Source organism: Salicola sp. AFF1, from assembly GCF_056783195.1.
This window is the reverse complement of the sequence record NZ_JBXAYL010000005.1, coordinates 1-56,181: the sequence shown is the minus strand read 5'-3', so window position 1 is coordinate 56,181 and position 56,181 is coordinate 1. Positions and strand designations below refer to the sequence as shown.

General features: G+C 61.7%; 57 protein-coding genes (1 of these 57 only partly in view). 36 read left to right on the top strand and 21 right to left on the bottom strand.

Features of this window, described 5'->3' with window-relative positions; translation table 11 throughout:
- Positions 1-31, top strand: partial view of an alpha/beta hydrolase gene (locus AC1RQI_RS04725; protein ID WP_481903868.1) — the final stretch only. It extends 665 nt beyond the left edge of the window; 31 of the gene's 696 nt are visible here — the last part of the coding sequence; its start codon lies beyond the left edge, outside the window; the stop codon is at positions 29-31.
- On the opposite strand, the gene AC1RQI_RS04720 is transcribed toward AC1RQI_RS04725, so the two are convergent.
- Positions 28-366, bottom strand: coding sequence for a hypothetical protein (locus tag AC1RQI_RS04720; protein WP_481903867.1), 339 nt, complete (start codon positions 364-366; stop codon positions 28-30). The genes AC1RQI_RS04725 and AC1RQI_RS04720 overlap by 4 nt on opposite strands.
- 152 nt (positions 367-518) lie before the next feature.
- On the opposite strand from AC1RQI_RS04720, the gene nosR reads away from it, so the two are divergent.
- From nosR to AC1RQI_RS04675, 9 genes are all read left to right on the top strand, one after another.
- Positions 519-2,666: a transcriptional regulator NosR gene (gene nosR, locus AC1RQI_RS04715; RefSeq protein ID WP_481903866.1), complete on the top strand. Its 2,148-nt coding sequence runs from the start codon at positions 519-521 to the stop codon at positions 2,664-2,666.
- Between the two features lie 40 nt (positions 2,667-2,706).
- Positions 2,707-4,620 carry a TAT-dependent nitrous-oxide reductase gene (gene nosZ / locus AC1RQI_RS04710; protein WP_481903865.1) on the top strand — a complete coding sequence of 638 codons (1,914 nt, stop codon included), beginning with the start codon at positions 2,707-2,709 and terminating at the stop codon, positions 4,618-4,620.
- A 51-nt stretch (positions 4,621-4,671) separates the two neighbouring features.
- A complete protein-coding gene (locus tag AC1RQI_RS04705; RefSeq protein ID WP_481903864.1) occupies positions 4,672-5,970 on the top strand; it encodes a nitrous oxide reductase family maturation protein NosD in 1,299 nt (432 codons plus the stop codon).
- On the top strand, positions 5,967-6,899 hold the full coding sequence (locus tag AC1RQI_RS04700) for an ABC transporter ATP-binding protein (protein WP_481903863.1): 933 nt from the start codon (positions 5,967-5,969) through the stop codon (positions 6,897-6,899). The genes AC1RQI_RS04705 and AC1RQI_RS04700 overlap by 4 nt, the downstream gene beginning before the upstream one ends.
- The gene (locus AC1RQI_RS04695; protein ID WP_481903862.1) at positions 6,892-7,722 is read left to right on the top strand and encodes an ABC transporter permease; all 831 of its coding nucleotides are present in this window, start codon (positions 6,892-6,894) and stop codon (positions 7,720-7,722) included. Before AC1RQI_RS04700 ends, AC1RQI_RS04695 begins: the two co-directional genes overlap by 8 nt.
- A 15-nt stretch (positions 7,723-7,737) precedes the next feature.
- On the top strand, positions 7,738-8,238 hold the full coding sequence (locus tag AC1RQI_RS04690) for a nitrous oxide reductase accessory protein NosL (RefSeq protein ID WP_481903861.1): 501 nt from the start codon (positions 7,738-7,740) through the stop codon (positions 8,236-8,238).
- Positions 8,239-8,295: 57 nt separating this feature from the next.
- Positions 8,296-8,967 carry a ribose-5-phosphate isomerase RpiA gene (gene rpiA, locus AC1RQI_RS04685; protein WP_481903860.1) on the top strand — a complete coding sequence of 224 codons (672 nt, stop codon included), beginning with the start codon at positions 8,296-8,298 and terminating at the stop codon, positions 8,965-8,967.
- Between the two features lie 141 nt (positions 8,968-9,108).
- The gene (locus AC1RQI_RS04680; protein WP_481903859.1) at positions 9,109-9,555 is read left to right on the top strand and encodes a GtrA family protein; all 447 of its coding nucleotides are present in this window, start codon (positions 9,109-9,111) and stop codon (positions 9,553-9,555) included.
- Positions 9,556-9,562: 7 nt separating this feature from the next.
- Positions 9,563-10,531, top strand: coding sequence for a glycosyltransferase family 2 protein (locus AC1RQI_RS04675; RefSeq protein ID WP_481903858.1), 969 nt, complete (start codon positions 9,563-9,565; stop codon positions 10,529-10,531).
- 99 nt (positions 10,532-10,630) lie between these two features.
- Here the strand turns inward: AC1RQI_RS04675 and AC1RQI_RS04670 are convergent, their stop codons facing one another.
- Positions 10,631-11,779: an acyl-CoA dehydrogenase family protein gene (locus tag AC1RQI_RS04670; protein WP_481903857.1), complete on the bottom strand. Its 1,149-nt coding sequence runs from the start codon at positions 11,777-11,779 to the stop codon at positions 10,631-10,633.
- A gap of 171 nt (positions 11,780-11,950) precedes the next feature.
- On the opposite strand from AC1RQI_RS04670, the gene ppa reads away from it, so the two are divergent.
- On the top strand, positions 11,951-12,475 hold the full coding sequence (gene ppa / locus AC1RQI_RS04665) for an inorganic diphosphatase (protein ID WP_416633320.1): 525 nt from the start codon (positions 11,951-11,953) through the stop codon (positions 12,473-12,475).
- A 30-nt stretch (positions 12,476-12,505) separates the two neighbouring features.
- Here ppa and AC1RQI_RS04660 read toward each other — a convergent pair whose 3' ends face one another.
- The gene (locus AC1RQI_RS04660; RefSeq protein WP_481903856.1) at positions 12,506-14,467 is read right to left on the bottom strand and encodes an EAL domain-containing protein; all 1,962 of its coding nucleotides are present in this window, start codon (positions 14,465-14,467) and stop codon (positions 12,506-12,508) included.
- A gap of 111 nt (positions 14,468-14,578) precedes the next feature.
- On the opposite strand from AC1RQI_RS04660, the gene AC1RQI_RS04655 reads away from it, so the two are divergent.
- The 10 genes from AC1RQI_RS04655 to purD all read left to right on the top strand — a co-directional run bounded on the left by AC1RQI_RS04655 (position 14,579) and on the right by purD (position 25,033).
- Positions 14,579-16,195, top strand: coding sequence for a GGDEF domain-containing response regulator (locus AC1RQI_RS04655; RefSeq protein ID WP_481903855.1), 1,617 nt, complete (start codon positions 14,579-14,581; stop codon positions 16,193-16,195).
- A 118-nt stretch (positions 16,196-16,313) separates the two neighbouring features.
- On the top strand, positions 16,314-16,751 hold the full coding sequence (gene aroQ, locus AC1RQI_RS04650; RefSeq protein ID WP_416633317.1) for a type II 3-dehydroquinate dehydratase: 438 nt from the start codon (positions 16,314-16,316) through the stop codon (positions 16,749-16,751).
- An 11-nt stretch (positions 16,752-16,762) separates the two neighbouring features.
- Complete coding sequence (gene accB, locus AC1RQI_RS04645; RefSeq protein ID WP_416633316.1) at positions 16,763-17,233, top strand: acetyl-CoA carboxylase biotin carboxyl carrier protein; 471 nt, start codon at positions 16,763-16,765, stop codon at positions 17,231-17,233.
- A 17-nt stretch (positions 17,234-17,250) separates the two neighbouring features.
- Entirely contained in the window at positions 17,251-18,594 is a 1,344-nt protein-coding gene (accC, locus tag AC1RQI_RS04640; protein WP_481903854.1) for an acetyl-CoA carboxylase biotin carboxylase subunit, read from the top strand.
- Positions 18,595-18,597: 3 nt separating this feature from the next.
- Entirely contained in the window at positions 18,598-19,494 is an 897-nt protein-coding gene (prmA, locus tag AC1RQI_RS04635; protein ID WP_416633314.1) for a 50S ribosomal protein L11 methyltransferase, read from the top strand.
- 15 nt (positions 19,495-19,509) lie between these two features.
- Positions 19,510-20,694 carry a DUF3426 domain-containing protein gene (locus AC1RQI_RS04630; RefSeq protein WP_481903853.1) on the top strand — a complete coding sequence of 395 codons (1,185 nt, stop codon included), beginning with the start codon at positions 19,510-19,512 and terminating at the stop codon, positions 20,692-20,694.
- A gap of 133 nt (positions 20,695-20,827) precedes the next feature.
- The gene (gene dusB, locus AC1RQI_RS04625) at positions 20,828-21,817 is read left to right on the top strand and encodes a tRNA dihydrouridine synthase DusB (RefSeq protein WP_416635666.1); all 990 of its coding nucleotides are present in this window, start codon (positions 20,828-20,830) and stop codon (positions 21,815-21,817) included.
- Positions 21,814-22,122, top strand: a complete 309-nt coding sequence (fis, locus tag AC1RQI_RS04620) for a DNA-binding transcriptional regulator Fis (protein WP_481903852.1) — start codon at positions 21,814-21,816, stop codon at positions 22,120-22,122. Before dusB ends, fis begins: the two co-directional genes overlap by 4 nt.
- A 15-nt stretch (positions 22,123-22,137) precedes the next feature.
- Positions 22,138-23,724, top strand: a complete 1,587-nt coding sequence (purH, locus tag AC1RQI_RS04615; protein WP_481903851.1) for a bifunctional phosphoribosylaminoimidazolecarboxamide formyltransferase/IMP cyclohydrolase — start codon at positions 22,138-22,140, stop codon at positions 23,722-23,724.
- Positions 23,725-23,749: 25 nt separating this feature from the next.
- On the top strand, positions 23,750-25,033 hold the full coding sequence (gene purD, locus AC1RQI_RS04610; RefSeq protein WP_481903850.1) for a phosphoribosylamine--glycine ligase: 1,284 nt from the start codon (positions 23,750-23,752) through the stop codon (positions 25,031-25,033).
- A 79-nt stretch (positions 25,034-25,112) separates the two neighbouring features.
- On the opposite strand, the gene arsB is transcribed toward purD, so the two are convergent.
- From arsB to AC1RQI_RS04590, 4 genes are all read right to left on the bottom strand, one after another.
- Positions 25,113-26,183, bottom strand: coding sequence for an ACR3 family arsenite efflux transporter (arsB, locus tag AC1RQI_RS04605; protein ID WP_481903849.1), 1,071 nt, complete (start codon positions 26,181-26,183; stop codon positions 25,113-25,115).
- Positions 26,183-26,605, bottom strand: a complete 423-nt coding sequence (locus tag AC1RQI_RS04600) for an arsenate reductase ArsC (RefSeq protein WP_481903848.1) — start codon at positions 26,603-26,605, stop codon at positions 26,183-26,185. Before AC1RQI_RS04600 ends, arsB begins: the two co-directional genes overlap by 1 nt.
- Positions 26,606-26,614: 9 nt before the next feature.
- Positions 26,615-26,953, bottom strand: a complete 339-nt coding sequence (locus AC1RQI_RS04595; protein ID WP_481903847.1) for a metalloregulator ArsR/SmtB family transcription factor — start codon at positions 26,951-26,953, stop codon at positions 26,615-26,617.
- An 82-nt stretch (positions 26,954-27,035) separates the two neighbouring features.
- On the bottom strand, positions 27,036-27,473 hold the full coding sequence (locus AC1RQI_RS04590) for a PGPGW domain-containing protein (RefSeq protein WP_481903846.1): 438 nt from the start codon (positions 27,471-27,473) through the stop codon (positions 27,036-27,038).
- Positions 27,474-27,661: 188 nt separating this feature from the next.
- On the opposite strand from AC1RQI_RS04590, the gene AC1RQI_RS04585 reads away from it, so the two are divergent.
- From AC1RQI_RS04585 to AC1RQI_RS04575, 3 genes are read left to right on the top strand one after another with little or no spacing between them, the layout of a single operon-like run.
- Positions 27,662-28,984 (top strand): class I SAM-dependent methyltransferase, encoded by a 1,323-nt coding sequence (locus tag AC1RQI_RS04585; RefSeq protein WP_481903845.1) that lies wholly within the window; start codon positions 27,662-27,664, stop codon positions 28,982-28,984.
- Entirely contained in the window at positions 28,984-30,117 is a 1,134-nt protein-coding gene (locus AC1RQI_RS04580) for an NAD(P)/FAD-dependent oxidoreductase (RefSeq protein WP_481903844.1), read from the top strand. The genes AC1RQI_RS04585 and AC1RQI_RS04580 overlap by 1 nt, the downstream gene beginning before the upstream one ends.
- The gene (locus AC1RQI_RS04575; RefSeq protein WP_481903843.1) at positions 30,118-31,425 is read left to right on the top strand and encodes a DsbA family protein; all 1,308 of its coding nucleotides are present in this window, start codon (positions 30,118-30,120) and stop codon (positions 31,423-31,425) included.
- Here AC1RQI_RS04575 and AC1RQI_RS04570 read toward each other — a convergent pair.
- From AC1RQI_RS04570 to AC1RQI_RS04560, 3 genes are read right to left on the bottom strand one after another with little or no spacing between them, the layout of a single operon-like run.
- Positions 31,414-32,826, bottom strand: coding sequence for an NAD(P)(+) transhydrogenase (Re/Si-specific) subunit beta (locus tag AC1RQI_RS04570; protein ID WP_481903842.1), 1,413 nt, complete (start codon positions 32,824-32,826; stop codon positions 31,414-31,416). The two genes, AC1RQI_RS04575 and AC1RQI_RS04570, sit on opposite strands and share 12 nt — an antisense overlap.
- A gap of 12 nt (positions 32,827-32,838) precedes the next feature.
- Positions 32,839-33,144, bottom strand: coding sequence for an NAD(P) transhydrogenase subunit alpha part 2 (locus tag AC1RQI_RS04565; RefSeq protein ID WP_416633302.1), 306 nt, complete (start codon positions 33,142-33,144; stop codon positions 32,839-32,841).
- 2 nt (positions 33,145-33,146) lie between these two features.
- Complete coding sequence (locus AC1RQI_RS04560) at positions 33,147-34,271, bottom strand: NAD(P) transhydrogenase subunit alpha (RefSeq protein WP_416633301.1); 1,125 nt, start codon at positions 34,269-34,271, stop codon at positions 33,147-33,149.
- Positions 34,272-34,375: 104 nt separating this feature from the next.
- Here AC1RQI_RS04560 and AC1RQI_RS04555 point away from each other — a divergent pair, with 104 nt between their 5' ends.
- The gene (locus AC1RQI_RS04555; RefSeq protein WP_481903841.1) at positions 34,376-35,119 is read left to right on the top strand and encodes a secretin N-terminal domain-containing protein; all 744 of its coding nucleotides are present in this window, start codon (positions 34,376-34,378) and stop codon (positions 35,117-35,119) included.
- Between the two features lie 8 nt (positions 35,120-35,127).
- On the opposite strand, the gene AC1RQI_RS04550 is transcribed toward AC1RQI_RS04555, so the two are convergent.
- Positions 35,128-35,649, bottom strand: coding sequence for a J domain-containing protein (locus AC1RQI_RS04550; protein WP_481903840.1), 522 nt, complete (start codon positions 35,647-35,649; stop codon positions 35,128-35,130).
- Positions 35,650-35,733: 84 nt separating this feature from the next.
- Between AC1RQI_RS04550 and AC1RQI_RS04545 the strand changes: the two genes are divergently transcribed.
- Entirely contained in the window at positions 35,734-36,549 is an 816-nt protein-coding gene (locus AC1RQI_RS04545; protein ID WP_481903839.1) for an inositol monophosphatase family protein, read from the top strand.
- 15 nt (positions 36,550-36,564) lie between these two features.
- On the opposite strand, the gene AC1RQI_RS04540 is transcribed toward AC1RQI_RS04545, so the two are convergent.
- From AC1RQI_RS04540 to AC1RQI_RS04520, 5 genes are all read right to left on the bottom strand, one after another.
- Positions 36,565-38,181 carry a methyl-accepting chemotaxis protein gene (locus tag AC1RQI_RS04540; RefSeq protein ID WP_481903838.1) on the bottom strand — a complete coding sequence of 539 codons (1,617 nt, stop codon included), beginning with the start codon at positions 38,179-38,181 and terminating at the stop codon, positions 36,565-36,567.
- Between the two features lie 130 nt (positions 38,182-38,311).
- Positions 38,312-39,334: an ABC transporter ATP-binding protein gene (locus AC1RQI_RS04535; RefSeq protein WP_416633296.1), complete on the bottom strand. Its 1,023-nt coding sequence runs from the start codon at positions 39,332-39,334 to the stop codon at positions 38,312-38,314.
- Between the two features lie 2 nt (positions 39,335-39,336).
- Positions 39,337-40,854: an ABC transporter permease gene (locus AC1RQI_RS04530; protein ID WP_481903837.1), complete on the bottom strand. Its 1,518-nt coding sequence runs from the start codon at positions 40,852-40,854 to the stop codon at positions 39,337-39,339.
- The gene (locus tag AC1RQI_RS04525; RefSeq protein ID WP_481903836.1) at positions 40,851-41,885 is read right to left on the bottom strand and encodes an ABC transporter substrate-binding protein; all 1,035 of its coding nucleotides are present in this window, start codon (positions 41,883-41,885) and stop codon (positions 40,851-40,853) included. Before AC1RQI_RS04525 ends, AC1RQI_RS04530 begins: the two co-directional genes overlap by 4 nt.
- Before the next feature lies 1 nt (position 41,886).
- On the bottom strand, positions 41,887-42,690 hold the full coding sequence (locus tag AC1RQI_RS04520) for a hypothetical protein (RefSeq protein WP_481903835.1): 804 nt from the start codon (positions 42,688-42,690) through the stop codon (positions 41,887-41,889).
- Between the two features lie 171 nt (positions 42,691-42,861).
- Between AC1RQI_RS04520 and AC1RQI_RS04515 the strand changes: the two genes are divergently transcribed.
- From AC1RQI_RS04515 to AC1RQI_RS04475, 9 genes are all read left to right on the top strand, one after another.
- Entirely contained in the window at positions 42,862-43,254 is a 393-nt protein-coding gene (locus tag AC1RQI_RS04515; RefSeq protein WP_481903834.1) for a methylglyoxal synthase, read from the top strand.
- A 191-nt stretch (positions 43,255-43,445) separates the two neighbouring features.
- Positions 43,446-44,411, top strand: a complete 966-nt coding sequence (gene hflK / locus AC1RQI_RS04510; protein ID WP_481903833.1) for an FtsH protease activity modulator HflK — start codon at positions 43,446-43,448, stop codon at positions 44,409-44,411.
- Entirely contained in the window at positions 44,408-45,373 is a 966-nt protein-coding gene (gene hflC, locus AC1RQI_RS04505; protein WP_481903832.1) for a protease modulator HflC, read from the top strand. The genes hflK and hflC overlap by 4 nt, the downstream gene beginning before the upstream one ends.
- A gap of 264 nt (positions 45,374-45,637) precedes the next feature.
- Positions 45,638-46,552, top strand: a complete 915-nt coding sequence (locus AC1RQI_RS04500; RefSeq protein ID WP_481903831.1) for a hypothetical protein — start codon at positions 45,638-45,640, stop codon at positions 46,550-46,552.
- Between the two features lie 642 nt (positions 46,553-47,194).
- Positions 47,195-49,243 carry a TonB-dependent receptor plug domain-containing protein gene (locus AC1RQI_RS04495; RefSeq protein WP_481903830.1) on the top strand — a complete coding sequence of 683 codons (2,049 nt, stop codon included), beginning with the start codon at positions 47,195-47,197 and terminating at the stop codon, positions 49,241-49,243.
- A 28-nt stretch (positions 49,244-49,271) separates the two neighbouring features.
- Positions 49,272-50,435, top strand: coding sequence for an HmuY family protein (locus AC1RQI_RS04490; protein ID WP_481903829.1), 1,164 nt, complete (start codon positions 49,272-49,274; stop codon positions 50,433-50,435).
- A complete protein-coding gene (locus AC1RQI_RS04485) occupies positions 50,432-51,289 on the top strand; it encodes a heme/hemin ABC transporter substrate-binding protein (RefSeq protein ID WP_481903828.1) in 858 nt (285 codons plus the stop codon). Before AC1RQI_RS04490 ends, AC1RQI_RS04485 begins: the two co-directional genes overlap by 4 nt.
- The gene (locus tag AC1RQI_RS04480; RefSeq protein WP_481903827.1) at positions 51,279-52,316 is read left to right on the top strand and encodes a FecCD family ABC transporter permease; all 1,038 of its coding nucleotides are present in this window, start codon (positions 51,279-51,281) and stop codon (positions 52,314-52,316) included. The genes AC1RQI_RS04485 and AC1RQI_RS04480 overlap by 11 nt, the downstream gene beginning before the upstream one ends.
- A complete protein-coding gene (locus tag AC1RQI_RS04475) occupies positions 52,316-53,197 on the top strand; it encodes a heme ABC transporter ATP-binding protein (protein WP_481903826.1) in 882 nt (293 codons plus the stop codon). The genes AC1RQI_RS04480 and AC1RQI_RS04475 overlap by 1 nt, the downstream gene beginning before the upstream one ends.
- On the opposite strand, the gene AC1RQI_RS04470 is transcribed toward AC1RQI_RS04475, so the two are convergent.
- From AC1RQI_RS04470 to AC1RQI_RS04450, 5 genes are all read right to left on the bottom strand, one after another.
- Entirely contained in the window at positions 53,154-53,600 is a 447-nt protein-coding gene (locus AC1RQI_RS04470) for a hypothetical protein (RefSeq protein ID WP_481903825.1), read from the bottom strand. The genes AC1RQI_RS04475 and AC1RQI_RS04470 overlap by 44 nt on opposite strands.
- A gap of 220 nt (positions 53,601-53,820) precedes the next feature.
- Positions 53,821-54,300 (bottom strand): hypothetical protein, encoded by a 480-nt coding sequence (locus AC1RQI_RS04465; RefSeq protein ID WP_481903824.1) that lies wholly within the window; start codon positions 54,298-54,300, stop codon positions 53,821-53,823.
- Entirely contained in the window at positions 54,301-54,711 is a 411-nt protein-coding gene (locus AC1RQI_RS04460; protein WP_481903823.1) for a lysozyme family protein, read from the bottom strand.
- A complete protein-coding gene (locus AC1RQI_RS04455; RefSeq protein ID WP_481903822.1) occupies positions 54,698-55,138 on the bottom strand; it encodes a hypothetical protein in 441 nt (146 codons plus the stop codon). The genes AC1RQI_RS04460 and AC1RQI_RS04455 overlap by 14 nt, the downstream gene beginning before the upstream one ends.
- Positions 55,139-55,177: 39 nt before the next feature.
- The gene (locus AC1RQI_RS04450) at positions 55,178-55,657 is read right to left on the bottom strand and encodes a lysozyme family protein (protein WP_481903821.1); all 480 of its coding nucleotides are present in this window, start codon (positions 55,655-55,657) and stop codon (positions 55,178-55,180) included.
- Between the two features lie 123 nt (positions 55,658-55,780).
- Between AC1RQI_RS04450 and AC1RQI_RS04445 the strand changes: the two genes are divergently transcribed.
- The coding region (locus AC1RQI_RS04445; protein WP_481903820.1) for a transposase at positions 55,781-56,181 on the top strand (401 nt) is incomplete at its 3' end.

Here is a 56,181-nt window from a genome sequence, read left to right as displayed (position 1 = left end):
CCAGGGCGTTACCCGCAACCCGGCGGACTAGTAGCCTGGCATCAACCAGTCACTGCTCGGCTTATACCCGGCTTGCACGGCCGCCCTGTAGCCTTGCGTGAAAGAGGCCAGCACCTCACTCAGGGCTTCCTCCACACTGGCATAGCGGGCACTTTCAGGCACCGCTGGCTCGGCCATACCGGGCGCCTGCAGGTAGTAGTCCTGATCGGCCTCCACCCAATCGCCAAGCACTCCCCTGTAAATCCAGACACGGATCGTGGTCAGGATGCCCTCCAGGCGGAAATTGTACTCGGTCACCAGTTGCCTGGCCCCGAGGATCTCGGGCTGATCAAAGACTCTCGCGACAGCTGCGGCATCATCACCCATTGCGCTCACTCCTCAGTTTGTCAACGCGTGCCCACCAGCTATATTAGTTCAAATGAAATGAATCAATTCTTGCCCAAAATCAATGAGCCAGAAATTGTTTGGTGTCATTGTGGTCACAACCATTGCAGGAAAAGCCCCGGAGTGCATGCCGTATGACCACCCAGCGCCTTTTGCAGTCCCTGCTTCTGGGCCTGACTGCGGCCCTGTTCTCTGTATCCGCCACCACGGAAACCACCCAAGAGGACGCTCAAGCGTTCTTCCCGGAGGCAGACCGCGTTGAGCCGCTGAGCGGCGACCAGCCGGCGATGGGCGTCTACCACGACAGTGAACTGGCCGGGCTGGTTTTTGAAACCGTGGACTACGCGCCCATCCCCGCCTACTCCGGCAAACCGGTCAACATGCGCATTGGTCTGAACAGCGATGGCGAGATCGTGGGCGGCGAAATCCTTGAGCATTCCGAACCCATTGTGCTCACCGGGATCCCGGAAAAGAAAATTGATGCATTCGTGGATCAATACGTCGGCAAATCCATCCACGACCGCATGCGCGTAGGGCTGTCCTCACACAAACGCGAGGGCTATGACTACGTGGATGCGGTCTCCGGTGCCACGGTCACGGTCGTGGTCATGGGCGACACCATCATGCGGGCCGCCCGCAAGGCGGCGGTGACCCACGGACTGGTGGAAGAGGATGCTGTGGACCTCCGGGAGCCGGCCACTGTCAAGGCCGAAACGTTCGAACAGGCAGACTGGGACACGCTCCGCGACAAAGGCGCCATCAGCAAGCTGCACCTGACCCGCGGCGAAGTGGACGATGCCTTCAAGGGGACGGAAGCCGAAGGTGTGAAAACCGCCCCGGAAGACGCCCGTGACGAGACGTTCATCAACCTGTACGCCACCTACCTGAACACACCGACCACCGGCCGCAACCTGCTGGGCAAAGAGCATTACCAGCAACTCATGGACCGGCTGGAGGAAGGCGAGCACGCCATCATGCTGATGGCCGATGGCCGCTATTCGTTCAAGGGCACCGGCTTTGTCCGGGGCGGCATCTTTGACCGCATCCAGATCAACCAGCGTGACCGCTCCATCCAGTTCCGCGACAGCGACCTGGTCCGGGCCCCGGATTTTGCCCTGGCGGACCCGCCCACCATCTCGGAAAAGGACATTTTCATTGTCCGCCAGCAGCACAAGTTTGATCCAGCCACCCCCTGGGAGCTTCAGCTCCGGGTCCGGCGTCAGTACGGGGCCCTCGACTCCACGTTTGTCAATTTCACGCTGGAGCACAAGCCGATTAAGGCATGGTTCAACATCCCTGAACGCAGGGCCCTCAATGACGAAAGCGATCAGCCACTCTGGGTCTCGGTCTGGCAGGACCGCCAGATACAGATCGGCGTACTCGGGGCTGGGCTCGGCTTACTCGTCTTCATCCTGCTGTTCCAGGACTGGCTCGCCAAACGTCCCCGTCTGCTGCATCCGCTGCGCATCGGCTTCCTGATCTACACCGTGGTGTTCATCGGCTGGTACGCCCTGGCGCAGCTGTCGGTGGTCAACATCTTCACCTTCACCAATGCCGTATTCACGGACTTCAGCTGGACCACCTTCCTGATGGACCCGATGATGTTCATCATGTGGAGTTTCGTGGCCGCCACGCTGCTGTTCTGGGGTCGTGGTGTGTTCTGTGGCTGGCTCTGCCCCTTCGGCGCCATGCAGGAGCTCATCAACCTGGCGGCCCGCAAGCTCAAGGTGCCGCAGTTCGACGTCCCCTTCGCCGTCCACGAGCGCCTCTGGGCCCTGAAGTACCTGATCCTGCTGGTGCTGTTCGGCATTTCCCTGCAATCACTGGGGGCCGCCGAACACTATTCCGAAGTGGAGCCCTTCAAGACGGCCGTAACGCTGCACTGGCAACGTGAGTGGGGCTTCATCCTCTACGCCGCCCTGCTGCTGGTGATCGGCATCTTCAATCACAAGTTCTACTGCCGTTACATCTGCCCCCTGGGCGCGGGGCTGGCCATCCCGGCCCGGATCCGGCTTTTCGACTGGCTCAAGCGACACAAGGAGTGCGGTTCCCCCTGCCAGATCTGCGCCAATGAATGCGAAATCGGGGCCATCCACCCGGATGGCCGGATCAACCCGAACGAATGCCATCACTGCCTGGACTGCCAGGTCACCTACTGGAACGACCAGAAGTGTCCGCCCATGATCCAGAAGCGCAAGAAGCGCGAGAAGATGGCGCGCACGGATGCCGATGACAGCAAGAACAACCCGAACAAGATACCCGCGGTGGACGTCACCCGCTAGGTATGCCCCAAAACCAGCGACAGACCATGGAGTTACTATCATGACAAGAGGCGATAACGAGCAGAACGACAACGACCGTCACGAAGAGGTCGCCAACCCCGGCCGGCGGTCCTTTCTGGGCGCCACGGCCACGGTCGGCGCCCTGGGCGCAACCGGTGGTACCGGCACGGCGCTGATGATGGGCGGCACGAGCGAGGCCAGGGCCGCGGAAGGGGCCCAGAGCAGCCATGTACCACTGGGCGAACTGGACGACTACTACGGTTTCTGGAGCGGTGGCCACTCCGGCGAGGTCCGGGTATTCGGCGTGCCCTCCATGCGCGAGATCATGCGCATTCCCGTATTCAATCACTGCAGTGCTACTGGCTGGGGCATGACCAACGAATCCAAGCGGATCATGGGCGACAGCCACAAGTACACCAATGGCGACGCCCACCACCCGCACCTCAGCTACACCGACGGCAGCCACGACGGTCGCTATCTCTATATCAACGATAAGGCCAACTCGCGCATCGCACGCATCCGCCTCGATGTGTTCAAGCCCGATGCCATGGTTACCATCCCCAATATCCAGGCGGTGCACGGGCTGCGGTTGCAGAAGGTCCCCAAGACCGGCTATGTCTTCGCCAACGCGGAATTCCCCATCCCCAAGCCCAATGACGGGCGCGAGCTTGATAAGCCCCAACAGTACTGGACGCTTTGGACCGCTGTGGACGGCGAAACCATGGAAGTGGCCTGGCAGGTCATGGTCGACGGCAACCTCGACAACATGGATGCCGACTACACCGGCAAGTACGCCGCAGCCACCTGCTACAACTCGGAAAAAGGGACCACCCTCGCCGACATGCAGCGCGCCGAGCGTGACTGGGTGGTGGTGTTCAACATTGAGCGCATTGAGCAGGCGGTCAAGGAGGGCAACTACACCACCATTGGCGATTCGGATGTGCCCGTGGTGGACGGTCGTAGTGGTTCCGAGGTGACCCGCTACATCCCGATCCCGAAAAACCCCCATGGCTGCAACACCTCGACCGACGGCAAGTACTTCATCTGCGCGGGCAAGCTGTCGCCAACGGTAAGCATGGTTGAAATTGCCAGGCTGGACGACCTGTTCGCGGGCAACCTGTCCAGCGAGCGCGACGTGATTGCGGGTGAACCCGAGCTGGGTCTGGGGCCACTTCACACCACCTACGACGGGCGCGGCAACGCCTACACCACACTGTTCATTGACAGCCAGATTGTTAAGTGGGACATGGAGAAAGCGGTCCGCCACTACAATGGCGAGGATGTGAACTACATCATCCAGAAGCTGGACGTGCACTATCAGCCGGGCCACAACCATGCCACCCTGGCAGAGTCCAAGGATGCGGATGGCAAGTGGCTGTTCTCGCTGAACAAGTTCTCGAAGGACCGGTTCCTGCCCGTAGGACCGCTGCACCCGGAGAACGACCAGATGATCGACATCTCCGGCGAGGAAATGAAGCTGGTGCACGACACGCCAACCTTCGCCGAACCCCATGACGCCGTCATTGTCTCCCGCGACATGATCAGCACCCAGCAGGTCTGGAAGCGCGACGATCCCTTCTTCGCCGAGACCGTGCGCATGGCCGAGGAAGACGGCATCAATATCGAGAGCGACAACAAGGTCATCCGTGACGGCAACAAGGTACGGGTCTACATGACCTCCGTCGCTCCCCGTTACGGAATCACCGAGTTCAGCGTGAAGGCCGGCGATGAAGTGACCGTGGTGATCACCAACCAGGACACGGTGGAAGACGTCAGTCACGGCTTCTGCATGATCGGCCACGGTGTCAGCATGGAGGTCAGTCCCCAGCAGACGTCATCGGTCACCTTTACTGCCGGTTCTCCCGGGGTCTACTGGTACTATTGCAACTGGTTCTGCCACGCCCTGCACATGGAAATGTCGGGCCGCATGCTGGTCGAACCCGCGGACGCCTGATCCGCTGTCACGGACCCGGGCACCCCGTGCCCGGGTCCTGTTTCACCAACGGTGATCATCTTGACCCGAATACAGCCGTTTATCAGCCTATTGCTGGGCGCCGTACTCCTCCCCGCATCCGCGATCGCCGGCATTGAACCCGGCCACCTGAGCGATGCGCTTGAAAACGCCGAAAGCGGTGAAACACTGGAACTCGAGCCGGGCCTGTTCAAGGGCCACTACCGGATCGACACCTCCCTGACGCTCCAGGGAAGCCCCGGCACCCTCATTGATGGCAATGGTAAGGGCACAATACTGACCATCGCGGCACCCGACGTCGCCGTGAAGCAACTTCTCCTGCGCAACAGCGGCAGCAACCTGACGGACCTCGACGCGGCCATCTTCATCGAAGGCAGTGGCCGTAATACCCACATACAGGCCAACCACATCCGGGCCCAGGGCTTTGGCGTCTGGATTGATGAAGCACCCGATGTTCTGATCGAACGCAACCGGATCACCGGCAATACCAGCATCCGCTCCCAGGACCGGGGTAACGGCATCCACCTGCACCATGTCAATGGCGCCATGATTCGCGACAATACCGTCTGCCAGGCGCGGGATGGGATCTACATCAACGTCAGCAACAACAACACGCTCGCCGGCAACCGCCTGTGCAACCAGCGCTATGGCATCCATTACATGTACTCCAACCGTAATACCGTGCGTAACAACCGGAGCTGGGGCAACCGCACCGGCTACGCGCTCATGCAGTCAACCAAGCTGAACGTGATCGGCAACCGGGCGGAGGATGACAAGGGTTATGGTTTCCTGCTCAACTACATCACCGATTCCGTTCTCCGCGACAACACCGCCATCGACATCAAGGCCTCGACAGCCCCTGGCAGCGAACGCAGTATCGAAGGCGGTGAAGGCAAGGCGCTGTTCATCTACAACTCGCAGCAGAACCGGATCCATGGCAATACCTTCGCGCGCACGGCCATCGGGATTCACATGACCGCGGGCTCGGAGAACAACGAAATCCACGGCAACGCGCTGATCAGCAACCGCACCCAGGTGAAGTACGTCGCCACCCGCGCCCAGGAATGGTCCAAGAACGGGCGGGGCAACTACTGGAGCGACTACATGGGGTGGGACATCGACGGTGACGGCATCGGCGATACGCCCCATGAGCCCAATGACGCGGTGGACCGGATCCTGTGGACCTACCCCATGGCACGGGTACTGATGAACAGCCCCGCCGTGGCGCTCATGCGCTGGGTCCAGTCCGCCTTCCCCATACTCAGTCCCCGGGGCGTTAAAGACAGCCACCCGCTGATGCACCGCCCGGACAAGCAGGAACAGCAACCATGACCAACGCGGTGGACCTTGAACAACTGAGTTGCCACTTCAGCGGCGTAAGGGCATTGAGCGACCTCAACCTCACCCTCGGTGAGGGGGAAGTGCTGGGGTTGCTGGGCCACAACGGCGCCGGCAAATCCACGGCCATGAAACTGATTCTGGGCATCCTGACACCTTCCTCGGGGCAGGTCAGAGTCTTCGGACAGGACCCAAGAGGTCCCCAATCAGGCCGTCTCCGGCTGCAGCTGGGATATCTGCCCGAGAACGTCAGTTTCTACGACAACCTCAGCGGCCGTGAGGTCCTGGCCTACTTCGCACGTCTCAAGCGCGTGCCACCCCGGGAAGTCAGTCGGCTTCTGACGCGGGTAGGCCTTGACCATGCAGCCAATCGACGGGTACGCACCTATTCCAAGGGAATGCGCCAGCGCCTCGGCCTCGCCCAGGCACTGCTCGGCGAACCCCGCCTGCTTCTGCTCGACGAACCCACGGTGGGACTGGATCCCATGGCGACACGGGACGTCTACCGCACCATGGACGAACTGCGCGCCAAGGGCACCGGCATCATCATCAGCTCCCACGTGCTGCCCGGCATTGAGCAACACGTGGACCGCGTGGCCATCCTCGGGCGCGGGAGCCTCCTTGCGGAAGGCTCGATTGAGGCCCTGCGCAGCCAGGCCCAGCTGCCCCTGACGATCCATGTGCGCAGACAGGCCTCGGCGCGTTTCCAGAATACTGACCTGCATCCGTCCCTACAGCACGCCAGGCCCGACAGCGACAACAGCCTGGCTCTGACCGTCAGCGCCGAGGACAAGCTCAGGGTGCTCAATGAACTGCTCAACCAGCCCGGCGTTGAGGATGTCACAGTCGAACAGCCGACCCTGGAAAGCCTGTACGCCCATTTCGACACTGAACTCAATGAAGGGGAAACCCGGTATGCATGAATCACTGGTGGTTGCCGGCAAGGAATTCCGGGACGGCCTGCGCAACCGCTGGGTGCTGGCCATCACCCTGGTGTTCGCGATACTCGCCATTGCGCTGGCCTGGTTCGGGGCCGCCGTCTCCGGAGAGGTCGGGTTCACCCGTGTCTCGACCACCATTGCCAGCCTGGCCAGCCTGGCCGTCTTCCTGATTCCCCTGATCGCCCTGATGCTCGCTTACGACAGCATCGTGGGCGAGGATGAGAACGGCACCCTGTTGCTGCTCATGACCTACCCGCTGAGCCGGACCGGACTCCTGGCGGGCAAGTTCCTAGGCCATGCCGCCATCATGGCCCTGTCCACCCTTCTGGGTTTCGGCATTGCCGGGCTGGTGATCGTGGTTTTCGATGCCGAGGCCACACTGGGCGCCCTTGCCGGCCCCTTCACACTCTTCATCGGCAGCGCCATTCTCCTCGGGTGGTGCTTTCTGGCCATATCCTACCTGATCAGCGCCATCGCCCATGAAAAGGCCCGGGCCGCCGGCATGGCCCTGGTCGTATGGTTCCTGTTCGTGCTGGTCTATGACCTGACGCTTCTGGGAATCCTGGTGGGGACCGAGGGGCAGGTGAATGAAAGCCTCTTCCAGACGCTGCTGATGATCAACCCCACGGACATCTTCCGGCTCGTCAACCTGACCGGGTTTGAGCAGGTCGCGGAAGCCAGCGGCATGCTCGCCATTGCCACCCATGAGCAGCATTCGGTAGCCGCCCTGATCGCCCTTCTCGGGCTATGGGTTGTTGCCCCGCTCGCGATTGCCGCCGCCGTGTTCCGGCGCCGCCGCACCTGAAACCAAGGAGCCGCCATGACCACAAGACGCCACGTCATCGCCTGCATCGGGGCACTTCCCATCCTGTCCCTGGTGGGCTGCGGGCAGGGCGAAACCGGCGCAAGCTGCCAACCTGTTGCGTTATCCGACACCCGGGAATGCGCCCTCTGCGGCATGCGCATCAGCAACTTCCCTGGCCCCAAGGGCCAGGCTTGCGTGGACGACGGTCAGACCCTGGGATTCTGCTCCACCAACGACCTGCTCTCCTGGGCCTGGCAGCCGGATTCCAAGCCCCGAATCCAAAGACTCTATGTGCACGACCTGAGCCAGACCCGGTGGCAGTCGCCCTCCAACGACGCCTGGGTTGACGCCAGGGAAGCGGTGTATGTTGCCGGCCATGATCAGGAAGGGGCCATGGGACACTCCCCGGCCCCCTTTTCGGACAGTAAGGATGCCGAACGCTTTGCCGCGGAACACGGCGGGCAGCTCAGGCGATTCAAGGAGCTGGACTGGGACTCACTCAAGGCCCGTTCCTAATCGCCCCCTGACACCGTATACTGGGGGCCAGTACCGAACAACGGAGAGCCACCCCCTATGAGCCAGGACAGCCACAAGCAGGAAGCAGCCCAGGCCGCGTTGAACCATGTTCTGCCGGAACTGACACCGCGCAGCATTCTCGGCATCGGAACCGGCAGTACCGTCAATTGCTTCATTGAAGCCCTGGCCAAGGAAACCGATCAGTTCGACGGGGCCGTTGCAAGCTCCGAGGCCACGGCCGAACGCCTCAGGCAACACGGCATCCCTGTCTATGACCTGAATGCCGTAGCCCCACCGCGCTTCTACATCGATGGCGCGGATGAAGCCAACAAGCGGCTCGAACTCGTCAAGGGCGGCGGCGGTGCACTCACGCGCGAGAAGATCCTGGCCGCGGCTTCGGACACCTTCCTGTGCATCGTGGATGAGACCAAGGAAGTGGACATCCTGGGCGCCTTCCCGCTGCCCGTGGAAGTCATCCCCATGGCCCGCAGCTATGTAGGGCGTGAGCTGGTGAAACTGGGGGGCGACCCGGAATACCGTTCCGGTATTACCACGGACAACGGCAACATCATCCTGGACGTGCACAACCTGGACCTGAGCCGCCCCATCAAGGCGGAAGAAGCCATCAACCAGATTACCGGGGTGGTTACCAACGGACTCTTTGCGCGCCGGCCCGCCGATAAACTCTTTGTCGCCACTGGCTCCGGTCTAAGGGTTGTGGATCGATAACGCTCGAACGAGCGCCCTGATACTCATAACCATACTCTGACGCCTCCCCTGGCACTTGGGGCGCTTACCGTTGGACCAAAGCCCGCCATTGCGTTTAGGCGTAATGGGATGACACGAGCCATGATGCCTGGATTACTGACAATGGGTGACGTTACGCAATCATCGACCGACCAGAGTGCACGGCGAGCCACCATACCGGTTCACCGCCGTGCGTTAATACGCCAGATCGTCGGTTATGGACTGGTCGGGGCCGGTGGTACCGTGGCTCACTACATAGTACTCATGGGCCTGGTTGAATGGGATTTATTAGCGCCAACGCCGGCTTCCTGCACGGGCTTCATTGTTGGCGCGCTGATTAACCATGAACTCAATCGCGGGATTGTCTTTGCAGGCACATCCCATTCAAGACGCACCACGCTGACGCGCTTCATGCTGATAGCCGCACTGGGATTCCTGCTTAACCTTGCGGTGATGGCACTTCTGACCGATGTACTTGATGTCTATTATCTGCTTTCTCAGTTATTGGCAACGCTAACGGTATTTCTGGTCACATTTGCATTCAATAAAATCTGGACGTTCCAAGGGTAGGGACTCTATGCCAACCGTTTCCATCATCGTTCCTGTCTTCAATGAGGAGCAGGTTCTGGATGAGTTTCACCAAAGATTACAGAGCGTACTGTCCAGCATGCACGATGTGAGGGGACAGATCCTTTACGTCAATGACGGAAGCGTGGATGGCTCGCTTGTCGTGTTGAAGCGATTGGCAACCACAGACCCCAATGCTGGGTTTATCAACCTGTCGCGCAATTTTGGCAAAGAAGCAGCCATGTCGGCCGGGCTTGATCTGGTTGATTCAGATGCGACAGTCATCATTGACGCCGACCTCCAGGACCCCCCTGAACTGATCCCTGACATGGTCAAGCTCTGGCGCGAAGGCTATGACACGGTTTATGGCCAGCGTACCGAGCGCCACGGGGAGACCTGGGTCAAGCGGGGGACCGCACGAGCCTTCTATCGCCTGATGCAGGGGGTTGGACGATTCTCCATCCCCGAGGACACGGGTGATTTCCGGTTGCTGAGCAGACGGTCCGTGGAGGCCCTGCGGCAGATCCCGGAGCGCAACCGGTTCATGAAGGGCCTATTCGCGTGGATTGGTTACCCTCAGGTGGCCCTCAGGTATTCGCGAGACCCGCGCTTTGCCGGAGATACCAAGTTCAATTACTGGAAACTCTGGAATTTCGCCATCGACGGAATTACCTCATTCACGACCATGCCGCTAAAGCTTGCCACCTACCTCGGCGCGCTGGTGGCAGCCGCCGCATTCACCTACGGGATCGTAATTGTGGCGAAAACCCTGCTTTACGGTGATCCGGTTCCAGGTTTCCCGACCCTTATTACTGTCATTCTCTTCCTGGGTGGTATCCAGCTCCTGTTTCTTGGCGTTCTGGGCGAATACCTTGGGCGCATGTTTGACGAAACCAAACGCCGACCGCTCTACCTGATTGAGGAACATACCCCGCCGGACCCTGACTCACAGTCAGACAGCGAGTCCCCGTCGGGTTGAGCTCAAGGAGCAAGGTGCTTTTGAACTACTGGAATACTCGTTCGCCGGCGCCAACCTCTGGTTCCGAACCGGCCTCTTCGCTATTGCCTGATTTCAGAATCATAACCCCATCTGCCTGGCAATCAGCTCCTTCATGATTTCCGTGGTACCGCCCCCGATGGCCAGGATGCGGGCATCACGGGCCAGGCGCTCCACCACCGCTTCACGCATGTAGCCCATGCCGCCGTGGAGCTGCACCGCTTCGCGGGTGACGGACTCCGCCACCTGGGCGGTGTAGTTCTTGGCCATGGCCACCTCCTTGACCGGTGCCTTCCCCGCATCCATCAGCCCGGCACAGTGGTAGGTGTACTGCGTGGCCAGTTCCACCTGGGTGGCCATGTCCACCAGCTTATGGCGGGTCACCTGGAAGCCATTGATCGCCCGCCCGAACGCCTCGCGCTCGCTGGTATACGCCATGGCCTCCTCCAGCGCCAGGCGCGCGGTCATGGCCCCCATCAGGCAGAGCATCAACCGTTCCTGGAGGAAGTTGGTCATGATCACCATGAACCCACCATTCTCATGACCGATCAGGTTTTCCTTCGGCACCGTCACATCGTCAAAGAACAGCTCAGCGGTATCACTGGCCCACCAGCCCATTTTCTTCAGGACCCGACCGCGACTGAACCCCGGCCTGTTTCCCTCAACCAGCAGCATGCTGATGCCGTTCTGGCCGGGCTCCCCCGTACGCACCGCCACCGTGTAATAGTCGGCCCGATGGCCACTGGTGATGAAGGTCTTGCTGCCGTTGATCCGGTAATGATCACCCTGTTGCTCCGCCCGGGTCCGGAGATTGGCCACGTCGGAGCCGCCCCCTGGCTCAGTAATCGCGAGAGCGGCAACCGCTTCGCCGCTTAGGACCTCGGGCACCACCTGCTCGCGCATGGCTTGCGGACCCCATTGGACGATGGGCGGCAGAGCAATGTCATGGGAGCCCAACCCCGCCACCAGGCCACCAGAGGTGCTGCGCATCAGTGCCTCGCTCACGGCCACCTTGAGAAAGAGATCGCCCTCGCCGGTGCCACCCAGCGCTTCCGGGTACCCAACGCCCAACAGACCAGCCTCGGCGGCCTTGCGGTACAGCGCACGCGGGAATTCGCCTGCCTCCTCCCATTCATCAATATGCGGCAGCACCTCCCGCTCCACGAAACGCAGCGCGGTCTGGCGGGCCTGCTCGTGGGTCTCATTGAAGCAGTGTGTCGAGGTCTTCATGGATGCCTTCCTTCCGCCATCAGGCCAGTATGAACAGGCCAAGTGTGCCGCAAGCGCCAACGCCCAAGCAAGCGCTTGGTTGCCAATTGGTTTTTATCCCTAGCCATCCACGCGTATAATCACGGCCTGTTTCATGAAGCCTTCATTCATCCACAGAAAAAGGACACCGTCATGAACTTTGACAAGATCCCGCCCGGCAAGAACCCGCCGGAAGACATCTTCATTGCCATTGAGATCCCGGCCAACGCTCAGCCGATCAAGTATGAAATCGACAAGGACATGGACGCTGTCCTGGTGGATCGCTTCATGGCCACCCCCATGTTCTACCCGGCCAATTACGGCTTCATCCCGAACACGCTGGCGGACGACGATGATCCGCTGGATGCCCTGGTGGTAACCCCCTACCCGGTCCAGCCCGGAGCCATTATCCGGTCCCGCCCCGTGGGTGTGCTGAACATGGAAGACGAGGAAGGCGAAGACGCCAAGCTGATCTGCGTCCCTCACGACAAGCTCACCACCGCCTACAAAGACGTGCAGGATGTCGAGGACATCCCGGAACTGCTCAAGGAGCAGATCAAGCACTTCTTCGAGAACTACAAGGACCTCGAAGCCGGCAAGTGGGTCAAGGTGCGCAACTGGGACAACGCCGAAGCCGCCCGCAAGGCGGTGGAGGAAGCCGTCAAGGCTGCTGAATGACTCTTGGACCGGGCGGCAGCAACCGCCCGGTCAGTCCCTGCCACCCGGTTCCTCGGGCCGGGAAAACCAGTACCCCATCACGCCGTCCACCGGCAGCTCACGGATTACGGCCCACTCGGCCTCCATCTCCACACCGCTGACAAATACGCGGATCCCCTGCTCGCGCAACACCGGCACAATGGTCGATAGGAAGAAGCGCGCCTCACGTCGCTGGTCCAGACCCTGAACGTGCTCACGGCTGATGCGAACCGCCTGGATGGCATAGCGCCCCAGATACCCGAAACTCACGCCTCCGGAGCCGAAATGGTCCACCATCACACGAGCCCCGGTACGCGCCGCTGTCTCCGCCAGCAGTGACACGGAAGCGGGCTGAAGGCGCAGGGCCCGTTCCGGCACCACGAGCCAGAGCGAGCGGGCCCGTTCGCCCGCGGCTTCCAGCCGCCAAGCCAGCCATTTCATAAAGGCGTCATCTACGAGTGAGGCCACCCCCACTGATACAGCCAGCTCCCTGGAGGAACCAGCTGTTTCACTATTCAGGGCCCGATCAATGACCAGCCGGTCAAATGCCGGCGTCCATCCCGAACGCTCCAGGTGGGGCAGGAAGCGCGCCGCCGCTTGCCAGCGCCCTGCCAGAAGCATCCGACCCAGGGCCTGGGTAATGAGTACATGCCCCTCCCGGTCATGCAGTGGCTGCCATGCCAGGGCCACATCGGCGCTGGTCAGCGCGCTATCGATAGCCTCAAGCCAGCTGCCGTCACCACCGGTGGGCCCAGCCACTGTATGCTCCCACCAGACCAGGGAATCCCCTTCGGTTGAAGACGCCCCGATCAGCCCCTGGTCAGCACGAGCCAACAGCCCTCCAACACTCAGGCCCGGCTCCACCGGGGCAGCACCCCCCTGGAAGGATCCCGCTTCGGGCGCGCTATGGGCGCTGTAGCACGCCGTCAGCTGCTCCACCAGCGCCTGCAGCCAAGCATCCGCATCCGCCGGTTCCACACCCGCGATGCAGAGCAACAGATCCGCGCCCTGGCCACGGGCGGTCACCACGCCTTCATGGCGGGCTTCAAAATCCAGCAGTAAAGCGCCACTCCCGGCCAGCACCGCATTGCCCTGGGCGCGCCCATGGCGCTCATTGAACGCCTGGAACTCAAGCGGACGGACGATGGCCACCACACCACCTGGCGTGGACTCCCGGGAATGGAACTGCGCCGCCAGCGCCTGATCGAAGGCTTCCCGGGTACGCAGCCCGGTCACCGGGTCCCGGTTGACGCGGTCCTCCAGTTCATTGATCAGGCCAAGCTGGCGTTCAAACGTTTCGCCCAAACGCTGGGCCATGCCATTAAGAGCCCGTGCAACCCGGCCCAGCTCCCGGGCACGGGGCGGCTCGGTCCGTGCACAGAAGTCATTCGCTTCCAGAGCATGGGCCTGCGCCTCCATCCGGCGCAACGGGGCCAGCAAGCGTCCAGCCCCGCGCCAGGCCAACCACAGACTCACCGCCAGCAGGGCACCACTCCAGGCAAGATCCATCAGGAAGCTGCGCCAGAGACGCAGCAGCGCGGGAGCGGGATCACCCTGCACCCGCACGCTGCCTGCCGGCTCCCAACCCGCCATTACAGTGGCCTCACCTTGCGGCGAGGGCAGATCCGCCCACCACCGAAACCAGGCTGGCACCGGCGCCGCGCCCGCCTCCACCTGACGGCGATGACGCACGCTGCCGTCCGCCCTGACCAGCGCCACCTGCTTATAGGCACCGCTGTCGAAAACCGCATCCACAAGGCGCCTGACCTTGCCCTCACGCTCAAGCGCCGAAATCGCCACGCCCAGGGCCCGGGCCGTATCCTGGGTCTGGATACGGAGCTCATCCGCTAGATAGTCCCCAAAACGGTTGGCACTGAACCAGGTGCTGGCCCCCAGAACCAGCACCAGCAGCCCTCCGATGAAGGCCACGAGGAGCACGCGCAGGCTGTACCCGGTCTCGTCCGCTCGACGCATGGCCGCCCCTCCAAACGGGCACAAAACGGCAAGATTGACACAGATGCTGAAGAAGCGACTATAGTGATTGAACAGAATGTGACGAGACACACCAATACGAAGCCCACGGTCATGACAGACAACAACTCCCAGCAGGAGAAGCTGCGCCAGCACTTCGCCCGCCGCGTAACAACCCAGGCACGGGTGGTTCTAGAAACCTGGCAGAAGTTTCTCGAGACGGGTGAGCCACCGCGCGACCTGCGCGAAAGCTTGATGGTCGCCACGGAGAAGCTGATCAAGTACGCCCGGCGCTTCGAGATGACCGATCACGAAGCGGCCGCGGACAGCATCCGGACCGCGCTTGAGATCTGGCCCGAAGGTCACCCCATCAACACCGAAATCCGCGACAGCCTGCAGCAGGGTATGGACCAGCTGTCCCGCTGCACGCTGCGGCGCTCGGACCAGAACGAAGACGAAGGCCCCCGGGCCTACCTGCGCACACCGATCTACCTTGCGGTCAACGACACGGATTACGCCCAGCGCATCATCCGCCAGATGGAATTCTTCGGGTTCAGAGCCGCGGCGTTTACCACGCCTGCGGAGCTGGAAGCGGAATGCGCACGCAACAAGCCCGAAACCATCGTGATCGACGTGGACTTCGGGGGTGAGGACCCGATGGCGGGCATCGCCACCATGGAGCGCATCCAGGAGCGTCACGAGACACCCATCCCGGTGCTGTACACGAGCCGCGAGGATGGATCCATCGAGACCCGGCTGCGGGCAGTCCGATCCGGTGGCGAGGAATTCTTCTACCAGGCCCTAGACCCGGGCCAGCTGATCGAAAAGATCGAGCATTATTCGTTTGCCCATCCGCCCGAACCCTATCGGGTACTGGTGGTGGACGACTCCAAGGCCCAGGCCAAGTACATCGAGAATGTGCTCCAGAAAGCCGGCATGCGCTCGTGCGTGCTAACCGATCCCCTGCAGGTGATCGATGCACTGGAAGAGTTCTCACCCGAGATCATCATTCTGGACATGTACATGCCAGGCTGCACCGGCACCGAGCTGGCCAAGGTCATCCGCCAGCAGGACCATCTGCACAGTGTGCCCATCATCTATCTCTCCGCCGAAGAAGATGTCTCGAAACAGCTGCACGCCATGAGCATGGGCGGGGACGACTTCCTCACCAAACCCATTGATGCCAAGCACCTGATCACCACACTGCATAACCGTGGCCGCAGGGCACGCTCACTGCTCGCGCTGATGATTCGTGACAGCCTCACCGGGCTGTACAACCACACCCATACCCTGAGCCTTCTGGAATCCGAAATCAGCCGCGCGCGCCAGACCAACCAGCCTCTAAGCTTCGTGATGCTGGATCTGGACCACTTCAAGAAGATCAACGACACCTATGGCCACCCTATCGGCGACCGGATCCTCAAGAGTCTTTCACTGTTTCTCAAGCAGCGGCTGCGCAAGACAGATCATATCGGCCGCTACGGTGGTGAGGAATTCGCGATCATCCTGCCGGACACCCGGGAGGAAGACGCACTCGGCGTCATGAACGAAATCCGCGAGAAGTTCAGCCAGCTCCGCCAGCCGGCCGCCGGCATCGACTTCCACGTGACCTTTTCCTGTGGCGTGGCCCAGTGGCGGGGCGAGACACCGCAGGAACTGTGCGAGAACGCCGACACCCTGCTGTATGAGGCGAAGAAGCACGGGCGCAACCAGGCGGTTGCAAGAGATTGATTTTTCGTATCACCGCTATTGATCTACGGCTAACATGCGTTCACACTTTTCTGAACGTGCCCGGATCTTGGCGCAAAAACACAAAAACCAGCGCAAAATAATCCGAAAACAAACAACTATGGCCACCATCCTCGTCCTCCACGGTCCCAACCTGAACCGACTCGGTACCCGCGAACCCGACACTTACGGGGCAGCGACCCTGGCGAGTATCAACCGGGACCTGCACGAACAGGCGAGTGAAGCCGGCCATCATCTGCTCACGCTCCAGAGCAACGCCGAATACGAGCTCATTGAACGGATTCATGACGCAGCCGATGAAGGCATAGACTTCATCCTGCTCAATCCCGCCGCTTTCACGCACACCAGCGTCGCTCTGCGGGACGCCCTGCTCGCCGCCGCGATTCCGTTCATTGAGGTACATCTTTCCAACGTGCATGCGCGCGAGCCTTTCCGTCATCACTCATTTTTCTCGGATATCGCCGAGGGCGTGATCAGCGGACTCGGTGCCCAGGGGTATGAGCTGGCCCTGACGGCCGCATGCCGCAAACTAAGGTGAATGAGACCCTTATGGACATTCGCAAAGTCAAGAAACTGATTGAACTTCTGGAAGAATCCGACGTCGAGGAACTGGAGATCCAGGAAGGCGAGGACTCCGTTCGCATCAGTCGCCGGCGTGGCGACACCGTGACCATGGCCGCCCCCGCTCCGGCCCCGGCGCCACAGCAACCGGCACAGCCTGCCCAGCCGCAGAACACCGGTGCCAGTGAGCAGGCCGAGGAGAAGACCGAACCGGACGAACCCCAGGGCCACCTGGTACGCTCGCCCATGGTAGGCACCTTCTATCGGGCACCATCACCCACTTCTTCACCCTTCGTGGAAGTAGGCCAGAAGGTGCATGCTGGTGACGCCCTCTGTATTGTCGAGGCCATGAAAATGATGAACCAGATCGAGGCCGACATCAGCGGGACCGTCTCCCAGATTCTTGTCGACGACAGTGAGCCCGTGGAATACGACCAGCCCATGTTCGTCATCACCTGACAGCGAAGCACCGCATCATGATCAATAAAGTACTGATTGCGAACCGGGGCGAGATCGCCCTGCGCATATTGCGGGCCTGCAAGGAGCTGGGGATCCGCACCGTTGCCGTGCATTCACGCGTGGACCGCGACCTGATGCACGTGCGCCTGGCCGACGAATCCGTCTGCATCGGGCCCAACAGCGCCAGTGACAGCTACCTCAACATCCCGGCCATCATCAGCGCCGCCGAGGTAACGGATGCCGACGCCATCCATCCAGGTTACGGCTTTCTCGCCGAAAACGCGGATTTTGCCGAGCAGGTGGAAAAAAGCGGCTTCCGATTCATCGGCCCCTCCGCCGAAACCATCCGGCTGATGGGCAACAAGGTATCCGCCATCCGCTCCATGGTGCGGGCAGGCGTTCCCACGGTCCCCGGCTCCAACGGACCGTTGAACGAAGACGAGGAACGCACCCGCGAGATCGCGAAGGAAATCGGCTACCCAGTCCTGATCAAGGCCGCTTCCGGCGGTGGTGGGCGTGGCATGCAGGTGGTCCACACCGAGCACGCACTGCTCAAGGGCGTACACGTTACCCAACGCGAAGCGCGAGGCGCCTTCGGCGACGAGACGGTTTACCTGGAGAAATACCTGGAACGGCCACGGCACGTCGAGGTCCAGGTCCTGGCGGACAAGTACGGCAACGTCATCCACCTGGGCGACCGGGACTGCTCACTGCAACGCCGCCACCAGAAGATCATCGAGGAAGCGCCGGCCCCCTACATTGACCCCGAGGCCCGTGAACGCACGCTCCAGGCCTGCCTCAACGCCTGCCGCGAGATCGGCTATGTGGGCGCCGGTACCTTCGAGTTCCTGTACCAGGACGGGGAATACTTCTTCATCGAGATAAACACCCGTGTCCAGGTGGAACACCCGGTTTCCGAGATGGTCACCGGCGTCGATATCGTGGCTGAACAGATACGGGTGGCGGCTGGCGAGGAACTGCGCTACCGCCAGGAGGACATCGAGATCCGTGGCCACGCCCTTGAGTGCCGCATCAATGCCGAAGACCCCAAGACGTTCGCGCCCTGCCCCGGCCGGGTGGAGCGCTACCACCCACCGGGCGGACTGGGGGTGCGCGTGGACTCCCACCTGTACTCCGGCTACAGCATCCCACCGTATTACGATTCACTGGTGGGCAAGCTGATCACCTTCGGCGAGGACCGTTCAACCTGCCTCACACGCATGCACAATGCGCTGGATGAGCTGGTGGTGATCGGCATCAAAACCAACGGATCACTGCACCAGCGACTGGTTCGTGATGAAGGCTTCCGCAGCGGCGACATCACGATCCATTATCTGGAACAGCTGATTCGGCGGGACTGACTGATGGCCTGGGTTCAACTACACGTCCAATCGGACAGCGAGCATGCCGAGCTCGTGGAACAGATGCTGCTGGAAGCCGGCGCCGAGGCCGTGAGCATGGAAGACAGCGCGGATACGCCGCTCTATGAGCCCGAACGGGGCACCACGCCCCTGTGGGACAGCACCACGGTAACGGGGCTGTTCCAGGGCGACGCGGATCTTGCTGGCATCCAGTCCCAGGTGGCGGAAGCCTACCATGCAGCAACCCAGACCCAACTGGAATCCATGGAAACGGAACTCCTTCAGGATCGGGAATGGGAACGGGCCTGGATGGACGACTTCCAACCCGAACGCTTCGGCAACCGCCTCTGGATATGCCCCAGCTGGCAGGAACCGCCGGATCCGGAGGCGGTGAACATCACCCTGGATCCGGGTCTCGCATTCGGCTCGGGAACCCACCCCACCACCCGCCTCTGCCTGGAATGGCTCGACGCCAATCCGGCCAACGGGCTGGAGGTCGTCGACTATGGCTGCGGCTCCGGCATTCTGGGGCTGGCAGCGCTCAAGCTGGGGGCCCGCCATGTGGTCGGTACCGACAATGACCCTCAGGCACTGGATGCCAGCCGAGACAATGCCCGGCGCAACGGCATACCGGATGACGCCCTGGACCTTTACCTGCCCGAGGACCAACCGGACAGCCGTTGTGATCTCATGCTTGCCAACATACTGGCGCAGCCATTACTGTCTCTGGCACCAACACTGGCCGGTCAGGTCCGGCCAGGTGGACGGATTGTGCTTTCCGGCATCCTGTCCAGCCAGGCCGACGCCATCAGTGACCGCTATGCCCGCTGGTTCCACATGCAGTCACCAACGGAGCAGGAAGGCTGGATCTGTCTGACCGGGACGCGCCACACGGACTGAAGTGGAGCCGCCTGCATGGCCACAGAATCGGAAACACTCACCCGCTGCCCGTACTGCCAGACGCGGTTCCGGGTTACCCAGCGCCAGCTTGAGGCGGCGCGCGGGCGGGTTCGGTGTGGCCATTGCCTGTATGTGTTCAATGCCATCGAAAACGCCGAGCCGGAGAAGGAAACACCCACCGCTGCCCAGGCGCGGGCTTCCGGGTCCACGACTGATGGTGCAAGCCAATCTCAGCCCGCTTCCGCCAGCTCCCAGCCCGCAGTGGACCATGACGAAGAGGACCTCGTCTTCGAGGACGATCCTGAGGAGGACGCTCAGGAAGACCATTACGCAGGCGATGGAACACAGGAAGAAGAGGAATTCAGCGAGGACCTGCTGAACCTGGATGCGGGGGACCGGTCCGGCTTCCATAACGAGCTGGAAGAGTACAGTTCCGGCGAGAAGCTCGATGACGATGAGAGCTGGGCGGAATCCCTGCTCCAGGAGATTGAAGAGGAACCAGAGCCCACGCCCCCTACTCAGACGACCGGCGGCCAGCGGGAGCCGGGACCCAAGCCTGATCTGGAGCTGGAGTCAGAACTGGGGTCAGAGCCGGAGCCAACACCGAAACGGAAGCCGGACACAACGCCGGAAGAGCCGTCTGAATTCGACTTCGAACCAACCTGGCGCTCGCTGAACGCCGACCCCATCGTGGCCGCCAAGCCGGATCGCTGGCGCTGGCTCCGCCGCTCCATGTGGCTCCTCGCCATCACCGGCATGGCTGGCCTTCTCGTGTACCAGGTGGGCTGGTACCGCTTTGAGCGCCTTGCCCTCTATGAGCCAATCCGCCCATGGTACGACCAGGCCTGTGAATGGTTTGGATGCGAACTGCCCCCGTTGGTGGCTACGGACCAGCTGGAACCACGCCAACTCGTTGTACGCAGCCACCCGGATATGGCGGATGCGCTCCTGCTGGAGGTCAGCATTGTCAACGAGGCCGGCTTTGATCAGCCCTGGCCCGCCATTGCCCTGAGTTTTTCCAACCTCAACAACGACGTTGTAGCCCAGCGCGTGTTCCAGCCGGACGACTACCTGGCCAGCAAGGAAGCCAGCGGGGGCCATATCCCCGCCAGCGAAGGCCGGCGCGTGCGCCTGGCGCTTCAGGACCCTGGCAAGGACGCCATCAACTACCGGATCGAGTTCCTCCCAGCCCGTCAATAGCCCTGGACGAAAAATACTCAATTTTTCAGCGGCTTTGCCCCTTTAATGGGAGAGGAGCCCGGAGTATCATTGTCTGCCCTTGAGCTGGTCGATAATTAACCAATCCGCACGGATCCAATCCCGGGAGAACGCAGTGGTCACCATTGGCCCCCATACGCTGCCCAATAACCTGGTTCTGGCCCCTATGGCGGGTGTTACGGACAGACCTTTCCGGCTCCTGTGTCGCAGAATGGGCGCGGGGCTGGCCATCTCCGAGATGGTCACCGCGGACGCCAGCCTTTGGAGCTCCCGCAAATCCCGTCAGCGCATGGATCACGCTGGGGAGCCGGAGCCCATTGCGGTCCAGATTGCCGGGGGCGATGCCCCCATGTTGGCGGAGGCCGCCCGGTTCAATGTCGCCAACGGCGCCCGGATCATCGACATCAACATGGGTTGCCCCGCCAAGAAGGTCTGCAACAAGGCCGCGGGCTCCGCGTTGATGCGCGATGAAGCCCTGGTTCAATCGATCCTGGAAGCGGTCGTGGCGGCGGTCGAGGTACCGGTTACGCTCAAGATGCGCACCGGCTGGGACCGTGACAACAAAAACGCCGAAACCATCGCGCGCATGGCCGAGGACACCGGTATTGCCGCACTGGCGGTACACGGGCGCACCCGGGCCGACGCCTACAAGGGCGAGGCGGAATACGGAACCATCGCCCGGGTTAAGCAGGCCGTGGATATCCCCGTCTTCGCCAACGGGGACGTGGACTCACCCCGCAAGGCGGAACAGGTCCTGCGGGAAACGGACGCCGACGGTCTTTTCATTGGCCGGGCGGCCCAGGGCCGGCCCTGGCTGTTCCGCCAGATTGACCACTACCTGGCCACGGGCGAAGAACTGCCGGACCCCGAGCCAGAGGCAATCCGGAACATCCTGATGGGGCATGTGGAGGCGCTGCACGCCTTCTATGGCGACTACATCGGGCTGCGGGTGGCACGCAAGCATGTGGGCTGGTACCTGCAGGCCCGTGATCCGGACAAGACATTCCGCCGGCACTTCAACACCATTGAAGACGCCGGCGAGCAGCTGCGGCTGCTTGATAACTACTTTCAAAGCATTCAGACAGAAGAGGTACGTGTCGCATGAGCACTGAATTCATGGCCGAGAACAACCGGGCCCGGCAAACGGACGAGCCCCTCACCACGGCAGCGGGCAATGGCCAGACCGTAACGCTGCGTGACAGCGTGGAGCAGGCGCTGGAAAACTACTTTTCCCAGCTCGACGGCGCCCCGGTGAGTGACGTCTACCAGCTGGTGCTGTCCGAAGTAGAGGCCCCGCTGCTGGAAAAGGTCATGGAATACACCGGCGACAACCAGACGCGCGCCTCCGCCATGCTCGGCCTCAACCGGGGTACGCTGCGCAAGAAGCTCAAGCAATACGGCCTTCTGTAAGGAGAGGGAGCCATCATGACGGAACAGCCGAATGCAACGCCCATCCGCCGGGCCCTGATCAGCGTCTCGGACAAAACCGGCATTGTTGAATTCGCCCAGGCACTGCGTGAACGCGGTGTCGAGATCCTGTCCACCGGGGGCACGTTCCGCCTGCTCACCAGCAGCGGCATCGAGGCCACCGAAGTCTCGGACCACACCGGCTTCCCGGAGATCATGGGCGGCCGGGTGAAGACCCTGCACCCGCTGATCCACGGCGGCATCCTGGGGCGGCGCGGCACGGACGACGCGGTCATGGACGAACAGGGGATCGCGCCCATCGACATGGTGGTGGTCAACCTCTACCCCTTTGAACAGACCGTTGCAGACCCGGACTGCGACCTTCCCACGGCCATCGAAAACATCGACATCGGCGGCCCCGGCATGCTGCGCGCCGCGGCCAAGAACCATCAGGACGTGACCGTGGTCGTGAATGCAGACGACTACGACCGCATTGTCGCAGAGATGGATGACAACGGCGGCGGCCTGAAGGCGCATACGCGCTACGACCTGGCCACTCGCGCCTTTGAGCACACCGCCGCCTACGACAGCGCCATCGCCAACCATCTGGGCAGCCGCCTGGAAAGCCAGGCCGAGCCGGCGCCTTTCCCCCGCACCCTCAACCACCAGTTCGAGAAGGTGCAGGACATGCGTTACGGCGAAAACCCGCACCAGAAGGCGGCGTTCTACCGCGAGCGCGGTGCTACCGAGGCCTCCGTATCCACAGCACGCCAGATCCAGGGCAAGGCCCTGTCCTACAACAACGTGGCGGATACCGACGCCGCTCTGGAATGCGTCAAGCCCTTCGCGTATCCGGCGTGCGTGATCGTCAAGCACGCCAACCCCTGCGGCGTGGCCATCGGAGCGGACCTGAAACAGGCCTATGACCTGGCCTTCGCCACTGACCCGACTTCGGCCTTCGGTGGCATCATCGCCTTTAACCGCCCATTGGGTCCGGACGCGGCTGGCGCCATCATCGAGCGCCAGTTTGTGGAAGTGATCATTGCCCCGGAAGTGACCCCGGAAGCAGCCGAGGTCCTCGCCGACAAGAAGAACGTGCGTGTTCTGACCTGCGGCCCCTTCAATGACGAACGCATCGCGGCCTGGGACTACAAGCGGGTCACCGGCGGCCTGCTGGTCCAGGACCGGGACCTTGGCATGGTCGACGAAAACAGCCTGCAGATGGTGACGGCACGCTCCCCTGAGCAGGACGAACTCGAAGACCTGCTCTTCGCCTGGGAAGTAGCCAAGTACGTGAAATCCAATGCCATCGTCTACGCCCGCCACGGGCGCACCATCGGCATTGGCGCCGGCCAGATGAGCCGCGTCTACAGCGCTCGCATCGCCGGCATCAAGGCCGCAGACGAAGGGCTGGAAGTGGCCGGCTCCGTTCTGGCCTCGGATGCCTTCTTCCCGTTCCGGGACGGCATTGACCAGGCCGCCGAAGCGGGCATCAAGGCAGTAATCCAGCCCGGCGGCTCCATGCGCGACCAGGAAGTGATCGACGCCGCGAACGAGCACGGCATCGCCATGGTGTTCACCGGCATGCGCCACTTCCGCCACTGATACAAGCAGCAGCGAGACCTGAACCATGCAGATCCTGATCATCGGCGGCGGCGGCCGCGAACATGCGCTGGCCTGGAAAGCAGCCCAGTCCAGCAAAGTGGAGCGCGTCCATGTTGCCCCTGGCAACGCCGGAACCGCGCTGGAAGCAGGCGTCGAAAACGTCGCCATCGGGGCTGAGGACATTGAGGGGCTGACCCGATTCGCCACCGGCAATGGCATTGATCTTGTGATCGTGGGCCCGGAAGCGCCTCTGGTGGAAGGCGTTTCAGACCGGCTGCGCGAGGCGGGTATCGCTGTATTCGGCCCCAGCGAGGCCGCCGCGCAGCTGGAAGGCTCCAAGAGCTTTGCCAAGGACTTTCTGGCGCGCCACAGCATCCCCACTGCCGAGTACCAGACCTTTGCGGAGGTCGAGCCGGCCCTGGAGTACGTGCGTGAAAAGAGCGCCCCCATCGTGATCAAGGCGGACGGCCTCGCCGCCGGCAAGGGCGTCGTCGTGGCGGAGACACTGGAGGAAGCCGAAAACGCGGTACGCGACATGCTCTCCGGCAACACCTTCGCCGATGCCGGTCACCGGGTCGTGATCGAGGAATGCCTGGTGGGCGAGGAAGCCAGCTTCATCGCCATGGTTGATGGCGCGACCATCCTGCCGCTGGCCAGCAGCCAGGACCACAAGCGCGTGGGCGATGGTGACACCGGCAGCAACACCGGCGGCATGGGCGCCTACTCGCCAGCGCCGGTGGTCACCGATGCCGTTCACGAGCGCATCATGCAGGAAGTGATCGAGCCCACAGTGAACGGCATGGCGGAAGAAGGCCACGCCTACACGGGCTTTCTCTACGCCGGCCTGATGATCACCCCCAATGGCTCGCCCAAGGTGATCGAGTTCAACTGCCGCCTGGGCGACCCCGAGACCCAACCACTGCTGATGCGCCTGCGCTCGGACCTGGTCCCGCTCTGCATGGCCGGCGCTGAGGGCACGCTGGACCAGGTCAGCTGTGACTGGGATGAGCGCACCGCGCTGGGCGTGGTCATGGCCGCCGGCGGCTACCCGGCCAAATACCGCAAGGGCGATGCCATCTCAGGGCTCGATGGCGTGGACACCGACGACCGCAAGGTCTTCCATGCCGGCACCCAGCAGGATGAAAGCGGCCAGGTGGTGACCGCAGGCGGTCGCGTGCTGTGCGTCACCGCCCTTGGCGAGACCGTGGCCGACGCGCAGAACAGCGCCTACGCCGGCGTTGAGCGCATTCACTGGGAAGACGCCCATTACCGCCGTGATATAGGGTTCCGCGCGCTAGAACGCACCTGAGGCATGATCACCGAGAGCGCGCTCGCCTATTCCAGTGGCAACGCGCTCTTGGTGACATCCTCCTTTCCTACCCTACGCCTCAGGCCTGGTTGATGGCCGGGAAACAGTGACGGGTCCGATTCGCGATCTTCACCAGCCCCAGCATCAGCGGCACCTCCACCAGCACACCCACAACCGTTGCCAGCGCCGCGCCGGATTGGAGCCCGAACAGGGCAATGGCGGCCGCTACCGCAAGCTCAAAGAAATTGCTGGCGCCAATCATGGCCCCTGGTGCCGCCACGCTGTGTGGCACCCGCCAGGCCATGGCCCAGCCATAGGCGATGGCAAAGATCAGGAACGTCTGCAAAATCAACGGAACAGCAATCAGCACAATGTGCAGTGGATTCTGCAGGATCACCTCGCCCTGAAAGGCAAACAGCAGCACCAGGGTCAGAATCAGCCCGACCGGCGTAACGGGCCCAAGGCGCTTCATGAACACGTTGTAAAAATACTCGGTGCCGTGGCGGGCAATCACCCAGCGGCGCGTGGCATAGCCCGCCGCCAGCGGAATCACGATATACAGAACCACTGACAGTGCGATCGTTTCCCAGGGCACAATCATATTCGACAACCCCAGGAGGAACATCACAATCGGCGCGAACGCGAACAGCATGATGATGTCATTGAGCGACACCTGCACCAGCGTGTAAGCCGCGTCGCCCCGGGTCAGATAGCTCCAGACAAAGACCATCGCCGTACAGGGGGCGGCTCCAAGCAGGATAGCGCCAGCCAGATACTCGCGCGCCAGGCCCGTCTCGATCAGTGGCTCGAACACCACCATCAGAAAAAACCACGCGATGACGAACATGGTGAATGGTTTGACCAGCCAGTTGATCGTCGTGGTGACGATCAGGCCCCGTGGCTGACGGCGGACACCCGCGATAGCGGCGAAATCGATCTGCACCATCATCGGAAAAATCATGGCCCAGATCAGTACCGCCACCGGTATCGACACCTGGGCGTATTCAAAGCGCGACAGCACATCCGGCACTACCGGCAACCACTGGCCCATGGCAATACCAGCCACAATCGCCAACGCCACCCACACCGAGAGATAACGCTCAAAGAGCCCCATCCCTTCCCGGATATCCGGCTCATCAGTTCTCTGCATCAGGGCTCACCTCCGTCAATCGCCTTCAGGAGCGCCTGTACACGCTGCTCGATGTCATCACGCACCCTTCGGAATTCCGTCATCACCGTCGCCTCATCGCCCTGCGCTCGTGCCGGATCGGACAGTGCCCAATGGTGCTTGTCGGTCCCCGGCGGCAGCATGGGGCAGGATTCATCCGCATCCCCGCAGACGGTCACCACCAGATCCGCCCAAGCCAGATGCGCCTCCGTCAGAGTGATGGATTGCTGGTCCTGAATGCCCACGCCAACCTCATCCATCACCTGCAACGCCCTTGGGTTCTGGCCATGGGCCTCCAACCCCGCCGAATCGACGTTCAACCGCCCGCCCCACCTATGCCGCAGAAAGCCTTCGGCCATCTGGGAACGACAGGCGTTGCCGGTACACACAAAAAGCACGTTCATCGCGCTGCCTCACTCAGCCGCATCAAGAGACGGACGCTGGCCCATGGCCACCAGACGCCTCCGGTGCTCGGACAGGTCCCGGGACACCAGGACCGACCGCAACGTCTCATACGCCCACTCCGGGAGCCCGGACGCAAGGCGATAGTGCACCCACTGCCCCCGGCGTTCATCCTGGACAATGCCCTGATCCCTGAGCTGGGACAGATGCCGTGAAACCCGGGGCTGGGAAAGGTCCAGCGCCGCAACCAGCTCACAGACGCAGAGCCGCCCTTCCTGCTGCAGCAACAGCAGGCTGTTGAGACGCGTTGTATCAGAAAGCGCCCTGAAGAATTGCTCCGGCGTTACCATATATGCATATCCGAATATCTATACGCAAATGCTACTTCAAATACACGTCTTTGAAAAGCGGGATCCCTTTCAACGATCCCCTTCAGTGATCCCCGGGCGGGACGCGCTCCAGCTCCGGAACGCCACGACGCCGCCGCACCCAGTTGATGGCGCGGAATACCGGGGGCCGCGAGACCACCCAACGCTCCAGGCGATATTTGCCGGGGAAGTTCAGCAGCGTCAGCGCGATCACGATGGTCAGAAGGCCCTGACCCGGCAGGACCAGCATGGCAATCCCCGCCAGCAGCAGGACCAGACCCAGAAGATTCTTGAGAACCAGCACGACCAGCCCCATCACCGGAAGACGCTGGCGAATCAAGCGGGGACGGTGCTCATAGCGGACGAAGTAATCGGCGGGGATCCGTGCCACGATCACAGGCACCGCCACCAGAGTCGCCACGAACATGAACAGCGAAACGCCGCCCACGGCCCACAGCACGCCTTCGTGGGCTTGCAGCCATGCCAGGGCCCCGTCGATCACGATGCGTCAGCGCCTCCCGAAATCCCCATAGTCACCACAAGCGTACCGGCTCCCACCCCGATTGCCCACCCACCCTTGCAAACGACGGATTTCACCCGCATTGATAGAGCCAGTTGCTGTTTGAGCTGATGACTTCTTATACTCGTCCTCATATATGGGGAGTCACAACCGGATGCTGGAGCGCACCTATGGAACATAAGACCCCGCAAAGGGATACAGCACGCAGTGATCGCAATGAGCGTTTTTCGCCCTTGGCTTTTACCCAGTCACTGATTGAACCCACCAGTTCCGCAACCGCGCCCGAGCGCTGGATGGCGGACAAGTTCCTGTCCGTGGCTGGCAATCCACCGCTTGTTCTGGATCTCTGGGGCACCGAGGAGGTCAAACCTTCGGGTGAAACACCTCGCTACCGCCTGCGTGTTGCAGACCGGGCTGCTCTCTACGAGTTGATGAGCAACCCGAATCTCGCCTTCGGCGACCTCTACAGCGAGGGGCGCCTGGAAATGGAAGGGCACATGCCCGACCTGCTCACGGACCTGTACTACGCGCTGGACCGCGCCTATGACCAGCTGCCGCTGTTCCTGCGCATGATCTGGCGCAACCAGGCCCCCCGTTCCACCAGCCTCAAGGCCGCCAAGGACAACATCCACCACCACTACGACCTGGGCAACGACTTCTACCAGCTGTGGCTCGATAAGGCCCAGATGCAGTACACCTGCGCCTATTACGAAGAGCCGGACATCACACTGGAACAGGCCCAGCTCGCCAAGCTGGAACTGGTCTGCCGCAAACTCCAGCTCCAGCCAGGCCAGACCGTGATCGAAGCCGGCTGCGGCTGGGGTGGCCTGGCCCGTTACATGGCCAAGCATTACGGCGTTAAGGTCCGGGCCTTCAACATCTCCCAGGCCCAGGTTGAGTTCGCACGTCAGAAGGCCAAAGAGGAAGGTCTGGAAAACCAGGTGGAATACGTTCTGGATGACTACCGCAACATCACCGGCGAGTACGACCGCTTTGTTTCGGTAGGCATGCTGGAGCACGTGGGAACGGACCACTACCCCGATCTGGCCGACGTTATCCGCCGCCACATGAAACACGATGGCCTGGCACTGGTCCACTCCATCGGCCGCAATTACCCGATGCGGACCAACGCCTGGATCGAGAAGCGCATCTTCCCCGGCGCCTATCCGCCCAGTATCACCGAGTTCACCAGCATCGGCGAGGCCGGCCCGTTCTCGGTTCTGGATGTGGAAAACCTGCGCCTGCACTACGCCGAAACCCTGGAAGACTGGCTCGCCCGCTACGAAGCGAATATCGACACCGTGCGCGAAATGTACGGCGAGAACTTCGTTCGCGCCTGGCGGTTGTACCTGGCCGGCTCCATTGCCTCCTTCCGGGCCAGCTCGCTGCAACTGTTCCAGATGGTGCTGGCGCACCCGGAAAACAACAACGTGCCGCGTAACCGCAAACACCTCTACACCAGCTCCAATGTGCCGGCGGAGGGCAGCTACTGATGGTACAGCGCTACGACGCACTGATCGTTGGCGGTGGCCCGGCCGGCTCCACCATGGCGCGGGCACTGACCCAGCGCGGCTACCACACCCTGGTGGTGGACAAACAGACCTTCCCGCGCGACAAGACGTGCGCGGGCTGGGTGACCCCGGCCGTTCTGGAACTGCTGGCCATTGACCCGGCCGACTACCAGCGCAAGAACGTGATGCAGCCCATCCACCGCTTCCGCATCGGCATGATGGGCCAGAAGGCGGTGGTGAACGATCATGGCAGCGCCCCGGTCAGCTACGGCATTCGCCGCTGCGAGTTTGACCACTACCTGCTGGAGCGCAGCGCCAGTGAGCGCGCCGAGGGCGTGAAGTTCCGTTCCCTGGAACGCACCAGCGATGGGGAATGGTGCCTGAACGGCGAGTACCAGGCGCCATTGGTAATCGGTGCCGGCGGCCACTTCTGTCCGGTGGCAGCCACCATCGGCGAGGGCCCGGGCAGCCATGAAACTGCGGTGACCGCCAAGGAAGTGGAATTCGAGATGACCCCGGAGCAGGCACGGCGCTGCCGGGTGCGCGAGGACACTCCGGAACTCTGGTTCTGCCGCGACCTGATGGGCTACGCCTGGGTGTTCCGCAAGGACAACTTCCTTAACATCGGACTGGGCCGGGAAGACCCGAACGACCTCAAGGACCACCTCAATGACTTTGTCGCAAAGATGCAGGCCGAGGAGCGGATTCCAGAGGACCTGCCCGGCAAGTTCAAGGGGCATGCCTACCTGCTCTACGACCACGCCGAGCGCCCGCTGGTGGATGACGGTGTACTGCTGATCGGCGACGCCGCCGGCCTCGCCTATACCCAGAGCGGGGAAGGCATCCGGCCCGCCGTGGAGTCCGCCTTCCTGGCGACGGAGGTTATCCAGAACGCTGCGGATTACAGTGCTGCCAGCCTGCAGCCCTATGCGGACCGGCTGCGGGAACGCTTCGGCACCCGCGAGGTGGAAAGCGAAGGGGGCCTGGACATTCCGGACTGGGCCAAGCTGCGCCTGGCCCCGGCCCTGATGAAGACCCACTGGTTCACCCGCCGGGTCGTCACCGAGCGCTGGTTCCTTCACGAACACGTACCAACTCTGGAGATCGCCTCCTGAATGAAGGCCGCGTTGAAGCCCTATGCGGCCCGCGCGGTCAGCAGCCCGCTCTACCGGAACCTGCGCCGAGGCCTGCGGGCCCGCCGGGCGCGGCGCCAGGGCGTGGAGCGCCAGGTGGATGTGTACCTCAATCCACGGGATCCCCATGGCTATCTCCTGCTGCAGGTCCTGCCGTCAGTAGCGGAACGCTTTGGCCTGACCTACCGCTTGTTCACGGTCGCCACCCTCCAGGAGGACCTGTTCCCGGAGCCCGACCTCTGGCAGTCCTGGGCCGTAGCGGATGCCCGTGAACTTGCCCGCCTCTACCGGCTGGACTTCCCGGAAACCGATCCCGGGCTGACGGAAGAAGCCGTCCATGCGGCGGCGGTGCGCCTGACCCAGGCAGAGCAGAGCCCAACCGCGTTGGACGAGGCCCTGGCGGCGCTGCGTGGGCTCTGGCACGGCGATCCCCCCTTGCCAGCGCCTTCCGAGGCCGAATCCGAAGCGACCCAGACCACCCTCGCCCACAATGAACAGAACCTGCATGACGCCGGCCACTACGGCGGCGCCATGCTCCATTACGAGGGCGAGTGGTTCTGGGGTCTGGACCGGCTGGACCACCTGGAGCGGCGCCTGATCAGCAAGGGGTATGCCCGCCACCCCAATGAGACCGCCCGCTTCGTGCGCACCTGGGCGGACCTCGGCCGTAAGCCAAGACCCGCCGACCCGGTGACGACGCCCCTGGAAGTGTTCTTCTCCATCCGCAGCCCCTATTCCTATCTGGGGCTGGAGCGGGCGAAACAGCTGGCAGACTATTTTGGATGCCCCCTGCACCTCCGCCCCGTCCTGCCCATGGTCATGCGGGGCCAGGCCGTACCAGAAGCCAAGCAATGGTACATTTTCAAGGACACCAAGCGGGAAGCCGACAAGCTGGGCATTCCCTATGGGTTCGTGGCCGACCCGCTGGGGGCGGGCGTTGAACGTTGCTATGCCCTGCTGCCCTACGCCCGCCAACAGGGGCTGGGCTTCACCTGGCTCCAGACCTTCGCCCAGGCCGTGAACGCCCAAGGCATCCGTTCCGAGACCGACCGGGGCCTCAAGCGCATTGTTGAGGCCGCCGGGATGGACTGGCACCGTGCCCGGCATTGGCTCACCCACCAGGACTGGCAGGACGAGGTGGAAGCCAACCGCCAGGCGCTCTACGAGATCGGTCACTGGGGAGTGCCCACCTTCCGTTTTGGCGACGTCACCGCCTGGGGCCAGGACCGGCTCTGGCGCATCCAGGAGGCCATGCGCCGCCCCATGGATCCGGTCCCGTCACCCCAGTGACTTCACCGCCTCAATCATCGACACCATCACCTTCTGGGCATCGCCATAGACCAGGTGGGTGTTGTCCGCGAAGAACAGCTCGTTCTCCACGCCACTGTAGCCCTTGCCCTGGCCACGCTTAACCACGAAGGCCTGTTGGGCACAGTCCACGTTCAGAATCGGCATGCCGTAGATGGGGCTGGATTCATTGGTGCGCGCTGCCGGGTTCACCACATCGTTGGCGCCGATGACCAGGGCCGCGTCCGCCAGCGCAAATTCCTCATTGATGTCTTCCAGGTCGTAGATGATGTCGTAGGGAATACCCGCCTCCGCCAGCAGCACGTTCATGTGCCCCGGCATGCGCCCAGCAACGGGATGGATGGCAAAACTCACCGCCACCCCCTGCTTCTGGAGCAGTTTCACAAACTCATAGAGCTTATGCTGCCCCTGTGCCACCGCCAGCCCATAGCCAGGCACAATGATCACCCTGGAGCCGTAATACATGGAAATGGCGGCATCCGACGCATCAACCGACTTCATGGTGCCCTCGATACCCGCGGAGCCATCGTCCTCCTCACCAAAGTTGGAAAAGATGACGTTGCGTACCGAGCGGTTCATGGCCTTCGCCATCAGGAAGGTCAGCAGTGTACCGGCCGAGCCCACCACGGTGCCGGCGATGATCATGGCCGGGTTCTGGAGCACGAATCCCTCAAACGCCACGGCCAGGCCGGTGAAGGCGTTGTAGAGCGAGATCACCACCGGCATATCCGCGCCACCGATGGGCGTGGTCAGCAACACCCCCAGCACCAGGGCCGCGATGAAGAACAGCGTCACCGCAACGGAAGGCACACCCCCGGCACCCACGATCAGTATATAGAGCGCCAGGATCCCCGCCACCGCCAGAACCCCGGCATTAACGCGCTGCTGCAGTGCAAAACGCAGGGTACGGTTCAGGCGGCCATCCAGCTTGGCCCAGGCAATGACCGACCCTGAAAGCGCCACCGCTCCGATCAGTCCGCCCACCAGGGCCAGGACCGTGACTACGAAACCGTGGACCTGGGCGTTGCCGGAATACAGCTCCACGGCCGCTATGGCTGCTGCCGCGCCACCGCCCATGCCGTTGTAAAGAGCCACCATCTGCGGCATGCCGGTCATCGCAACCCGCTTGCCGCTGCGCCAGGCCCAGCCCACGCCAATGGCAAGGGCCACCAGTGCCAGCAGGACGTTGGCCCCCAGGTGCTCTTCAGCCGCCGGACGCACGTCAAAGGCGTACAGAAACGCCGCTGCCACCGCGATCACCATGCCCCAGCCCGCCACGCGGATGCCGGAAGGCGCAGTCACCGGGCTGGCCATGCGCTTGAGCCCGTAGATGAACAGCAGGGTGGCGGCAAAGAAGGCCGCTGCGATCAGGAAATTCACCATGATAATGCTCCCTTACTCCTGCCGGTCACTGGACTTGAACATATCAAGCATCCTGTCGGTCACGACGTAACCGCCAGCCGCGTTACCCGCGCCAAGCACAACGCCCACAAAACCAATGATCTGCTCCAGTGGCGTAGCGGCATTGAGAAGGGCCCAGATCGCCCCTACCACCACGATCCCGTGCACGAAGTTGGAGCCGGACATCAGCGGCGTATGCAGAATGGCCGGTACCCGTCCGATGATCTCGTAGCCGGTAAAGGCCGCAAGCATAAAGATGTAGAGCGCAACAAAACCGGTAATGGCCGTGGTGGGGTCCATGGTCATTCCTCCCTGACGGCTTCAGCCGCCGCTTCGTTCCAGATTTCACCCGCGTGTGTGAGGCACGTCCGGGCAATGACCTCGTCCTCCCAGTTGAGATGGACCTGGCCGTCGGCCACGATCAGTCCCAGGAAGTTGAGCAGGTTCTTGGCGTACAGTTCGGAGGCGTGCTCGGCCAGCAGGCTGGGTACGTTCAGTGGCGCCACAATGGTCACGCCACCGTCCTCCACGGTCTCACCCGGCCGCGTCAGGGGCGTGTTACCGCCGCCATCCGCCGCAAGGTCCACGATCACGGCGCCAGGCTTCATGCCCCGGATCTGGTCCTCGCTGAGCACCTTGGGGCTTTCACGCCCGGGGATATTGGCGGTCGTGATCACCGCATCCGCGTTCTGGACATGCCGTGTGACCACCGCCTCCGCCTGGGCCTTCTCCTCATCCGTCAGCTCCCGGGCATAACCCCCCTCGCCAGTGGCGGAAATGCCCGTCTCCACGAAGGTCGCGCCCAGTGACGCCACCTGTTCCGCCGCCTCCTGGCGCACGTCATAGCCTTCCACCACGGCCCCGAGGCGACGGGCGGTGGCAATGGCCTGGAGCCCCGCCACGCCCGCGCCGATCACCAGTACCTTGGCCGGACGGATGGAACCCACCGCCGTGGTCATCATGGGCAGGATGCGGTGCAGATTGGTGGCCGCCAGCAGACCGCCGTAATAACCAGCCAGGGCCGCCTGGGTGGAGAGAGCATCCATGGCCTGGGCCCGTGTGATCCGGGGCACCCAGTCCATGGCAAAGCAGGTGATCTCCCTTTCCACCAGGGCTTCCACCACCTTGGGCTCACGATGGGCATAAACAAGGGACAACAGGATGCTGCCCTGGGGCATCTTGCGGATGTCGGTGGGACTCGGAGGCTGGACACTGAGCACAACATCGGCCTTGCCCATCTCCAGCCTGCCCACGTGAACGCCCGCATTCTCATAGGCCTCATCGGGAATCCGGGCCGCTTTGCCCGCCCCTTTCTGGACCCGGATCTCAGCCCCCAGTTTCTCCAGCTTACCGGCCACCGCGGGCACCACGGCCACCCGCTGTTCATTGGCCCGAGTCTCCCGGGGCACAGTGATGGTCACCGTCATGACGGCCACTCCCTTGTTGACAGGATGAACTGCTGAGCGTGGAACGCTCGCGCACCCTTTAACGGTACGATACCCTGAGCATAGTTGGAAATCCGGGGTTTATCATGAAATCAGCCATACGCCATCCCATTGCCCTTTGCCTCGCGCTGCTGCTGGCCGCCCCGTCCGCGTTCAGCGCCCCGGAAAGCGAGGTGTTCAAGCTCGACAACCGGAAGGCGCACACGGTGGTGCCGCAGCTTCGCAACCTGTACGGGGAGGCGATCCAGCTCTCCCCGGATGGCCAGAACCTGATGGTACGAGCCGAGGCCGAGCAGCTCGCCGAGATCGAAAGCCTGCTCAAGCGCATCGACAAGCCGGTCCGCCAGGTCCGGCTCTCCCTTCGCCACCGCACAATGGCAACAAGTGACAGCAACAAGGGCACGCAAAGCCGGTCCTACAGCACCCAGAAGGATTCAGTGCGCTCACTGGTGGTGCAGGACAGGCAACTGGCCCGCATTTCATCCGGCAGGATCGCCCGGCTGCCCGTCGCGGCCCGGGGCGGAAAGGACCCCATGGTTGTACTTGAAGAAGTGGATATGACCAGCGGTTTCCTGGTGCGCCCCACCGTTCTGAGCAAGGAACAGGTGGAACTGCACATTACCGCCCTGCGGAACGAACCGGTTCAGAGCCGGCCGGGCTACCAGACCGCGGGGGTGGTCACCATTCGCCGCGTCACGCCGGGCGAATGGGTTGAACTGGGCGAGGAACGCCGCAGCAGCCGTTCCCAGGCCAACAGCCGGGTCTATGCCACCCAGTCTGAAAACGGCCGGTACTGGGAGGTGAAAGTGGAGGTATTGCCAACCGAATGAAGGGGCCACTAGCGTTCTTTCCGGCCCCCGAGCAGTACCGTCTTGGCCTCATTCACCCGGGCCGCGAGCGCATCGCTGCCGCCCCGGTCCGGGTGTACCTTCTGGATCAGCCGCTTGTGGGCCTTCACAATCTCATCGCGGTCCGCATCCAGCGCCACATTGAGCACGGCACGGGCCTCCTCCGGATCCATGCGACCGGCGTTTCCAGCCGAACCCTGTGATTCCTGGTCCCGCTCCTGATCTGCGCCGCCCCCACCCCCGGCATTACGGATGCGGCGCCACAACCACCAGAGCTGGAGAGCGCGCCAACCGCGGTGCGCGAAGGGCACGAGCGCGGCCACAAGCCCTCCAATCACATGCACACGGCCCGTGACCACCAGCAGCGTACATAATGCCCCAACGCCCACGGCCACCCCCCAGAACAGGCCCTTGCGCTTTTCAGCCGGGTCCAGGCGGGCCCACTGGCGCAGCAGCAGGAACAGCAGGACGGTAACAGCAAGGCCAAGGATCAGGTGCATTCTGGGGTCCATTCTTTGTGGGTCTCCCGGGGCCAGCGTACACTACGCACAGCGCCAAACCGTTCCAACCCATCCTACCAGAGGGGCCGCGCCTCCATGCACAACGAGCTGACCGCCATCACGGAATTCGCTGAGGAAACCGCCCAGCAAGCGGGCGAGCTGATTATCCAGCAACGCCGCCAGGGCGGGCTGGAGCACGACTACAAGAACGCCACCGAGCTGGTGACCCAGGCGGACATTCAGGCGGACACCTTCATTACGCAGCACATCCAGGCCAGCTTCCCGGAACACCGGATCCTGTCCGAGGAGGCCATGCCGGACCTCACCCAGGCCGAGAACCTGGATACCCCGCTCTGGATTGTCGATCCCATCGACGGCACCGTGAACTACGCCTACGGCCATGACCAGGTGGCGGTCTCCATCGCCTATGCGGAACAGGGCCGGGTCCGGACCGGCGTGGTTCACTGCCCCTTCCAGCGGGAAACCTTTATGGCCACCCACGGCCAGGGGGCATGGCTCAATCGCATGCCGATCGAGGTGTCTGGCGCCACCAACCTGCGCCAGAGCCTGATTGCCACCGGCTTTCCCTATGGCAAGGAGCAGATCCCCACGCTGATCCGGCGCCTGGAGCGGGTACTGACCCAGTGCCGCGATATCCGCCGTATCGGCTCCGCCGCGGCAGACATCTGCTGGGTGGCCTGCGGGCGCCTGGACGGCTACTACGAAAGCGTCAGCCCCTGGGACTTTGCCGCCGCCCGGCTGATTGCACTGGAAGCAGGTGCCACTTGCGGCCATTTCTCACAAGTGCCGGACGGCTACCCCGAAGACCTCTGGGGCCGGGACCTGATCATCACGAGCCCGGGGATTCACGCCGCGCTCAAGGAGCTGCTTCCCGAGCCTGCTGGGAGCTGAGCTCCCAGCCGAGCGTTACCGGATCCGGTTGGCCAGGTTGGTGGCGCTGGCGGCCATCGACTCCAGCTCCGGGATCGTCTTGAGGTTGGCATCAGACGCCTCATTCATGGCCTCGGCCAGCTCCGTCACTTCCGTGATGTTGCGGTTGATCTCCTCGCTGGTGCTGGTCTGTTCTTCCGCCGCCGTGGCCACCTGGGTCGTCTCATCACGTACCTCGTTCATACGGGCATTGATGTCTGAGATAATCCGCTGAACCTCCGTGACCTGCTGCACGCACTCCTCGGTCACGGTCTCGCTGGCCTTCATGTATTCCGTGGCCTCGTCGGATCCGGAGGCAATGCTGTTGACGATCTCATCGATCTCGCCGGTCGCCTCCTGGGTCTTGCCGGCCAGGTTGCGGACCTCATCCGCTACCACGGAGAACCCGCGTCCGGCATCCCCGGCCCGGGCCGCTTCAATGGCCGCATTCAGCGCCAACAGATTGGTCTGATCCGCAATTTCGCGGATCACTTTCATCACATTGCTCACCTTCTTATTGTTCTCCGCCAGTGCCACAACCGTCTCCGAGGTTGACCGCACCTGCTCCGAGAGCCGGTTCATGCTTTCAACAGACGTCGCAATATTGCGGTTGGCATGATCCGTCTCCGAGGTGGTCTCATCCACCCGCGTGGACACGTTGGCGGCATGCTGGGCCACCTCGCTCGCGGTCGAGGCCATCTCGTTCATGGCCGTAGCCATCTGGTCAATCCGCTGCCGGGCCTGCTCGGAGCGTTCCGCCACATCCCTCGCCCCGGAGCCGATTGTCTCCTTGATCGTGGTCAGATCCGCCGCGTTTGTGCGGGTAACCTGCTGGATCTCGTTCAGGAAGTCGTGCAGTTTTCGCGCCGCCTCTGCAAGCCGGCCCAGTTCGTCCTGGCGCTCCAGCGAAGCCCTCTCCCCGAGTTCGCCCTCGCCCAGTTTCTCCAGCTGCCCGGCGATCAGGCGTGTGGGCTGAATCACCTGCCGGTTGATCATAAAGGCCGTAATAAAGGTCCCGAGCAACACGGCAATCAAGAGCCCCGAGCCAGCCCACAAGGTTGTGGAGCGGGCACTGGTCGCCAGATCGGTCGCTTCCCCGGAAGCAACCTCACGGATCCGCTCCGTGGCCTCGTTGATCAACCGGGCGGGCTCACGGTCAATGCCCTGAACGGCCGCATCGCCCTCGGTATGGTCAAACCCTGAGTCCACAAAAGACTGGTAGCCCTCACGGTAGGCGTCACCCATCCGCCGGTGCGCCTTCTGGAACCGCTGCAGCAGATCCCTGGCCTTGGCATCCGACACCAGGGGCAACAACTCATCCAGACTTTCCTGGATGCTGGCCTCCCGCTCCTTGAAGTCAGACCAGTATTTCTCACGCTGACTCTGGTCGTGTCCTCGCAGCAGTACGTTCTTCCACTCCTGAACCTGGGTCTTGAAATCAGCAAGCACACTCTGGGCTTCCGTAGCCGCCCTCATATCCTGGGAGGTAAGGCGTGAAAACGACTCGGTCACGCTGAGGGAGTAGCTGAGGTACGCACCGGCAACAACAGCAACGGCGACATTGGCCACCAAAATGGCCACCAGCACCTGGCGGGCAATACTGCTTCGGATCATAGCACTCCGGACCTTTCAGGATGATTGTTTTTGCTACTTTTAAGGGTAGCGGCTGTATCAATCAATCCTGAAATGTCCGAATATGAATTTTTTATGACAGCGGGTCTGGTCAGGGCAGCCTGGGTCCCATTCAGGCGGGCGCTGTTTCAGCGGCAAATGCGGCCAGGGGGTGTTCGGAACTGATGCGAAGGTCCACGGGAGCCCCCACGGCCAGGTCCAGCTCATGGTTGGTGCGCACTCTCAGGGGCTCGCCTTCGCACACGCGGATGGCATAAAGCCGTGACTCCCCTTCATAACGGCGCCACTCCACAACGCCGTTGCCCTCCTGGGATGGAACCACCGTAAGGTCATCCGGACGCACCAGGAGATCAACGGGCTCTCCACTTGACCCCGGCGTTCGCGCCGGCGCGTTGCCCAGAGGCGTCATCACGAGATCGCCTTCCCGGCGCCCCCGCACAAAGGCCGCCTCTCCCAGGAAACGCGCCGCGAACCGGCTGGTGGGTTGGCTAAAGCACCGTTCCGGTGTGTCCAGCTGTTCCAGTCGGCCATTGTTGAGAACGCCCAGACGATCCCCCACGGAAAGGGCTTCTTCCTGGTCATGCGTTACCCAGATCGCCGGCACCCCGGCTTCCTTGAGGGCCGTCCGGATCTCCCAGCGCAGGGTATCCTTGAGCGCGGCATCCAGATTGGACAGGGGCTCATCCAGAAGCATCAGCTGGGGCTCGTGGGCCAGTGCCCGGGCAAGGGCCACGCGCTGCTTCTGGCCACCGGACAACCGTTCCGGCATGGCATCCGCCAGCGTCGTCAGCCCCAGCCTGTCCAGCCATTCATGGGCCGCCGTGCGATCATTCAGGCGGAACGCCACGTTGTCGATGACGCTCAGATGCGGAAACAGGGCAAAATCCTGAAAGACCATGCCAACCCGGCGTTTTTCCGGGGGCAGATCCCGCTTGGGGGTGATCCGCTTATCGCCCAGGACAATCTCGCCCGCATTGGGGCGTACCAGCCCGGCCAGGGCACGCAGGACCGTCGTCTTGCCACAACCTGTGGGGCCCACGAGCATGAGGATCTCATCCGCCCCCAGCTGGAACGCCAGGTCATCCAGAACCCGGGTCTGGCCATAGGCAACACTCAGGTCGCGTACTTCAAGCATCGTTACCCCTTGTTTTCTGTCAGGCCGGTTTTCAGCCCCCGTTCCCCACTGACCATCAGAACCAGTGCTACCCCGGAAATCACCACCAGGAGCAGCCCGGGCACGCCAGCGCGCCCGAAATAGCCCGCCTCATAGACCCGCCACAGTTCCGTAGCCAGAGTGTCAAAGCCGGTGGGGCGCAGCATGAGCGTTGCCGGCAGCTCGCGCATGGCCTCGAGAAAGACCAGGGCGCCCCCGGCCACCACGCCACGCACGGTCAGCGGCAGGCTTACCCGCCGGAACGCCTCGCCACGGGAGGCCCCGAGCAGGCGCGCAGCATGGGTCAGGTTGTTGTCCAGCCGCTCCGCCGTGGAACGGACAGCCCCCACGGCCAGCGGCAGAAACCGAAGCGTATAGGCCAGAACCAGCAGAAACAATGTCTGGTAAAGAAACGTAACCCTGAGTCCGAGGTGAACCAGCGCCGTGCCCATCACGATCCCGGGCACCCCAAAACCAAGATAGGTTATCCGGTCCATGGTCCGGCCCGCCCGCCCCGCCAACGCGGCAAAGGCCACCGGCAGGGCCAGCAACACGGCGCCAAGCGCAGCAAGGGCGGCCGCCCAGGCGGAATTGACCGCCGTCATGGGGTCAAAACCGGCCAGACCATCGCGCGCGATCCAGACGCCGAAAAGCCCCAGGGGCAACCCCACGGCCAGGGCGAACACCAGCAGCGCCACTGCCATCATACCACTCCCGGCCATAGCGCCCGGTGTCAGCACCAGGGTCCGGCCCGGGCGTTCCTGCTCTGTGCCGAAGCGGCTTTCCAGGAACAGGATCAGGCCCACGATCACCAGCAGATGCAACGACAGCATGGCCGCCTGGCTGAGCCCGAACGCGTTGTATTCAACGAAGATGACGCGCGTGAACGTGTCCACGCCCATGATGGCCGGCGTTCCGAAATCCGACAGTGTATAGAGGGCCGCCAGCAGGGCGCCCGCGGCGATACCCCGCCGCACGCGCGGCAGAACGGCCCGCCACAGGGCCTCGGGCAACGAAAGCCCCAGGGTTCGGGCGGCGTCCAGAACACTGGCATCCAGCCCGCGCAGCGACGCCCTTGTGGTAAGCAGCACAAAAGGGAAGGTGTACAGCGACATGACCACGGCTGCCCCGGTCAGCCCGCGCAGTTCCGGGGTGGGGATACCGGTCAGCACCTCGATCTCACCGCCGGGGCCGAAGGCGGCATAGAAGGTGAAGGCCCCAATATAGCTCGGCATCGCCAGCGGCGCCGCCAGCAATGGCAGCCAGAGCCCTCTCGCGGGCAGCCGCACATAGGCGGTCATCACCGCCAGCGGCACCCCCAGAAGCAGTGAGCCGAGTACCGTCAGCCCGGCAAGGGCCAATGACTGCCCGAGCACACTGAACCAGTGAGGATCCCATAGGGTATCAGCGCCCGACGCCAGATCCAGCAGGACCAGCAATGGAAGCACCGCGAGCGCCGCCACGGGCGCCGCCAGCCCATAGGACACCGGCCAGCGCTTCATAGAACGCCGGTATCTCGCATCAGGTCCAGGGTCGGGCGCATATCCGCCAGACGGGTCAACTCAAGCGATGGCGGCTGGATGCGATCCTGCCCGGGCAGCCCCTGGGGCAACGTCACGCCGTCCACCATCGGGATTTCATAGGCTTCCCGGGCCAAATACTCCTGCACCTCACGCGTCAGCAAATAGCGGATGAAGTTGAGGGCGACCGGGCGCTCGGTCAGCGCCATGGCGCCGGAGGCGTTCAGCAGCGAGCCCGCGTCATCGCGCGTCATGGCAAGCGACACAGGCGCCTCCGGCTGGCCAGCCTTCAGCCTCAGGGTATAGTAGTGATTCGCCAGACCCACGTCCACTTCCCCGCGGGAAACGCCCATCACAACCCCGAATTCTCCCGCGTACTGGCGGGCCTGATCCTTCATGCTGAGCAGCCATTCCCGTGTCGCCGCCTCGCCTTCCAGCAAGCGCATGGCGGTGACAAACGACTGGAAAGAGCCATAGGCTGGCGCCCAACCAACCGTCAGCCCGGTTTCCGGCAGCTTCATGATGTCCTGGGGAATGCGGTCACTGCTTAAACGCTCGGTATTGAACGGCAGCGTGCGGATGCGCCCGGAAACCGGAACCCAGTGACTGTAATGGAACCCCTCGCGCAGACCCTCTCCCAGTGACTCGGGCAGGGCCGTGGCAAGCCCGGCGTCGTTCACCAGCCCCAGGGAGCCGGAATCCACGGCCCAGAACAGGTCCGCCTGACGGGCACCGGCCTCGGCTTCCGCCACAATGGTGTTGGCCAGCGCTACGGTGGGCCCACGACGCACCTGCAGCGACAGGCCCGGATTGCGATCACGGATGGCGTTGATCACGTCTTCATAGAGACCGCCCTCGCCACGCCCCAGATACAGGGTCAGCTCGCCTTCAAGTGGTGGCAGGGACTCAACCGAAAAAGGCGCCTGCCCCTTGCCGGCCGCGAGGCCGGGCAAGGGGAAAGCGCCCATGGCACCAAGCGCGCCCAGGGCGCGCAACAGATCACGACGGGTCACGTCAGAACACATCGCCCTGGCTCTCTTCCGCCTCTTTAAGCAGCTTCCGGGCCCGTGCCAGTTTTTCCTTCATAGCCTCAACCTGATCGGTCACCTCAGACACAGACGCGCCCTTCTCCACCAGCTGGGGGAGCGTCACATTAAAGTCCTTCTCCAGTGATTCAACAAGCTCGGCATCCTGCTCAATGAGCGCGCCCTCAATCCCCTCAAACAGTTCCATGTAGGTGTCGTGGACCAGCTCGGTGGCTTCCTTGGTCTCGCCCTCGGCATGCTCCACCGTCACTTCATCCAGGTTGGCGACGATCTGGTCCACCGTGGCGCTGGCACTTCCCTCAGACTCGCTGGACTGCTCGGAATGCCCACCTTTCGCCTGGTGCCGGGCCGCCATTTTCACGGCTCCTAGCCCCTGCCACAGCGCGGACTTCAGTGCTTTCTGCTCGGCGCGCACCGCCTCGAGGCCCTTCTCCTGATCAATCGCCTCTTTCATACCATAGATGCCCTGCCAGATCTTGGCATACACGGGAGCGTAGTTGACCTCGACAGCGGCATGAATCTTCACCTCTTCCCAGAGCTCAATCAATGCCCCGGTCTCCACAGCGTCCGCGCCCTGCTCCGAATACTGCCCCACCATTGTGTCAACACGTTCAACAAAGCGGCTCACATCGCTCTCATAGGTGTCGAGGTTCGACTTGAGATGATTCACATGATCGCCCACTTTCCCATCTGCGCTCGCGGTAAGCGGCAGTGCTACCAGCGTTGCGGCCAGAAGTGCACTCCTGAACGTTGTGACCGTGCGGTGTTTCATAAAACCATTCCTCTGTTTTCCGTCTTGGTGCGCAAACAATAACTATTCTCAAATGAACAGTAAAGACATTCCTCCCCATTAAACCGGCCTGTCAGACTCTTGTGGTAATCTGAAAACAAGGGAGCTCATCCCTATTGAACAGGTGAGCTACCCAAAAAGGGGAGAGATTTGATGCAGAAGCCAATCCGCACCATCGCGCTGGTGGCGCACGACCACCGCAAGCCCGCCCTGGCGGAATGGGTCCAGACCAATGCGGAACAATTGAGAGAGCTGACGCTGATCAGTACCGGTACCACCGGCCAGCTCATCGCGGACCAGACCGGGCTTGCCGTCACCTGCCTTGAAAGCGGCCCCCATGGCGGCGACCAACAGATCGGGGCGCGCATTGCGGAGGGCGACGTCGACATGCTCATCTTCTTCTGGGATCCACTGGAGCCGATGCCTCACGACCCTGATGTACGTGCCCTGCTGCGCCTGGCCACGCTGTGGAACATTCCCATGGCCTCCAATCAGAGCACAGCGGATTGCCTGATCTCATCGCCACGCTTTCGGGCAGGCGAATAGCCCTTGGCCGGCGGCCTGGGAACCACCCTTGAGCGGATGCCGAACGGTTAAAGACAAACGATGATCCCCGTGACATGATGGCCCGGACCGCCATCCTCCCACCCACCCGCTCAGCCACCGTGCTGCCAGCTGGTGGCATGGACACTGCCGGTGGCGAAACCATCGATCCATCCAAGTAAGGAGATTGGGCAATGGACATCAATGCCAGACCAAAGCTTATTGTTGCAGGCATCATCGCGCTGCTGCTGCTCATTGGAGCGTGGAGTCTCTTTTACACCGTTCAGCCCGAAGAGCGGGCCGTTGTGAAACGCTTCGGCGAAGTGAAGTACCAGGTCGGGCCGGGCCTGCACTGGAAGCTTCCCTTCGGCATCGACACGGTTCAGAAAGTCGCCACCGAGCGTGTGCTCAAGCAGGAATTCGGCTTCCGAACGACGGGGCGCCAGGGCTCACGCAGCCGGTATTCGAACGCGGATTTCCAGGCCGAGAGCCAGATGCTGGCCGGTGACCTGAGCATCGTGGATGTTTCCTGGGTCGTGCAGTACCGCATTCAGGACCCCATCAAGTACCTCTACCAGCTGCGTCAGCCCGAGCGCACACTGCGCGATATCTCGGAATCGGTGATGCGCCGGCTGGTGGGTAACCGCCTCGGCAGCAAGGTCCTCACAACCGGGCGCGTGGACATCGCAAGCCAGGCCACTGAAGAAATCGGCAAGATCATGAAGCGCTACGACTCGGGCCTGACCATCAAGACGGTGGAGCTCCAGGACGTGGTCCCGCCCAAGCGCGTGCGCCCGGCCTTCAATGCCGTCAACGAGGCCCGCCAGGAGCGCGAGCGGATGATCAACGAGGCCAAGAAAAAGCGCAACAAGCGTATCCCGAGGGCCAAGGGCGCCGCCAAGCGCACCATCTCCGAGGCCGAGGGCTACGCCGTGGAGCGCGTGAACCGTGCCAAAGGCGAGGTCGCGCGCTTCAACGCTATTCTGGATGAGTACCGCAGCGCCCCCGAGGTAACCCGCAGGCGGCTCTTCCTTGAAACCATCAACGAAGTCGCGCCCAAGGCAGACAGGATCTTCGTTGTTCAGAAAAACGGGCAAGGCAGCCCTCTGCCGCTGTATCACCTGCGCGAGTCAGCCAAGCAAGGGAGTAACGCACAATGAAGACAACCAACACCAGTATTGCAGGGATTGTTCTCACCGCTGCGGTTCTCGTGGTCGTTTTGGTCAGCTCGTCGGCGGTATTTGTGGTAGACCAGGCCAAACAGGCCTTTATCGTGCGCTTTGGTGAAATACAGGGCGAAGCCATCACCGAGCCCGGGCTGAAATGGAAGGTCCCGCTGATCGACGAGGTCCGCCGTTTCGATAAACGCCTTCTGGCCTGGGACGGCGATGTTGAGGAAATCCCGACCCGTGGCCGGGAATTCATCATCGTGGATACCACCGCGCGCTGGCGCATCGAAGACCCACGGCGATTCATGGAAAGCGTTCGGGATGAAGCCGGCGCCCAGACGCGCATCGATGACATTCTCGACTCCGTAGTGCGGGACAAAATCTCCGGTGCCCAGCTGGAAGAGATCGTACGCTCATCAGACTGGGACGTGGACACCGAAGAGCTTGAGGATGAAGTCGCCCAGCGCGAGGACGTGGACCTGGAGCTCAGCCCCGACCGGGGCCGGCAGGAGCTGGAGCGCGAAATCCTGGACGTGGCCGAGGAACAGATGCCCAGCTACGGCATCAAGCTTGAAGACGTCCGCATCAAGCGGGTCAACTACATTGACTCCGTGCGCAAACAGGTGGAAGACCGCATGATTTCCGAGCGCCAGTCCATCGCGGAGAAGTTCCGTTCGGAAGGGCGTGGTCGCAGCGAGGAAATTCTGGGTGAAATGCAGAAGGAACTCCAGACCATCCAGTCCGAGGCAGAGATGGAAGCCAAGAAGCTCCGCGGCAATGCGGATGCGCAGGTCACCCAGATCTATGGCGATGCGTTCGGCCAGGACTCGGAATTCTACGCCTTCCTGCAAACCCTGGAGACTTACAAAGACACCATCGGCGACAACACGACCCTGATGCTCGGCGCCGACTCGGACTTCTATCAGTACCTGGAAAACGCTGACAAGGAATAAAGCGCCAGCACGACCAGCGAGGGCAGCCAGAGCTGCCCTCGCTGGTCACTCCAAACTGTTGATGTTCGTCCTTCCTCGCCCGCTGGAAAACGACTCCACCATTATCAGGATCAAGCTGCCCCTTTCGTCTTTGCCTTTTTGAACCTCTCCCGTCTCCTATCGTTCACGTCTTTGAAACCAAACACATTTTTGGTAGTATCCACTCTAGCCGTGCCAAAGGTACACGCTGTGAAAGGATAACCTAAGTTCAAGGAGGAATGACCGATGGGCACTGCACTCCAGCCTTCTAACCCTATCTTTGAAAAACGGCTTCGACAGAAGCTTGACCAAACGCTTGATAAAAAGAAACTGTTTTCTGCTATTGATAAAGATCCAGCTTTGGTAGGTGCTGGGATCGTATATTTCGATGCCGATGGAAACCGGGTCAAGCTGAGACCATTTAAGCCCCTCTGTTTCACCAAACCAATCATCGTGGTCCTTAAAGAACCACGATCTGACATAGCCTCTCCCGCCTTGGAACATGCTGCGGAGATTCGCAGTAACCCCCGAGAATCACGCACTATCATGGAGGCATTAAATACAGGGCTTTCCTGTAGTGCTGCAGTTCTAGGCTGGGTCGTTGTATTTGGCAGCGCTACTGCTGTCCCTTTTTCAGCAGGAACAAGCTCCGCCTTAACCTTCCTTAGCTATTCAGCCGCAATCGCAAGCTCTGCTCAATGCTGGAATGGCGCAATTCGAACGGTGAATGAAGTCTATTCTCCGGCCACTAATGACTGGCTTGATAGTCAGGAATGGTATCGTACAACAGTATTTGCGCTAGATATCATATCGCTAGGAGGGGCGGCTGGCTCCGGACTGACAACTGTGCGTTCCGTCAAATCACTTCAACGGCAAGGGTTGTCTGTAAAACAGGCACTTGAAGGATTAACCAGAGCTCAGCGAAAAAGGCTTACAACCGAAATCATCAGATCCAATCACCCAACAGCTTCCAATGCAATGATAAAAGCAATGCGGCGCGCCGGAAAATACCCAAAGCGGTTGACATCCGAGCAAGTCCAACAAAAAACGATCGCTCAAATTAAGGAGTCAATCGGTGCAACTCTATCTTTTACTGGCAGCGCAACAAGCGGGAGCGTTCGAAATTTGGCGATTGGCATTTATGAGGTTACTGAAAAATGACTAACAATAATGATCGCCGGCCAACACTTAAAAGTCTGGCGGAACTATTGCCGTCAGGCATTACAAATTCGATTGCCGCCGTGATGAGCATGATACTAAGCTCAGCAATATTTACCGGAAGCGCCCTTGGTGTCTTTTTCAACCATGTAACCCCTGAGGTTCAGGCTCTATCACAAATGGTATTTCTAGCTTTATTTATATTCCTTATAGTTCACCCCACGTTCATGATTACGCGAGGGAAAAAATGGCCAAAATTATTTCTAAGACATTTTAACCATATTATTATTATAGGTCTAATAATAATTTCTACGTGGGATTTGATATCAGATCAAAAGTCTCATACAGCAGTTACTTTACTTGGCCTTCTCTTTTCCTTTATAGCGTACCTTCTGTACCGGTCTCCTGGCTTTGAAAGTACATGCCAGCACTACCAAAGACTATGGAATGATCCAATGTAAGGCATAAGCTCACCCACCGCTCTTCCTCAAGCATCATTCCAAGCCACCTGACGACCCTCATCGCTCCCTCTCTCCCGTAACTGTCGTCCGCTGCCACCCACCATCGCCCCTACAGACCTGTTGACCTCTTGATTAATGTTAATGATAATTCGTCTCATTCGATTTCATGTCAGCGGAGGGCGCAATGCCGAACCGGCCCCCAAGAGGCTTTCTCCACGCCCGTGCTGTTCCAGGAGTGATGGTCGCTGCCGCCCTCGCTCCCGCAATAGCGGCCGCTAATTCCCCCTCACCGGAACCGGACAATCCGGCGCTCTATCTCGATGAACTGGTGATAACGGGCACGCGCACGCCCCGGCAGATCAGTGAGACGCCCGTACGGACCCAGGTGGTCCCGGATGAAACACTGCGCCAGACCCATGCCCGAACGGTGACCGACGCGCTGGAGAACGTGCCTGGCCTCATGCTGCGCAATATCCATGGCAAATCCGGCAAGGAAGTCTGGCTGCAGGGGCTCAACGCCAACCGGGTACGGGTGCTCATCGACGGCCTGCCCATGACCGCCACGACCGGGTCCTCAATGGACGTGAGCCAGCTCAGCACCCTCAACATTGAGCGCATCGAGATCGTGAAGGGCGCCGTATCCGCGCAGTACGGCAGCGCCGCCATGGGCGGGGTGGTCAACATCATCACCCGCCCCATCCCGGAAGGCGTGGGGGGATCCCTGACGGTGGACGGGGGCACCTATGGGGACCAGAACCCAAGCGGCTCGGCGAGCGAGTTGGCCAGGAACAGCGCCGAGGCGTCGCTGTCGCTGGGCGGGCCCAATTGGCGCGGGCGTCTATCCGCATCCCGGCAGGATACCGCTGGCGTCGACCCCGAGCCCGACACCTGGGCACGTCCGGGCGATGACGTCCAGCGCTCCCACATTAACCAACGGCTGGAATGGCATCCGGGCGACGGCCACCGGATCACCGCCCGGCTGCGCTATTTCCAGGAAGAAGCCGGCTCGCGCTATGTGCTTGACCGCCCGGGTAATCCCGTCGATGCCGGCAAGGACGAAGAGGCTGAGCGTTGGCGGGGAGCACTGACCGGCCAGCACCAGCCCGAGCAGGGCCCGGAATGGCACTGGAGCCTGCTGCACGAAACCCTGGACGACACAACCAGCAAGCATACCCCGGCCGGGCGCTTCGATCACCGCGAATCCACCCACAAACGCTCCAAGGGCTCAGCCTGGACCCAGTTCGAACCCACACCGCGCCACCAGTTTCAGGTGGGCGTGGATGCCTCCCGCGCCAGCCTCAAGCAATACAAGGATGGCGTTAGCGAACTGGCATCCGATGGCACGGTAACGCGGAACAACGCGGAGGGGTGGCTTCAGGCCACCTGGTTCGCGACCGAAAGGAGCGAATGGGGCGTGGGCGTGCGCAGCCAGCATGACTCGGACTTCGGCGCCCACACCACGCCCAAGCTCAATGCCCGCTATGACCTGCTGGAGCGCCAGGGCCTGAACGTATTCCTGCGCGGAGGCTGGGGCACCGGCTATCGCGTTCCCAACCTCAAGGAACGCCACTACCGCTTCGATCACAGCGAACTGGGGTATGTGGTGCTCGGAAGCCCCGACCTGGAGCCGGAGGAATCCAACAGCTACCAGCTGGGCTGGGGACTGAATTACCGCGACAAAGCCTGGTTCGAGATGAACGGCTTCCGCAATGACATTGAGGCGCTCATCCAGACCGAAACCAACCCGGAAGCGACCCGGCAGCGCGACGACGGGGTACAGGTCTTCCAGTACGCCAACGTTGACCGGGCACGCACCAGCGGGGTTGAGACCACCCTGGGCTGGCGCTTCAGTCCTGGCTGGAAACTATCGGCCGGTTACACCTACCTGGAGGCGGAAGACCGCGATACCGGGCAGCGGCTGACCCGCCGCCCCCGCCATCAGGGCAGACTCACGCTCAATGGCGCCACCCCCGTCCAGGGGCTGTCATGGCGGGTCCAGGTGCGGTCCCAGAGCTCCGAACTGGTGGACCAGGAAACCGGCGCGGAATCCCCCGGCTTTACCACGGCGGACCTCAAGATCAACCAGTCCGTGGGCGATCACCTGACGCTGTTCACGGGCATCGACAACATCACCGACGAACAACGGGATTTCAACGACAGCAACGACTTCGGCCTTGTAAAAGGCCGCTACATCTACGCGGGTCTGAGCCTGAACTTTGGGCCCTCGTCCTAACCCCCATTCGCAACAGGAAGGAAGTAGCATGACACGGCGAAGCACCCTCTCCCTCGCAATCACCACCATCCTGCTGGCCGCCTGCAACGGCGACAGCAACAACGCACCCTCCGACAACGAGGGCAATAACGGCGACAACCCGCAAGACGCGATTACCAGCCAGCGCCTGGACGCCAGCAGCCACGACAGCGCCACCTACCTCAACCTGGAAACCGGCGATACGCTGGCACTGACGGCCGAGGAAGCAGCGGCCTCAACCGACTGGCACCTGGCTTTCCGGCGCAACGACATCAAACTCAACTGCGGCAACTCCGGCCCCGGTGATGTGGCCGGCGCGGTCGGTGTGGCCCAGTCGGACTTCTACACCGAGGACGGCTCCCCCAACGCCAGCGTCTTCCTGAACGCTACGGCGGACAGCGAAAAGGAACACCTGCTGGCCACCCTGAGCGCCCCCGAATCCTGGACCAGCGACGCCGTCGTCACGGAATTCGGGGACGCCTGGTACACCTACAACCGGGAGACCCACACCGTGTCCGCCAACCCGGACAATGGCTGGCTGCTTCGCTCGGCCGAGGGCGACAGCTACGCCCGGCTCCGGGTGAACCAGTTCGATTACCCGGCCGCCAATGGCGGCGCCGAATTCCAGTTCGATTTCGACGTCCAGCCCGCAGGCAACAGCGTCTTCGCCACCAGCGCGTCATTCTCGGGCACGCTGCCAAGCAGCGGCGGCGAAGCCTGCTTCGACTTTGACAGCAACGCCAGTGTTGACTGCGACACCGCCAGCAGCTGGGACATCAAGGTGGGCGTGCAGGAACGGAACCTGTACCTGCGCAGCAACAGCGGCGTCTCCGGCAACGGCGACGCGGGCGTTTTCGGCCCCATGGCCTGGAGCGAGGCCAAGAACTACACCAGCGCCACCACAACCCCCGAAGGGGGTGACATCACCGGCCATTACCGCGCCGACACCACCGGCGGCATCTTCTCCGACCAATCCTGGTACGCCTACAACCTTGAGGGCCAGCACCAACTGTGGCCGAACTACCGGGTCTACCTGATCGATACCGACAGGACCGACGAACAGGCCCCAGTCTACGCGCTCCAGGTGGTCAGCTATTACAACGACGCCGGCACCAGCGGCCACCCCAAGGTGCGCTGGGTGGAAGTTGACTTCCAGGACGAGACTGAATCATGACACGCACCGCCCCAAGGCTCGCCCTCTTGTGGTCGTTGGTGTTCATCACGTTCGCATCAACGGCTCACGCTGAACCCAGAACCATCAGCGCCGACGGCGCCATCACCGAAACCATCGCCGCGCTAGGCGCGGCGGACCAGCTCGTGGCGGTTGATACCACCAGTCACTACCCACCCAGGGTCGTGGACAAGCTCCCCAAGGTCGGCTATCTGCGCACACTCCCTCTGGAAGGCATCCTGTCATTGAAGCCCACGCGGCTGATCACCACGGAGGAGGCCGGGCCGGACAAGACGCTGCGGCGGATTGAAAACGCCGGCGTCCGCGTCTTCCAGCTGCCAGTGGCGCGCACCCCCGAGGCCGCCATGGAACGCATCCGCCGGGTTGGCGATCTCGTCAATCGCGAACGCCAAGCCCAGGAGCTGACCCAGACCATGGCCAAGCGAATCAAGGCGATCCGCCAGACGATGAAAGGCAAGGCCCAAGCCCGGGTCCTGGTCCTGTTGGCCGCCGGCAACCGTGGGCTGATGCTCGCAGGCCAGGACACCTCGGCGGATGCCCTGCTGGCCTCGCTGGGTCTTGAAAACGCCCTGCAGGACGTCTCCGGGTATAAGCCGGCCAGCCGGGAATCCTTTCTCGCCGCTGCGCCGGATGCCATCGTCATCGCCGAAGCCAGCCCCGGACAGTTCGCGGCGGACGACTGGCCAGCGCTCAGGAAGCTCGACGCCTGGAACCAGGGGTACCACCTGAGCGCCAACGCCATGCTCCTTCTGGGCTTCGGGCCCCGGCTGCCCAAGGCAATGGCCGAGGTCGCCTCCGTGGTACCGCAAGCCAAGGCAACCGCCGATGCACGCTGATACCGCCCAACGCCTGCCGCCGGCCATCGGCTATGGCGGTCTTGCCATCGCCCTGGCCATGGCCTCGGTATTGTCGCTCTCCAGCGGTGCCTACCCGGTGGCCACCCATGAGCTGTTCCACATGATGGTTGGCGGGTTACCCCAGGACAGCAATGCGCAGTTCGTGGTCTGGGACGTGCGCTTGCCTCGGCTGCTTCTCGGCGCCCTGACCGGCGCCGTACTGGCGGTTTCCGGCGCCCTGCTCCAGGGCCTGTTCCGCAACCCGCTGGCCGACCCGGGCCTGATCGGGGTCTCCAGCGGCGCCGCCCTGGCCGCCGTGGCCGTGATCGTGCTTGGCGGCTCCTCGCTGTCGGGCTGGACCCAGCTCGCCGGAGAATGGGCGCTGCCGCTGGCCGCCTTCGCCGGTGGCGCCATCACCACCCTCAGTGCCTGGAAGATCGCCCAGCGCCAGGGCCAGACCAGTGTCGCCATGCTGCTGCTCGCGGGCATCGCCATCAATGCCATTGCTGGCGCCGGAACCGGCATCCTGACCTATTTCGCGGACGACAACGCGCTGCGCTCGCTCACCTTCTGGAGCATGGGCAGCCTGGCCCACGCCCGGTGGGCGGACCTTTGGGTTGCGGGGCCCTGGATGCTGGCCACCCTGGTGCTGGCACCTGCGCTGGCTCGGCCGCTGGATGCGTTCCTGCTGGGGGAGCCCGTCGCCGGCCACCTTGGTTACTCCACAAACTGGGTCAAACGCGGCGCCATCGTACTGGCCACCCTGGGCGTGGGCGCGGCCGTTGCGGTGACCGGGCTGATCGGGTTCGTAGGGCTCGTCATCCCCCACCTGTTGCGCCAGCTCTTCGGGGCCGGCCACCGGCTCCTGTTACCCGCGTGCGCCCTGGGCGGCAGTGCCCTGCTCGTTCTGGCCGACTGCCTGGCCCGGATGGTCGTGGCCCCGGCGGAACTGCCCATTGGGCTGGTCATGTCACTGCTGGGCGGGCCGTTTTTCCTGTTTCTACTGATGCGTAACCGGTTTGCCTGATGATGCCGAACGAACCAACGCCCCTGTTCCAAAACACCCCGGTACTGGAAGCCAACGCCATCTCCGTCCACCTTGGCGGCCAACCCATCATCCAGGACCTCTCGCTGACATTGAAGCCGAGCGAGGTGGTGACGCTTCTCGGACCCAATGGCGCCGGTAAATCCACCCTGATCCGGGCACTGGCCGGCGAGATTGAACTGGATGCCGACCGGGTTCGGTTTGGCGAACACGCCCTGTCGGAATGGCGCCAGTCGGACCTCGCGCGCCACCGCGCCGTCATGCCCCAGAGCGTTGAGCTGCAGTTCCCCATGACGGCGCGGGAAGTCATCGCCCTCGGCCGCCCGCGCGAAAGTACTGCCCAGCGGCGCCGGGTGATCGACGAACTCCTGAACCGCCTGGACATTGCCCAGCTCGGCGAACGCCTCGTGCCCACCCTTTCAGGCGGCGAGCAGCAACGCGTCCAGCTCGCCCGCGTGCTGGCGCAGATCTGGGAGCAACCCGGACCACTACTGCTGTTGCTGGATGAATGCTCCTCGGCGCTGGACCCAGCCCACCAGCAACTGATCTTCCGCGAGCTGCGACGCCTCGCGGACCAGGGCGTTGCCCTGCTGGTGGCGGTGCACGACCTCAACCTGGCCGCCCAGTATGCCGACCGCATGATGCTGCTCCACAACGGCGTGGTCTTTGCCGAAGGCGCACCGGAGGAGGTGCTGAGACCCCCAACCCTGGAAGCGGTCTACGGCCTCCAATGCCGGGTTACGCAACTTCCAGAGGGCTACCCTATGGTCATTCCCGCGCCCACCGCGCTGGGTGAAGACGCAACGCCCGAGCAAGGGCTCACTCAGCATCAAGATCGAGTTGCTTCCTCGGACCGCATTTGACCTCGCCCAGCGCACCCGTCGTTTCAACCTTCACGTTGCAGTCGGTATAGAAGATCGGCGCACTCACCTCAGCAGGGAAATATTCCACTCGAAAATAAAAGGTCGTATCATCTGCCCTGATATCACGGAAGTCAACAAACTGCATATTGTTATTAAGAGAAACCTTGCTTTCGCCCTCTGGAGTCACACTGCAAATTCGCTTCTTGGACAAGAGTTCTGTGGGAGACTGGGTGTAGTCAAATGTTTGAACCCCCAAACAAGGGCCGCCCCCTTCGGCATCATAAACAACATATCTAAAAAAAGATTCACTTATCCGAAACGTACCAACCTCATTAACATCTATCGGAACTAAAAGATCACGGCCTGAGCCAGCAGCAGAAACGGTAGGCACAACAACCACCAAAAAAACAGAACTCCACCTGGCCACCCAGTACGCCGACCGCATAATCCTGCTCCACAACGGCGAGGTCTTTGCCGAAGGCGCACCAGCGGAAGTGCTCACACCCCGACCCTGGAAGCGGTCGGCGGCCTCCAATGCTGCGTTACGCAACTGCCGGGGGGCTACCCTATGTTCATTCCCGCGCCCACCGCGCTTAGTGAAAGTGAAACGCCCGAGCAAGGACTCACTCAGCATCAAGATCGAGTTGCTTCCTCGGACCGCATTTGACCTCGCCCAGTGCCCCGGTCGTTTCAACTTCCACCTCACAGTCGGCATAAAAGACAGGCGCACTGACCTCCGCAGGCGCATACACCACTCTAAACGCAAACCGGCCTTGCTCCACTTTCATATGACGAAACCCCACAGAGGCCATATTCTTCTTTAAGGAAACCGGCCCCCCGCCTTGAGGGGTAATACGGCAAACGTTTGTCTGAGATATAATATTTGCCGACTGCCCACTCCAGCTCAGCGTTTGAAGCCGCAAACAAGGATATTTCCCTTCTGTATTAAACTGGACGTAACGAAGTAGACTCCCACTTACCCGAAAACTCTTTACCTCTGAAACATTAGGGTCTACAGAAAACGAGTCTCCGCCATATGCCGACGCCATGGTGAGAACGGCAACCCCCAAAACGCTCAGCTTTTGCCCGACCACTCTTAACATTTACGTTTCCTTGAGATACTTTAAACGACTTCTAAACCGATTCTCAGGAACGTCAGACCACCTTTTCCTTTTCGCCATTTCTTTGGCAAAACCTTTCACGTCGTTTTTCGCAACAAAACCTTGAATATGAGCTCTTGTTTCCGGAGCATAATCACCTCGATACCTCAAATCCACCAAAATCGTTTTTATTTTAGAATCAAGTTTACCCCAATTTGTTTTTCCGTGTACTTCAACAACATCAGGCTTTTCACATATATTCTTTACTATGGTCACGTATTCACGGTAAACCTGCTCAAACAACTGAAGATTCCCCTTCGGGATTATTTCAAAATCCAACAAATCTTGGTCAATCCCGCGCCCACCGCTCAGGGTGAAGACGCAACGCCCGAGCAAGGGCTCACTCAGCGTCAAGATCGAGTTGCTTCCTCGGACCGCATTTGACCTCGCCCAGTGCCCCGGTCTTTTCAACCTTCACGCTGCAGTCGGTATAGCAGATTGGCGCACTTACTTCGGCCAGAACGTACTCTGCACGAAATGAAAAACTCACATCTTGCACCTTAATATCATCAGAAACGACAGAGGTCACATTCTTCTTAAAGGTTATCGGATCTTCTCCTTTGGGAGTAAGGCTGCAGATGTCTTTTTGCGCATCAACCGATAGATTCCCCTCGCTCAGGGCCAGCGTTTCAAGGCGCAAACAAGGGTAGTCAAAAAATTCGATATAGCGAAATATAACGCCGTTAAGACGTTCAGCTTTCAGCTCAGAGACATCAGCTGGCACCTGGAAATAGGGTTGCGCATAAGTAAGTGAGGCCGCCCCCCCTATAACCAACATCATCCCAGCCCTCTTTAACAATGAAAACATTGTCATACACCTCTACCCTGAACCTTCATTTAAATAGGAGACCCGTGCCTGAAAACGATTTTCTGGCACGTTTGACCAATTACCCCTTTTCTCCAATTCTGTTTTAAATTTACTAAAATCATTATTTGAAACGTGCTTCTGGAGAAATTTCATGGTATCCGGCCTATAATCGCCACGATACGTCAAATCCACAAGAACATTCTTTATTTTTGAGTTGAGACTCCCCCACTCAGTTTTCTTATATTTTTTTGCATACCTGTTCGTCAAAGAAAGTCGCTTGGCCCTTTCAACATACTCACTGTAAACCTGCTCAAACAACTGAAGCTGCCCCTTCGGGCTTATTTCAAAATCCAACAAATCTTGGTCAATAATCACCTGTCTCGCCTGGCTTCCGCTTTTACCCGCGCCATGACTGATCCGCTTGGCTTTATCTCCATTGACACCAACTTTCGTCAAAGCCGAGACAATAGCCGCTTTCTCCCGGTATTTCATATCGTAACCGCGCCCCAATGTCGAGTTATGGTGATTTCTGGTGTATGGAAGCAGGCTGAAGAGGTGGCGTATCCTGTTGGTTGATCTCCGCCAAGATCACAACCAACAGAGGAATGATACGCCATGTCCAAGTCTAACCTGCATGCTCTTTCACAACCAGAACAGACTCAAAACGACCCGCTGCACGAGCTGATTCGCCAGGGTGCCCGCGATCTGATCGCACGGGCCGTTGAAACGGAGCTGGAGAGCATGCTGAGTCAGTATGCGGATGTCACCACACCTGATGGTCGTCAAGCTGTAGTGCGCAACGGCCATCTGCCCAAGCGAACCGTTCAGACCGGCGTCGGCGACGTTGAGGTTCAGGTGCCCAAGGTCAGAGACCGCAGCGGCTCGGGGATCCGGTTCAACAGCCAACTGCTACCGCCGTATCTCAAGCGCGCTCAGAGCCTGGAGGAGCTTATTCCCTGGCTCTACCTGCGAGGAGTCTCCTCCGGCGACTTTCAGGAGGCATTGAGTGCGCTGGT

Excerpts from the sequence above, each read along its gene's own strand:
- AC1RQI_RS04720 (WP_481903867.1), bottom strand. The coding sequence starts at position 366 with ATGGGTGATGATGCCGCAGCTGTCGCGAGAGTCTTTGATCAGCCCGAG.
- nosR (WP_481903866.1), top strand. The coding sequence starts at position 519 with ATGACCACCCAGCGCCTTTTGCAGTCCCTGCTTCTGGGCCTGACTGCG.
- nosZ (WP_481903865.1), top strand. The coding sequence starts at position 2,707 with ATGACAAGAGGCGATAACGAGCAGAACGACAACGACCGTCACGAAGAG.
- AC1RQI_RS04700 (WP_481903863.1), top strand. The coding sequence starts at position 5,967 with ATGACCAACGCGGTGGACCTTGAACAACTGAGTTGCCACTTCAGCGGC.
- AC1RQI_RS04695 (WP_481903862.1), top strand. The coding sequence starts at position 6,892 with ATGCATGAATCACTGGTGGTTGCCGGCAAGGAATTCCGGGACGGCCTG.
- AC1RQI_RS04690 (WP_481903861.1), top strand. The coding sequence starts at position 7,738 with ATGACCACAAGACGCCACGTCATCGCCTGCATCGGGGCACTTCCCATC.
- rpiA (WP_481903860.1), top strand. The coding sequence starts at position 8,296 with ATGAGCCAGGACAGCCACAAGCAGGAAGCAGCCCAGGCCGCGTTGAAC.
- AC1RQI_RS04680 (WP_481903859.1), top strand. The coding sequence starts at position 9,109 with ATGGGTGACGTTACGCAATCATCGACCGACCAGAGTGCACGGCGAGCC.
- AC1RQI_RS04675 (WP_481903858.1), top strand. The coding sequence starts at position 9,563 with ATGCCAACCGTTTCCATCATCGTTCCTGTCTTCAATGAGGAGCAGGTT.
- AC1RQI_RS04670 (WP_481903857.1), bottom strand. The coding sequence starts at position 11,779 with ATGAAGACCTCGACACACTGCTTCAATGAGACCCACGAGCAGGCCCGC.
- ppa (WP_416633320.1), top strand. The coding sequence starts at position 11,951 with ATGAACTTTGACAAGATCCCGCCCGGCAAGAACCCGCCGGAAGACATC.
- AC1RQI_RS04660 (WP_481903856.1), bottom strand. The coding sequence starts at position 14,467 with ATGCGTCGAGCGGACGAGACCGGGTACAGCCTGCGCGTGCTCCTCGTG.
- AC1RQI_RS04655 (WP_481903855.1), top strand. The coding sequence starts at position 14,579 with ATGACAGACAACAACTCCCAGCAGGAGAAGCTGCGCCAGCACTTCGCC.
- aroQ (WP_416633317.1), top strand. The coding sequence starts at position 16,314 with ATGGCCACCATCCTCGTCCTCCACGGTCCCAACCTGAACCGACTCGGT.
- accB (WP_416633316.1), top strand. The coding sequence starts at position 16,763 with ATGGACATTCGCAAAGTCAAGAAACTGATTGAACTTCTGGAAGAATCC.
- accC (WP_481903854.1), top strand. The coding sequence starts at position 17,251 with ATGATCAATAAAGTACTGATTGCGAACCGGGGCGAGATCGCCCTGCGC.
- prmA (WP_416633314.1), top strand. The coding sequence starts at position 18,598 with ATGGCCTGGGTTCAACTACACGTCCAATCGGACAGCGAGCATGCCGAG.
- AC1RQI_RS04630 (WP_481903853.1), top strand. The coding sequence starts at position 19,510 with ATGGCCACAGAATCGGAAACACTCACCCGCTGCCCGTACTGCCAGACG.
- fis (WP_481903852.1), top strand. The coding sequence starts at position 21,814 with ATGAGCACTGAATTCATGGCCGAGAACAACCGGGCCCGGCAAACGGAC.
- purH (WP_481903851.1), top strand. The coding sequence starts at position 22,138 with ATGACGGAACAGCCGAATGCAACGCCCATCCGCCGGGCCCTGATCAGC.
- purD (WP_481903850.1), top strand. The coding sequence starts at position 23,750 with ATGCAGATCCTGATCATCGGCGGCGGCGGCCGCGAACATGCGCTGGCC.
- arsB (WP_481903849.1), bottom strand. The coding sequence starts at position 26,183 with ATGCAGAGAACTGATGAGCCGGATATCCGGGAAGGGATGGGGCTCTTT.
- AC1RQI_RS04600 (WP_481903848.1), bottom strand. The coding sequence starts at position 26,605 with ATGAACGTGCTTTTTGTGTGTACCGGCAACGCCTGTCGTTCCCAGATG.
- AC1RQI_RS04595 (WP_481903847.1), bottom strand. The coding sequence starts at position 26,953 with ATGGTAACGCCGGAGCAATTCTTCAGGGCGCTTTCTGATACAACGCGT.
- AC1RQI_RS04585 (WP_481903845.1), top strand. The coding sequence starts at position 27,662 with ATGGAACATAAGACCCCGCAAAGGGATACAGCACGCAGTGATCGCAAT.
- AC1RQI_RS04580 (WP_481903844.1), top strand. The coding sequence starts at position 28,984 with ATGGTACAGCGCTACGACGCACTGATCGTTGGCGGTGGCCCGGCCGGC.
- AC1RQI_RS04575 (WP_481903843.1), top strand. The coding sequence starts at position 30,118 with ATGAAGGCCGCGTTGAAGCCCTATGCGGCCCGCGCGGTCAGCAGCCCG.
- AC1RQI_RS04570 (WP_481903842.1), bottom strand. The coding sequence starts at position 32,826 with ATGGTGAATTTCCTGATCGCAGCGGCCTTCTTTGCCGCCACCCTGCTG.
- AC1RQI_RS04565 (WP_416633302.1), bottom strand. The coding sequence starts at position 33,144 with ATGGACCCCACCACGGCCATTACCGGTTTTGTTGCGCTCTACATCTTT.
- AC1RQI_RS04560 (WP_416633301.1), bottom strand. The coding sequence starts at position 34,271 with ATGACGGTGACCATCACTGTGCCCCGGGAGACTCGGGCCAATGAACAG.
- AC1RQI_RS04555 (WP_481903841.1), top strand. The coding sequence starts at position 34,376 with ATGAAATCAGCCATACGCCATCCCATTGCCCTTTGCCTCGCGCTGCTG.
- AC1RQI_RS04550 (WP_481903840.1), bottom strand. The coding sequence starts at position 35,649 with ATGGACCCCAGAATGCACCTGATCCTTGGCCTTGCTGTTACCGTCCTG.
- AC1RQI_RS04545 (WP_481903839.1), top strand. The coding sequence starts at position 35,734 with ATGCACAACGAGCTGACCGCCATCACGGAATTCGCTGAGGAAACCGCC.
- AC1RQI_RS04540 (WP_481903838.1), bottom strand. The coding sequence starts at position 38,181 with ATGATCCGAAGCAGTATTGCCCGCCAGGTGCTGGTGGCCATTTTGGTG.
- AC1RQI_RS04535 (WP_416633296.1), bottom strand. The coding sequence starts at position 39,334 with ATGCTTGAAGTACGCGACCTGAGTGTTGCCTATGGCCAGACCCGGGTT.
- AC1RQI_RS04530 (WP_481903837.1), bottom strand. The coding sequence starts at position 40,854 with ATGAAGCGCTGGCCGGTGTCCTATGGGCTGGCGGCGCCCGTGGCGGCG.
- AC1RQI_RS04520 (WP_481903835.1), bottom strand. The coding sequence starts at position 42,690 with ATGAAACACCGCACGGTCACAACGTTCAGGAGTGCACTTCTGGCCGCA.
- AC1RQI_RS04515 (WP_481903834.1), top strand. The coding sequence starts at position 42,862 with ATGCAGAAGCCAATCCGCACCATCGCGCTGGTGGCGCACGACCACCGC.
- hflK (WP_481903833.1), top strand. The coding sequence starts at position 43,446 with ATGGACATCAATGCCAGACCAAAGCTTATTGTTGCAGGCATCATCGCG.
- hflC (WP_481903832.1), top strand. The coding sequence starts at position 44,408 with ATGAAGACAACCAACACCAGTATTGCAGGGATTGTTCTCACCGCTGCG.
- AC1RQI_RS04500 (WP_481903831.1), top strand. The coding sequence starts at position 45,638 with ATGGGCACTGCACTCCAGCCTTCTAACCCTATCTTTGAAAAACGGCTT.
- AC1RQI_RS04495 (WP_481903830.1), top strand. The coding sequence starts at position 47,195 with ATGCCGAACCGGCCCCCAAGAGGCTTTCTCCACGCCCGTGCTGTTCCA.
- AC1RQI_RS04490 (WP_481903829.1), top strand. The coding sequence starts at position 49,272 with ATGACACGGCGAAGCACCCTCTCCCTCGCAATCACCACCATCCTGCTG.
- AC1RQI_RS04485 (WP_481903828.1), top strand. The coding sequence starts at position 50,432 with ATGACACGCACCGCCCCAAGGCTCGCCCTCTTGTGGTCGTTGGTGTTC.
- AC1RQI_RS04480 (WP_481903827.1), top strand. The coding sequence starts at position 51,279 with ATGCACGCTGATACCGCCCAACGCCTGCCGCCGGCCATCGGCTATGGC.
- AC1RQI_RS04475 (WP_481903826.1), top strand. The coding sequence starts at position 52,316 with ATGATGCCGAACGAACCAACGCCCCTGTTCCAAAACACCCCGGTACTG.
- AC1RQI_RS04465 (WP_481903824.1), bottom strand. The coding sequence starts at position 54,300 with ATGTTAAGAGTGGTCGGGCAAAAGCTGAGCGTTTTGGGGGTTGCCGTT.
- AC1RQI_RS04455 (WP_481903822.1), bottom strand. The coding sequence starts at position 55,138 with ATGATGTTGGTTATAGGGGGGGCGGCCTCACTTACTTATGCGCAACCC.
- AC1RQI_RS04450 (WP_481903821.1), bottom strand. The coding sequence starts at position 55,657 with ATGAAATACCGGGAGAAAGCGGCTATTGTCTCGGCTTTGACGAAAGTT.